At 69.5% G+C, this 56,453-nt stretch carries 53 protein-coding genes and 1 pseudogene (1 of these 54 running past the window's edge); 17 read left to right on the top strand and 37 right to left on the bottom strand.

Translation table 11 applies throughout. From position 1 onward, the window contains the following. From ACSMFO_RS31985 to rimO, 4 genes are all read right to left on the bottom strand, one after another. Positions 1-363, bottom strand: the 5' portion of a protein-coding gene (locus ACSMFO_RS31985) for a helix-turn-helix domain-containing protein (RefSeq protein ID WP_038516491.1). Its footprint begins 87 nt before the window's first position; the window shows 363 of its 450 coding nt (coding positions 1-363); the start codon lies at positions 361-363; the stop codon falls past the left edge of the window. Positions 364-464: 101 nt separating this feature from the next. Further along, positions 465-926 carry a CinA family protein gene (locus tag ACSMFO_RS31980; protein ID WP_436461566.1) on the bottom strand — a complete coding sequence of 154 codons (462 nt, stop codon included), beginning with the start codon at positions 924-926 and terminating at the stop codon, positions 465-467. Next, positions 923-1,564, bottom strand: a complete 642-nt coding sequence (gene pgsA / locus ACSMFO_RS31975; protein WP_436461565.1) for a CDP-diacylglycerol--glycerol-3-phosphate 3-phosphatidyltransferase — start codon at positions 1,562-1,564, stop codon at positions 923-925. Before pgsA ends, ACSMFO_RS31980 begins: the two co-directional genes overlap by 4 nt. Further along, positions 1,561-3,009, bottom strand: coding sequence for a 30S ribosomal protein S12 methylthiotransferase RimO (gene rimO, locus ACSMFO_RS31970; RefSeq protein WP_436461564.1), 1,449 nt, complete (start codon positions 3,007-3,009; stop codon positions 1,561-1,563). The genes pgsA and rimO overlap by 4 nt, the downstream gene beginning before the upstream one ends. Positions 3,010-3,097: 88 nt before the next feature. Between rimO and ACSMFO_RS31965 the strand changes: the two genes are divergently transcribed. Next, positions 3,098-3,625, top strand: a complete 528-nt coding sequence (locus tag ACSMFO_RS31965) for an amino-acid N-acetyltransferase (protein WP_436461563.1) — start codon at positions 3,098-3,100, stop codon at positions 3,623-3,625. A 224-nt stretch (positions 3,626-3,849) separates the two neighbouring features. Here the strand turns inward: ACSMFO_RS31965 and ACSMFO_RS31960 are convergent, their stop codons facing one another. Next, a complete protein-coding gene (locus ACSMFO_RS31960; protein ID WP_436461562.1) occupies positions 3,850-4,377 on the bottom strand; it encodes a CGNR zinc finger domain-containing protein in 528 nt (175 codons plus the stop codon). Positions 4,378-4,435: 58 nt separating this feature from the next. Here ACSMFO_RS31960 and ACSMFO_RS31955 point away from each other — a divergent pair, with 58 nt between their 5' ends. Then, entirely contained in the window at positions 4,436-5,281 is an 846-nt protein-coding gene (locus ACSMFO_RS31955; protein ID WP_436461561.1) for an alpha/beta fold hydrolase, read from the top strand. 11 nt (positions 5,282-5,292) lie between these two features. Then, a complete protein-coding gene (locus tag ACSMFO_RS31950) occupies positions 5,293-5,934 on the top strand; it encodes a nitroreductase family protein (RefSeq protein ID WP_436461560.1) in 642 nt (213 codons plus the stop codon). Positions 5,935-5,942: 8 nt separating this feature from the next. Here ACSMFO_RS31950 and ACSMFO_RS31945 read toward each other — a convergent pair whose 3' ends face one another. The 4 genes from ACSMFO_RS31945 to ACSMFO_RS31930 all read right to left on the bottom strand — a co-directional run bounded on the left by ACSMFO_RS31945 (position 5,943) and on the right by ACSMFO_RS31930 (position 10,608). Beyond that, positions 5,943-6,401 carry a hypothetical protein gene (locus ACSMFO_RS31945; protein WP_378416720.1) on the bottom strand — a complete coding sequence of 153 codons (459 nt, stop codon included), beginning with the start codon at positions 6,399-6,401 and terminating at the stop codon, positions 5,943-5,945. 43 nt (positions 6,402-6,444) lie between these two features. After that, on the bottom strand, positions 6,445-7,020 hold the full coding sequence (locus ACSMFO_RS31940; protein WP_436461559.1) for an RloB family protein: 576 nt from the start codon (positions 7,018-7,020) through the stop codon (positions 6,445-6,447). Then, entirely contained in the window at positions 7,017-8,195 is a 1,179-nt protein-coding gene (locus tag ACSMFO_RS31935; protein ID WP_436461558.1) for an AAA family ATPase, read from the bottom strand. The genes ACSMFO_RS31940 and ACSMFO_RS31935 overlap by 4 nt, the downstream gene beginning before the upstream one ends. Positions 8,196-8,280: 85 nt before the next feature. Next, positions 8,281-10,608, bottom strand: coding sequence for a DNA translocase FtsK (locus ACSMFO_RS31930; protein ID WP_436461557.1), 2,328 nt, complete (start codon positions 10,606-10,608; stop codon positions 8,281-8,283). 298 nt (positions 10,609-10,906) lie between these two features. Here ACSMFO_RS31930 and ACSMFO_RS31925 point away from each other — a divergent pair, with 298 nt between their 5' ends. The 6 genes from ACSMFO_RS31925 (at position 10,907) to ACSMFO_RS31900 (ending at position 16,203) form a co-directional block, all read left to right on the top strand. Beyond that, a complete protein-coding gene (locus ACSMFO_RS31925) occupies positions 10,907-11,716 on the top strand; it encodes a lysophospholipid acyltransferase family protein (protein ID WP_436461556.1) in 810 nt (269 codons plus the stop codon). A 48-nt stretch (positions 11,717-11,764) separates the two neighbouring features. Further along, entirely contained in the window at positions 11,765-12,379 is a 615-nt protein-coding gene (gene wrbA / locus ACSMFO_RS31920; protein ID WP_436461555.1) for an NAD(P)H:quinone oxidoreductase, read from the top strand. Between the two features lie 70 nt (positions 12,380-12,449). Then, complete coding sequence (locus ACSMFO_RS31915) at positions 12,450-12,740, top strand: hypothetical protein (RefSeq protein ID WP_436461554.1); 291 nt, start codon at positions 12,450-12,452, stop codon at positions 12,738-12,740. Further along, complete coding sequence (locus ACSMFO_RS31910) at positions 12,740-14,275, top strand: alpha/beta hydrolase (protein ID WP_436461553.1); 1,536 nt, start codon at positions 12,740-12,742, stop codon at positions 14,273-14,275. The genes ACSMFO_RS31915 and ACSMFO_RS31910 overlap by 1 nt, the downstream gene beginning before the upstream one ends. A gap of 71 nt (positions 14,276-14,346) precedes the next feature. Next, the gene (locus ACSMFO_RS31905) at positions 14,347-14,907 is read left to right on the top strand and encodes a hypothetical protein (RefSeq protein ID WP_436461552.1); all 561 of its coding nucleotides are present in this window, start codon (positions 14,347-14,349) and stop codon (positions 14,905-14,907) included. 324 nt (positions 14,908-15,231) lie between these two features. After that, a complete protein-coding gene (locus ACSMFO_RS31900) occupies positions 15,232-16,203 on the top strand; it encodes an EamA family transporter (RefSeq protein WP_436461551.1) in 972 nt (323 codons plus the stop codon). On the opposite strand, the gene ACSMFO_RS31895 is transcribed toward ACSMFO_RS31900, so the two are convergent. Next, positions 16,180-16,770 (bottom strand): DUF305 domain-containing protein, encoded by a 591-nt coding sequence (locus ACSMFO_RS31895; RefSeq protein WP_436461550.1) that lies wholly within the window; start codon positions 16,768-16,770, stop codon positions 16,180-16,182. The genes ACSMFO_RS31900 and ACSMFO_RS31895 overlap by 24 nt on opposite strands. A 152-nt stretch (positions 16,771-16,922) precedes the next feature. Here ACSMFO_RS31895 and ACSMFO_RS31890 point away from each other — a divergent pair, with 152 nt between their 5' ends. After that, the gene (locus tag ACSMFO_RS31890; protein WP_436461549.1) at positions 16,923-18,332 is read left to right on the top strand and encodes an amino acid permease; all 1,410 of its coding nucleotides are present in this window, start codon (positions 16,923-16,925) and stop codon (positions 18,330-18,332) included. Here ACSMFO_RS31890 and ACSMFO_RS31885 read toward each other — a convergent pair. From ACSMFO_RS31885 to thyX, 6 genes are all read right to left on the bottom strand, one after another. Then, a complete protein-coding gene (locus ACSMFO_RS31885; protein WP_436461548.1) occupies positions 18,262-19,821 on the bottom strand; it encodes a VWA domain-containing protein in 1,560 nt (519 codons plus the stop codon). The genes ACSMFO_RS31890 and ACSMFO_RS31885 overlap by 71 nt on opposite strands. Before the next feature lie 335 nt (positions 19,822-20,156). Then, entirely contained in the window at positions 20,157-21,854 is a 1,698-nt protein-coding gene (locus ACSMFO_RS31880; protein WP_037343103.1) for a ribonuclease J, read from the bottom strand. After that, a complete protein-coding gene (gene dapA, locus ACSMFO_RS31875) occupies positions 21,851-22,864 on the bottom strand; it encodes a 4-hydroxy-tetrahydrodipicolinate synthase (protein WP_037343102.1) in 1,014 nt (337 codons plus the stop codon). The genes ACSMFO_RS31880 and dapA overlap by 4 nt, the downstream gene beginning before the upstream one ends. A 110-nt stretch (positions 22,865-22,974) precedes the next feature. Continuing rightward, positions 22,975-24,480 carry a serine/threonine-protein kinase gene (locus tag ACSMFO_RS31870; RefSeq protein WP_436461547.1) on the bottom strand — a complete coding sequence of 502 codons (1,506 nt, stop codon included), beginning with the start codon at positions 24,478-24,480 and terminating at the stop codon, positions 22,975-22,977. Between the two features lie 82 nt (positions 24,481-24,562). After that, positions 24,563-24,955 (bottom strand): ACT domain-containing protein, encoded by a 393-nt coding sequence (locus ACSMFO_RS31865; protein WP_125675873.1) that lies wholly within the window; start codon positions 24,953-24,955, stop codon positions 24,563-24,565. Then, positions 24,955-25,707 carry an FAD-dependent thymidylate synthase gene (thyX, locus tag ACSMFO_RS31860; protein WP_005156312.1) on the bottom strand — a complete coding sequence of 251 codons (753 nt, stop codon included), beginning with the start codon at positions 25,705-25,707 and terminating at the stop codon, positions 24,955-24,957. Before thyX ends, ACSMFO_RS31865 begins: the two co-directional genes overlap by 1 nt. Positions 25,708-25,840: 133 nt before the next feature. Here thyX and ACSMFO_RS31855 point away from each other — a divergent pair, with 133 nt between their 5' ends. Together ACSMFO_RS31855 and ACSMFO_RS31850 are read left to right on the top strand one after the other, a co-directional pair. After that, positions 25,841-26,371 (top strand): toxin-antitoxin system HicB family antitoxin, encoded by a 531-nt coding sequence (locus ACSMFO_RS31855; protein ID WP_063275660.1) that lies wholly within the window; start codon positions 25,841-25,843, stop codon positions 26,369-26,371. Positions 26,372-26,381: 10 nt separating this feature from the next. Further along, positions 26,382-27,299: a DUF4097 family beta strand repeat-containing protein gene (locus tag ACSMFO_RS31850; protein WP_436461546.1), complete on the top strand. Its 918-nt coding sequence runs from the start codon at positions 26,382-26,384 to the stop codon at positions 27,297-27,299. A gap of 242 nt (positions 27,300-27,541) precedes the next feature. Here ACSMFO_RS31850 and ACSMFO_RS31845 read toward each other — a convergent pair whose 3' ends face one another. Further along, positions 27,542-28,762 carry a winged helix-turn-helix domain-containing protein gene (locus ACSMFO_RS31845; RefSeq protein ID WP_436461545.1) on the bottom strand — a complete coding sequence of 407 codons (1,221 nt, stop codon included), beginning with the start codon at positions 28,760-28,762 and terminating at the stop codon, positions 27,542-27,544. A 59-nt stretch (positions 28,763-28,821) separates the two neighbouring features. Here ACSMFO_RS31845 and ACSMFO_RS31840 point away from each other — a divergent pair, with 59 nt between their 5' ends. Next, the gene (locus ACSMFO_RS31840; protein ID WP_436461544.1) at positions 28,822-29,382 is read left to right on the top strand and encodes an N-acetyltransferase family protein; all 561 of its coding nucleotides are present in this window, start codon (positions 28,822-28,824) and stop codon (positions 29,380-29,382) included. Positions 29,383-29,400: 18 nt separating this feature from the next. On the opposite strand, the pseudogene ACSMFO_RS31835 reads toward ACSMFO_RS31840, so the two are convergent. Further along, positions 29,401-29,751 (bottom strand): annotated as a pseudogene (locus ACSMFO_RS31835) (GtrA family protein); the annotation flags it as partial. 254 nt (positions 29,752-30,005) lie between these two features. Between ACSMFO_RS31835 and ACSMFO_RS31830 the strand changes: the two are divergent. Then, positions 30,006-30,527, top strand: a complete 522-nt coding sequence (locus ACSMFO_RS31830; protein ID WP_037343090.1) for a YqaA family protein — start codon at positions 30,006-30,008, stop codon at positions 30,525-30,527. An 18-nt stretch (positions 30,528-30,545) separates the two neighbouring features. On the opposite strand, the gene ACSMFO_RS31825 is transcribed toward ACSMFO_RS31830, so the two are convergent. The 13 genes from ACSMFO_RS31825 to ACSMFO_RS31765 all read right to left on the bottom strand — a co-directional run bounded on the left by ACSMFO_RS31825 (position 30,546) and on the right by ACSMFO_RS31765 (position 46,338). Next, positions 30,546-30,995 carry a tetratricopeptide repeat protein gene (locus ACSMFO_RS31825; protein WP_037343089.1) on the bottom strand — a complete coding sequence of 150 codons (450 nt, stop codon included), beginning with the start codon at positions 30,993-30,995 and terminating at the stop codon, positions 30,546-30,548. Beyond that, positions 30,992-31,738 (bottom strand): 4-hydroxy-tetrahydrodipicolinate reductase, encoded by a 747-nt coding sequence (dapB, locus tag ACSMFO_RS31820; protein ID WP_073846706.1) that lies wholly within the window; start codon positions 31,736-31,738, stop codon positions 30,992-30,994. Before dapB ends, ACSMFO_RS31825 begins: the two co-directional genes overlap by 4 nt. Further along, positions 31,735-33,099, bottom strand: a complete 1,365-nt coding sequence (locus ACSMFO_RS31815) for a M16 family metallopeptidase (RefSeq protein ID WP_360097230.1) — start codon at positions 33,097-33,099, stop codon at positions 31,735-31,737. Before ACSMFO_RS31815 ends, dapB begins: the two co-directional genes overlap by 4 nt. A gap of 97 nt (positions 33,100-33,196) precedes the next feature. Continuing rightward, positions 33,197-35,455: a polyribonucleotide nucleotidyltransferase gene (locus ACSMFO_RS31810; RefSeq protein ID WP_436461543.1), complete on the bottom strand. Its 2,259-nt coding sequence runs from the start codon at positions 35,453-35,455 to the stop codon at positions 33,197-33,199. A gap of 237 nt (positions 35,456-35,692) precedes the next feature. Further along, positions 35,693-35,962: a 30S ribosomal protein S15 gene (gene rpsO / locus ACSMFO_RS31805; RefSeq protein WP_003084034.1), complete on the bottom strand. Its 270-nt coding sequence runs from the start codon at positions 35,960-35,962 to the stop codon at positions 35,693-35,695. A 128-nt stretch (positions 35,963-36,090) separates the two neighbouring features. Next, a complete protein-coding gene (gene thpR / locus ACSMFO_RS31800) occupies positions 36,091-36,600 on the bottom strand; it encodes an RNA 2',3'-cyclic phosphodiesterase (RefSeq protein ID WP_436461542.1) in 510 nt (169 codons plus the stop codon). Then, positions 36,597-37,079 carry a helix-turn-helix domain-containing protein gene (locus tag ACSMFO_RS31795; RefSeq protein WP_038516575.1) on the bottom strand — a complete coding sequence of 161 codons (483 nt, stop codon included), beginning with the start codon at positions 37,077-37,079 and terminating at the stop codon, positions 36,597-36,599. Before ACSMFO_RS31795 ends, thpR begins: the two co-directional genes overlap by 4 nt. Positions 37,080-37,196: 117 nt before the next feature. Beyond that, the gene (locus ACSMFO_RS31790; RefSeq protein ID WP_073846703.1) at positions 37,197-38,159 is read right to left on the bottom strand and encodes a bifunctional riboflavin kinase/FAD synthetase; all 963 of its coding nucleotides are present in this window, start codon (positions 38,157-38,159) and stop codon (positions 37,197-37,199) included. A gap of 38 nt (positions 38,160-38,197) precedes the next feature. Beyond that, positions 38,198-39,121, bottom strand: coding sequence for a tRNA pseudouridine(55) synthase TruB (truB, locus tag ACSMFO_RS31785; protein WP_395862646.1), 924 nt, complete (start codon positions 39,119-39,121; stop codon positions 38,198-38,200). Positions 39,122-39,150: 29 nt separating this feature from the next. Continuing rightward, complete coding sequence (locus ACSMFO_RS31780) at positions 39,151-40,461, bottom strand: MFS transporter (protein WP_436461541.1); 1,311 nt, start codon at positions 40,459-40,461, stop codon at positions 39,151-39,153. Between the two features lie 191 nt (positions 40,462-40,652). Beyond that, positions 40,653-41,975 carry an MATE family efflux transporter gene (locus ACSMFO_RS31775; protein WP_038516584.1) on the bottom strand — a complete coding sequence of 441 codons (1,323 nt, stop codon included), beginning with the start codon at positions 41,973-41,975 and terminating at the stop codon, positions 40,653-40,655. 9 nt (positions 41,976-41,984) lie between these two features. Next, positions 41,985-42,653 carry a M15 family metallopeptidase gene (locus ACSMFO_RS31770; RefSeq protein ID WP_436461540.1) on the bottom strand — a complete coding sequence of 223 codons (669 nt, stop codon included), beginning with the start codon at positions 42,651-42,653 and terminating at the stop codon, positions 41,985-41,987. A gap of 643 nt (positions 42,654-43,296) precedes the next feature. Then, complete coding sequence (locus ACSMFO_RS31765) at positions 43,297-46,338, bottom strand: BTAD domain-containing putative transcriptional regulator (protein WP_436461539.1); 3,042 nt, start codon at positions 46,336-46,338, stop codon at positions 43,297-43,299. A 130-nt stretch (positions 46,339-46,468) separates the two neighbouring features. On the opposite strand from ACSMFO_RS31765, the gene ACSMFO_RS31760 reads away from it, so the two are divergent. Both ACSMFO_RS31760 and ACSMFO_RS31755 read left to right on the top strand, forming a co-directional pair. Then, complete coding sequence (locus ACSMFO_RS31760) at positions 46,469-47,767, top strand: FG-GAP repeat domain-containing protein (RefSeq protein WP_436461538.1); 1,299 nt, start codon at positions 46,469-46,471, stop codon at positions 47,765-47,767. Between the two features lie 64 nt (positions 47,768-47,831). After that, a complete protein-coding gene (locus tag ACSMFO_RS31755; RefSeq protein ID WP_436461537.1) occupies positions 47,832-49,145 on the top strand; it encodes an FG-GAP repeat domain-containing protein in 1,314 nt (437 codons plus the stop codon). 5 nt (positions 49,146-49,150) lie between these two features. Here ACSMFO_RS31755 and ACSMFO_RS31750 read toward each other — a convergent pair whose 3' ends face one another. Together ACSMFO_RS31750 and ACSMFO_RS31745 are read right to left on the bottom strand one after the other, a co-directional pair. Beyond that, positions 49,151-50,302, bottom strand: coding sequence for a preprotein translocase subunit SecY (locus tag ACSMFO_RS31750; protein ID WP_436461536.1), 1,152 nt, complete (start codon positions 50,300-50,302; stop codon positions 49,151-49,153). Positions 50,303-50,350: 48 nt separating this feature from the next. Further along, complete coding sequence (locus ACSMFO_RS31745) at positions 50,351-51,346, bottom strand: DHH family phosphoesterase (protein ID WP_436461618.1); 996 nt, start codon at positions 51,344-51,346, stop codon at positions 50,351-50,353. Positions 51,347-51,386: 40 nt separating this feature from the next. Here ACSMFO_RS31745 and ACSMFO_RS31740 point away from each other — a divergent pair, with 40 nt between their 5' ends. Beyond that, complete coding sequence (locus ACSMFO_RS31740) at positions 51,387-52,430, top strand: TRM11 family SAM-dependent methyltransferase (protein ID WP_436461535.1); 1,044 nt, start codon at positions 51,387-51,389, stop codon at positions 52,428-52,430. A 287-nt stretch (positions 52,431-52,717) separates the two neighbouring features. Here ACSMFO_RS31740 and ACSMFO_RS31735 read toward each other — a convergent pair whose 3' ends face one another. The 4 genes from ACSMFO_RS31735 to infB all read right to left on the bottom strand — a co-directional run. Continuing rightward, the gene (locus tag ACSMFO_RS31735) at positions 52,718-53,548 is read right to left on the bottom strand and encodes an alpha/beta hydrolase (protein WP_436461534.1); all 831 of its coding nucleotides are present in this window, start codon (positions 53,546-53,548) and stop codon (positions 52,718-52,720) included. A gap of 16 nt (positions 53,549-53,564) precedes the next feature. Beyond that, a complete protein-coding gene (gene rbfA, locus ACSMFO_RS31730; RefSeq protein ID WP_007029396.1) occupies positions 53,565-54,041 on the bottom strand; it encodes a 30S ribosome-binding factor RbfA in 477 nt (158 codons plus the stop codon). 28 nt (positions 54,042-54,069) lie between these two features. After that, positions 54,070-54,363, bottom strand: a complete 294-nt coding sequence (locus ACSMFO_RS31725; protein WP_016332602.1) for a DUF503 domain-containing protein — start codon at positions 54,361-54,363, stop codon at positions 54,070-54,072. A gap of 74 nt (positions 54,364-54,437) precedes the next feature. Continuing rightward, the coding region (gene infB, locus ACSMFO_RS31720; protein WP_436461533.1) for a translation initiation factor IF-2 at positions 54,438-56,453 on the bottom strand (2,016 nt) is incomplete at its 5' end.

Genomic DNA, 56,453 nt, shown 5'->3' with positions numbered 1-56,453 from the left:
GTCGTTGCCGATCAGCTCGGACACCAGCCTGCCGCCTTCGAGCTCGCCCGCTTCGGCGCTTTCCCGCTCCGGAGCGCGCCTCTTGCCCGCTTCGACCTTCTCGGCCACCGGGGCGACCTCGACGTTGTCCATCGCCGAGACGTCCGCCGCGACCTTGTGCAGGAGTTCGCCCAGCGGAAGGTCCAGGGCCTCGCAAATGGACGCCAGCAGCTCGCTGGACGCCTCCTTCTGCCCGCGCTCGACCTCGGACAGGTATCCGAGGCTCACCCTGGCGGCGCGGGAGATGTCCCGCAGCGTTCGACGCTGGTTCGTGCGGGCGTGTCGGAGCCGGTCGCCGATCGCCTCGCGCAACAGCACGGTCATCACGCGCCTCCCTTCCAGGACTGACTACCCCCTACGTTACCCAGAGCGGTGCCCTGGGCGCAGGTGTTGACACGGCAATACGCCAAGGGCGAACGCGGCGATCATGCGAGATGTTCCCCCAGCAGGGCGAACGCGCCGGAGACGGCACCGGCCCTGACCGAGGCTCGATCACCGCTCAAGTCCAGCGTACGGACGGTGAGGACGTCCGGCCCGGCGAGACCGACGTGGACGACGCCGGGCGCGACCCCGTCCTGTCCGTCCGGACCCGCGACACCGGTCAGGCCGAGACCCCAGGTGGCGCCGCACCGCTCCCTCGCGCCGGCGGCCAGCTGCGCCGCGACCTCGGGATGCACGGCGCCATGCGCGGCGAGGAGGACTTCGTCGACCCCGGCCAGCTTCGCCTTGAGGTCGGTCGCGTAGACCACCAGCCCGCCTCGTACGACGGCACTCGATCCGGGGACCTCGGTCAGCGTCGCGCAGACCAGACCGGCGGTCAGCGACTCGGCCGTCGCCACCGTCTCCCCACGCCCGATCAGGTGAGTGATCAACGTCTCAGCATTCATGCGCCCGCGGCACGCCGTCCCGCCGCGCGCAGCCGGACCGCGCGTACGACGTAGTCGAGACCGGTCACGACGGTCAGTATCAGCGCGAGCCCCATCAGCACCCAGCGCACCGGCTCGGCCGACGCGGGCAGGGGCAGCAGGTACGCGGTGATGGCCGCGATCTGCGCGAGCGTCTTGGCCTTGCCGCCCCGGCTGGCCGGGATGACGCCGTGCCGGATCACCCAGAACCGCAGCAGCGTCACGCCGATCTCGCGGATCGCGATGACGATGGTGACCCACCAGCCCAGTTCGCCGAGCACGCTCAGCCCGATCAGCGCGGCGCCAATCAGCGCCTTGTCGGCGATCGGGTCGGCGATCTTGCCGAAGTCGGTGATCAGCCCGTACTTGCGCGCGACCCAGCCGTCGACCTGGTCGGTGAACGACGCGATCGCGAACAGCGCGGTGGCGATCGCGCGCCAGAACGTGTCCTCCCCGTCACCGGCGAACAGCGCCATCACGAACAGCGGCACCAGCACCAGCCGCGACATCGTGAGCAGGTTCGCCAGGTTCAGCGTCGGGACCGGGGTGGCCTCGGGTACCCGGGCGTGCTCGCCGCCCGTCCCCTCACCGGCCCCGGCGTCGCTCGGGGCGGCATTCACCGGTCGGCCTCGGGCGGCGCGGGCCGCACGATCAGGTCGACACCCTCGGAGTCGACGACCTCACAGCGGACGAAGTCGCCCACCGCGAGCTGAGGCAGGTCTTCGGTCTCGACGAGGACGCATTCGCCGTCGACCTCGGGGGCCTGGTGCGCGGCGCGGCCGATCGGGTCCTCGCCGTCCTCCGCCTGCTCGATCAGGACGTCGACGAAATCCCCGATGCGGTCCTCGGCGCGCTGCGACGTCAGCTCCTCGACCAGCGCGGAGATCCGCGCGACCCGCTCGGCCACCACGGACTCGTCGAGTTTGCCGTCGAAGGTCTCGGCCTCGGTGCCGTCCTCGTCGGAGTAACCGAAGACGCCCACCGCGTCGAGCCGCGCGCCGTTGAGGAAGCGCTCCAGCTCGGCGACGTCCTCTTCGGTCTCGCCGGGGAACCCGACGATGACGTTGGTGCGGATGCCGGCATTGGGCGAGTGCTCCCGGATCTGCTCGCACAGCGCGAGGAACGAGTCCGTGGAGCCGAAACGGCGCATGCGGCGCAGCACGGTCTCGCTGGAGTGCTGGAAGGACAGATCGAAGTAGTCGGCCACACCCGGGGTGGTCGCGATGGCCTTGACCAGGCCGGGGCGTGTCTCGGCGGGCTGCAGGTACGAGACGCGGACGCGTTCGATACCGGGCACCGCGGCCAGGCGCGGCACCAGCAGCTCCAGCGCGCGGGCGCCGTCGCGGCCGAAGTCCTTGCCGTAGGAGGTGGAGTTCTCCGAGACGAGGAAGACCTCCTTGACGCCGTTCTCCGCGAGCCACATCGCCTCGGCGACGATCTCGTCCGGCTGCCGCGACACGAAGGAGCCGCGGAAGGACGGGATCGCGCAGAACGAGCAGCGGCGGTCGCAGCCGGAAGCGATCTTCAGCGCGGCCACCGGGGAGGTGTCGAGCCTGGTCCGCAGCACGCGCGGGCCCCAGCCGTGCTGCGCGTGCCCGGGCACCTCGACCGACTCGGCGGCGGTCGGGCGCTGGACCGGGCTGATCGGCAGCAGCTTGCGGCGGTCGGACGGCGTGTGCGACTCGACCTTCCGGCCGGCCACGACGTCGTCGAGACGCTCGGCGAGGTCGGCGTAGTGATCGAAGCCCAGTACCGCGTCGGCCTCGGGCAGGCTCTCGGCCAGCTCGTTGCCGTAGCGCTCGGCCATGCAGCCGACGGCGACGACCTTCTTGCCGGTGTCGGACGCCGCGAGCAGCGTGTCGACGGAGTCCTTCTTCGCGGACTCGACGAAGCCGCAGGTGTTGACGACCACGACGTCGGAGTCCTCGGGCTCGGCGGCGAGCTCCCAGCCGCCCGCCGCCAGCCGTCCGGCGAGCTCCTCGGAATCGACCTCGTTGCGGGCGCAACCGAGGGTCAACAAGGAAACGCGACGGGTGGCGACAGGATCAGCGGTGGGAGAAGGCACGTGCCTTAGGGTAGCTGGCCTGTTCGCGGGGTCGGCGATCGCTCGCTCGGGCGAGCCCTCGACCGGGCCGGGCGCCGGGGATGGCTTAATGGTGGGCGTGCCCTCAGACCCTCTCCCGCACCGCCGCCCGACCGTCCGCCGGGCGCGGATCGCGGACGTCCGCAAGATCAAGGCGCTGGTCGACTCCGACGCCGGGACGGTGCTGCTGGAGAAGGAGCTCGTCACCCTCTACGAGAGCGTCCAGGAGTTCTGGGTGGTCGAGGACGGCGACGACGTACTCGGCTGCGGCGCGCTCCACGTGCTGTGGGAGGACATCGCGGAGCTGCGCACCATCGCGGTCGACAAGGACTCCCGCGGGCGCGGCATCGGGCACGCGCTGGTGGGGCAGCTGATCGGCTTCGCGCGCGAGATCGGGCTGAAGCGGCTGTTCGTGCTGACCTTCGAGACCCATTTCTTCGCAGGGCACGGCTTCGTCGAGATCGACGGGACGCCGGTGACCCAGGAGGTCTACGAGGAGATGCGACGCTCGGCGGATCCGGGTGTGGCGGAGTTCCTCGACCTGCCGTACGTGAAGCCGAACACCTTGGGCAACAGCCGGATGCTGCTGGAGCTTTAAGTGATGGGCGACGCTCCGCGGCCACTGCCCCCAATGTGGCATTGGGGACGTTGAGCGTCCCCAATGCCACATTGGGGACACCGGGACCTGCGGCCCAGCCCGACCGCGAACACGCGCCTTCCCCCACACAGCCGCCCTGATGATTCCGCGGCTGAGGGTTCCCAATGTCGCATTTGAGACGCTGGGCGTCCCTAATGCGACATTGGGAACCCTCAGCGGGCGCTTCAACCCTTCGCGGCGTGGCGCGCGACCCGCACCCGGTTGCCGCACAGCGACGGCGTGCACCACACCCGCCGGCTGTTGGCCGCCACGAACAGCATCGAGCAGTCATGCGCGCCGCATCGCCGCAGCTGAGCCGAGCGCGGCCCGGACACGAGATCGATCGCCGCGACCGCGACGGCGGCGAGGGCGATCTCCCCGCCGTCCTCGCCGTGCCAGCACGTCTCCGCTCCCCCGTCGATCAGCCGCGGACTGGTCGGGACGGCGGCCGCGGCCGCGTTCACCCGCTCCACCGCCCACGCCTCGGGCTCCCGCGCCGCCACGACCGCCTCCAGCAGTTCACGCACCGCCGAACGCAGCCGTCTCGTCTGCTCGGGCGAAGGCGCGTCGGCGCCTTCCGGCAGAGCCTGTGCCGACCAGAACTTCGCATGGCCGTCGTCGAGCAGGTCGATCGACGGCGAGACGGCCAGCATGACCGTGTCGGCGAGGTTCACCGCGAGATCGTCACCGGGAAGCGAGTCGAGATCGAGCATGCCTTGACACTATCAGGTACTAATGGTTCGAGACAGTTTTAACCATTAGGGAGTGCTCATGGCGACCATCCGGCACCGTTCCGTCAAGCTCGGCGACGTCGAGGTCTTCTATCGCGAAGCCGGCGACCCCGAGTCGCCCGTGTTGCTCCTGCTGCACGGCTACCCGACGTCTTCGCACCAGTTCGTGCGCCTGATGCGGCGTCTCGCCGGCCGGTGGCGGCTCGTCGCCCCGGACCTGCCGGGCTTCGGGCTGACCGTCACGCCCGAGGGCTTCACGTTCACCTTCGACCGGCTCGCGGAGGTCGTCGGCGAGTTCGTGGACGCGCTGGAGCTGCGGCGATACGCGCTCTACGTCTTCGATTTCGGCGCTCCGACGGGCCTGCGGCTGGCCGTCTCACGGCCCTCCCAGATCACGGCGCTGATCACGCAGAACGGCAACGCCTACGTCGAGGGGCTCGGCCCGGCGATGCCGGACTTCCCTTCCCTGACCGACGAAACCGACGCGCGGCGCGGCTTCGAGGCGATCCTCGAACCGGAACAGATCCGCTACCAGTACACCGGCGCCCGCGATCCGGAGGCCATCGATCCCTCGAACTACCTGCTGGACCAGTACTTCCTCGAACGCCCTGGCCGCGCGGAAGCGATGCTGGACCTGTTCTGGGACTACCGGAACAACCCGCCCGCGTACCCGAAGTTCCAGGCGTGGCTGCGCGAAGCCCAGCCGCCCGTGCTCGCGGTGTGGGGCCGCAACGACCCGTTCTTCGTCCCGGCGGGAGCCGAGGCTTTCCGGAAAGATGTTCCCTCGGCGGAGGTCCACCTCTTCGACACCGGGCATTTCGCGCTGGAGGAGGACCTCGAACCGATCAGCGATCTGATCGACCGCTTCCTGGCGAAGCATCTGTAGAAGGGCGGAATATGGACACCTCGGTCACCGACCACCTGCTGAGCACGACGCGGGCGGTCCGCCGCAAGCTCGACCTGGACCGGCCGGTGGAACCCGAGGTGCTCGACGCGTGCCTGCGGCTCGCGCTGCAGGCACCCACACCGGGCAACCAGCAGGCGTGGCGGTGGCTCGTCGTGCGGGATCAGGGCGTGAAGGACCGGCTGTCCGAGCTGTTCCGGCGGGTCGGGAAGGCGTACCTGGAGACGAACGCGGCGGCGTTGGGCGAGGCGATCACCGAGCCTTCCGTGGCGCGGGCGTTCGCGTCGGGACAGCACCTGATCGACGTGATCGACCGGGTGCCCGTATTCGTCATCCCGTGCCTGACCGGCAGGCCGAGCGGCGACAACGCGACCGACTCCGCGTTCTACGGCGGGATCTTCCCGGCGGTATGGAACTTCCAGCTGGCGCTGCGGTCACGCGGCCTCGGCTCGACGCTCACGACGTACCACCTGACCCACGAGGCGGAGGCGGCCGAAATCCTCGGCATCCCCGCCGACGTCACACAGGTCGGGCTGCTGCCGGTCGCCTACACGACGGTGCCGGACTTCAAACCCGCGGCGCGGGTGCCGCTGTCCGAAGTCGCGTATCTCGACGGCTGGGGCAACCCGCTTTAGGACAGCGCCTAGGCCTTGGACACCCGCAGGGTGACCTGGTCGCCCCCCGAACTCACGGCGACCAGGTCCACCCGGCAGGCGGCGAACTCGACGGCCTGCCTGCCACCCCGTCCGGTGGAAGCGAGGGCCGCCGTCGTCCGCTCGCCACGTCCCGGTTCGGCCAAGGTCAGCTCGACCACGGCCTCCCCTTCCCAGACGCAGACCATTCCCGCGGCGCAGCGGGAATCGGACACCAGGCGAGCGAAGCGGATGCTGACGTCCTTCGACGCGACCTCGGTCGTGTCACCGGTCTTGAGGACGACGGTCTCCCCCAGCTCGACGCTGTTCTGGGCGTCGCGGGCTGGCTGAGGCCGCTGGACCGGCGCGGCCTGGGCCTGCGCCGGTTGTTCGCGCGCGGCCGAGCTGCCGGCCCCGCAGGCGAGGCCGACCAGTGCGCAGAGGACGACGAGCAGCTTCTTGAGGTCCACGGGTCAAGGACGTAGCGGAGGCTCCGGTCCGTTGCACCGGTCTTCAGTTGATCTTTTCGACCAAGGCCCAGACGCCGGTGGACGGGTTCCGACCGTGCTCGAAGCCCAACTCGACGTTGTGCTTCTTCGCGCGCAGGACAGCAGCCTCGATCCCGCTCTCGTAGTCCGCGAACCGCAACGCCGACTTGCTGAAGCCTGGCACGTGCTTGACCAGGCGTTTCGCCACGTCCCCGTAGCAGGTCAACGGCGCCGAACAAGCCTCGAAATGAAGCAGCAACCAGAACTCGAAGCACGGATTCGAGATCGCCAGATTGATCCGGAGCCTGTCGGCCGTCGCCGCGGCCTTGTCGAGGTCGAACTCGTCGACGTCGACCACGCACCACACCTCGTCGTGCGTCCCCTCCGCACGATCGCGCATTCCCGCCGCGTACTTGACCACCATGTCCGGGTCGCCGCGCTTCGCCTTGATCTTGATGGTGACGGCCGGGTTACGCCGTGCCCGTTTGAGCCCCTCGAAATACGCGGGCTCCGTGGCCTCGGCACCGCAGACGACAAGGACGGAAGTTCGCTGTTCCCGGAACGCCGGCCGCCTTCGACCACTGTTCTCTCTGCGGGTCATCTGCCCAGCACTGCCTCGGCGAAGTCACCCAGCACCGGAACGGCCCCATAGCTACCGGCGAGATAGCGCCGTTCGGTGTTCTGGTCTTTGCGCGGCTTGAAGTCCGTGAGCGGGTAAAGCTCGCTTACTCCTTGAGCGTTCTTGTCGACGAACCAGATCTGGTCTCGTTCCAGCACGCTCTCTCCGAGCATGGTGCCCAGGAGAGTCGTGTCATGGGTGGTGAAGACGAGTTGTGCTCCGCGTCGATTGACGCCCTGATCACGGAACAAACCGATCAGCTCCGCCACGAGTTTGGGATGGAGGCTGGTGTCGATCTCGTCCACGACGAAGGCCCACCCGTTGTCCAGCACGGTCAGCACGGTCGGCAAGAGCCCGAGCCAATTGTTCGTCCCGGCCGATTCGTCGAACAGGCTGAAGGGCTCGGAACCCTGACCATGGTGGAGTCGTACCGAACGATGGTCGCTGCCCTTGTCCTGCCAGACGACCATGTCGGTGATCCCGGTGTCGGCGGCTCGCAGCAAGGCGATCAATCGCGCCCGGTTGTCCGGGTCCACGTCGATGAAATCGGTGACCTTTCGCTGCACTTCGAGCGGCTCCCACTGCTGATTCCTGAGCCACACCCGCAGCTCTTGTTTGAACCAGCGATAGACCGGGACCAGGGGGCCCAGCTGTAGCCGGTCGCAGACACTGAGCAAGAGCGCGTTCGGCTGGATCAACTCCTCCAGCACGGCGAATTTGCTTTTGAGGTCCGCGGTCGTGCTCCCGAATCGGACGCTGCCACCCTGCCGTTCGAAGATGACTCGCCGACGCTTCTCCGGATAGGTGTAGAGCCATTCCTCCACCACCCGGTCGGCCGTGGTCTCACCGTCGATCCGGAATCCGTAGGTGTGGCGGACGTCGTCGAGCATCAGTTCCACGACATAAGTCGACGGGCGCCTGCTGTCACCCGAGCCGAGCCGGAAGTGACTCTGATCGAGAAGACTCCAGTAACCCTCCACCAAGAACCTCATGGTGAAGAGACCGTCGAGCAGATTCGACTTTCCGGAGGCGTTCGCCCCGTAGATGGCCGCCACGGGAACCGCCGCGCGCTCGTCCCCCGGCATCGCGGGCATCAGGAGCAACTCCTGCTCGTCGCGAAAAGAGCGATGGTTGCCCAACCGGAAGCTTCGAAGCACCCTGATCACCTCCCTGACAAAGTTTCAGGCCGTTCTGTGTTAGTAAACCGCACAGAACGGCCTGAAGCATCATCCAGGGTCTGGTTCAGTCGTCGGAGACGTCGCCGCCGTTCGCGTCCCCGCCGCCGCGGATCATGAACAGCACCGACTCCAGCTCCTCCGGCTTGATCAGCACGTCTCGCGCCTTCGAGCCCTCCGAAGGACCGACGACCCCCCGGCTTTCCAGCAGGTCCATCAGGCGACCGGCCTTGGCGAAGCCGACCCGCAGCTTCCGCTGCAGCATCGACGTCGAACCGAACTGCGAGGTGACGATCAGCTCCGCGGCCTGCAGCAGCACGTCGAGGTCGTCGCCGATGTCGGAGTCGATTTCCTTCTTCTCGCCCGCCTTCGCCGCGGTGACGCCGTCGGTGTAGTCCGGCTGCGCCTGCTCCTTGGCGAAGTTCACCACCGCGGCGATCTCTTCGTCGCCGACGAACGCGCCCTGGATGCGCACCGGTTTCCCGGCGCCCATCGGCAGGTACAGCGCGTCACCCATACCGATGAGCTTCTCCGCGCCCGGCTGGTCGAGGATGACCCGCGAGTCGGTGAGCGACGACGTCGCGAACGCCAGCCGCGACGGCACGTTGGTCTTGATCAGGCCGGTCACGACGTCGACCGACGGGCGCTGGGTCGCCAGGACCAGGTGGATACCGGCGGCACGCGCCTTCTGGGTGATCCGGACGATCGCGTCCTCGACGTCGCGTGGCGCGGTCATCATCAGGTCGGCGAGCTCGTCGACGATCGCCATGATGTACGGGTACGGCGCGTACACGCGCTCGCTGCCCGGCGGCGCGGTGATCTCGCCCGAGCGCACCTTCTTGTTGTAGTCGTCGATGTGCCGGACCTTGTTGACCTGCATGTCCTGATACCGCTGCTCCATCTCCTCCACCAGCCAGGCCAGCGCGGCGGCGGCCTTCTTCGGCTGGGTGATGATGGGCGTGATCAGGTGCGGGATGCCCTCGTACGGGGTCAGCTCGACCATCTTCGGGTCGATCAGGATCATCCGGCACTCGTCCGGCGTCGACCGCGCGAGCAGCGACACCAGCATCGAGTTGACGAAGCTCGACTTACCGGAACCGGTGGACCCCGCCACCAGCAGGTGCGGCATCTTCGTCAGGTTCGCGGTGACGAAATGGCCTTCGATGTCCTTGCCGAGCCCGATGACCATCGGGTGGTTGTCCTTGACCGTCGACGGCGCGCGCAGCACGTCGCCGAGGCGCACCATCTCGCGGTCGGAGTTCGGCACCTCGATGCCGACCGCGGATTTGCCGGGGATCGGCGCCAGCAGCCGGACGTTGTCGGTCGCCACCGCGTAGGCGATGTTCTTGGTCAGCGCGGTGATCTTCTCGACCTTCACACCGGGGCCGAGTTCGACCTCGTACCGGGTGACCGTCGGCCCCCGCGTGAAGCCGGTGACCTGCGCGTCGACGTTGAACTGCTCCAGCACGCCGGTGATCGCCTCGATCATGGCGTCGTTGGCCTTGCTGCGGGACTTCGGCGCGTCGCCGAGCTTCAGCAGGTCCGGCGGCGGGAGCTTGTAGTCGCCCTCGACGGTCCTGGTGACCGACAGCGGAGCCTCGGCCTTCTTCGGCTTCTTCTCCTCGACAGGCTTAGGCGCTGCCTTCGGCGCACGCAGCGGCGTCGGCGCCTCGGCCAGCGCGGCTTCGATGTCGAGTTGCTCGCCCTCCTGGTCGCCCGAGGCCTGGCGGCGGCGCGACGGCTTCCGCAGGCGGACCGACTTCGGGTCGGCTTCGGTGACGGCGTCGCGTTCGTCGTGGATGGCCTGGCGTTCGGCCTCGGCCTCCTCGATCTCCTCGGGGTCGAGGCCCCAGTTGCGCAGGCGGTGCGGGATCTCCCGGACCGGGGTCCCGGTGAACACGAGCGTGCCGAACAGCAGCGCCAGCACCAGCAGCGGCACGGCGACCCAGGTGGTGACCCCCATGGTCAGCAGGCCGCCGGAGAACGCGCCGATCACGCCACCGGCGTACATCCGGCCGTCGTTGGTCTCGGGCAGCGCGGTGAAGATGTGCAGCAGGCCGAGTACCGCCAGGACCACCAGCAGGGTGCCGATGACCATCCGCGGCCGGGCTTCGGGCACCGGTTCCGACCGCATCAGCGCGACGGCCACCACGGTGAGCACCAGCGGGAGCGTCACCGCTCCGGCGCCGAGCAGCGAGCGGGCGCCGACCTCCACCCAGCCGCCGATCGGGCCGGCGGCCCGCCACCAGACGCCGAACGCGATCACCAGCGCCAGCGCGATGAGACCGAGGGCGAGACCGTCGCGTCGGTGCTCGGGTTCCAGTTCGCGGCCGCGGCCGACCGTCCGCGCGAGGGTGCCGAGGCCCTTCGCGAGCAGATTCCAGGTGCCGCGCACGCCCTTGGCGAACGTGCCGGACGAGCGCTTCCGTGGCGCCGGACGCCGTGGAGCAGGCTTCCTCGCAGCCGTTGACCTGGGCTTCGCCGGGGTACGCGGCTTGCGCGCCGGCCCCTTGCTGCCGCCGCTTCGCGCCGTACTCCGCTTCCTGGTCGTCGACCCGCTAGCCATGTCTCCACGGTAACCGCCTCGACCCTCCAGCCCCGGCCGCCACTCGGAGCACATCCGGAACATTCGTCTCAGGTCACAGCTTGAGCGGCCATCCGGGTGAAAAGCGGTTCATGACATGCTCTGCCCCATGTTCGCGCTGCATCAGGAGGAGAATTCGGCTCGCCGCGCCCCGGCCATCTGGCGCACGATGCTGAACATCGACCGGGGGCTGGTCAACTTCGTCGGCAAACTGACCGTCACCGGCGGTGTTTCGGCGGAACTGCGACGACGGCCCCTGCTCATGACGGCCAACCACATCGGCGTGTTCGACGCGTTCGTGCTGATGGCGGCCTGCAAACGGATCGGCATCAACCCGCGGTTCATGCTGGCGGGCGGCATCCTCGACGCGCCGGTCATCGGCCCGGCGCTGCGGGTGAGCGGTCACCTGCGGGTCGACCGCAAACAGGCGTCGACGGCCATCGGTCAGTTCGCCGAGGCCACCGAGGCGCTGCGGACCACCCGCGACCCGCTGATCGTCTACCCCGAGGGGCGGATCAGCCACGATCCGGGCCTGTGGCCGGAGCGCGGCAAGACCGGCGCGGCGCGGCTCGCGCTGGCCGCCGGGGTGCCGGTGATCCCGATCAGCCAGTGGGGCGCGCACGAAGCCGTCTATTGGGGGACGGAGACCGTCAACGGACCCGCCGATCTGGTGCCGCTCGCCAAGTCCGGGCTGAGCGCGCCCGTGCGGCGGCCGCGGTTCAAGGTGCACTTCGGCGAGCCGGTGGACCTGTCGGAGGTCGAACCGGAGCGGCCGGGCGCCGGCGTCCGCGCGCACGCCAAGATCATGCAGGCGATCACCGACGGCCTGGTCCCGCTGCGCCGCGACGAACTGGACAAGCCCCGGTTCCACGATCCGACGCGGCCGACGGACACCGTCAGCCCCTGGAAGAAGCACTGAGTTCCGGATCCTGAGACGGGGGCTCACGCTCGCCTAAGGTCGGCGGACGTGAGCACCCGCATCCTCGTCGTCTACTACAGCGCGACCGGCAACACCGCGAAACTGGCGTCGGCGCTGGCCGACGGCGCCCGCGAGGCCGAAGCCGACGTCCGCATCCGCACGGTTCCCGAGACTGCCCCGCCCGGCGCGGTGGCGAGCAATCCGCGCTGGCAGGCGTGGGTGGACGCGGGGCCGCACCACGAGACGGCGACGCTGGAAGACCTGGAATGGGCCGACGGTTTCGCGGCGGGCAGCCCGACCCGGTTCGGCGGCCCCGCCGCGCAACTGAAGTCCTTTTTGGACAGTACCGGTGGCCTATGGGCCAAGGGAAAGCTCGTGAACAAGGTCGTGACGTCGTTCACCACCGCGTCCACCGCGCACGGCGGGCTCGAATCGACCGTGCTGGCGACGAACAACATCTTCTACCACTGGGGCGCCATCATCCTGCCGCTCGGCTACACCGACCCTCACCTGCTCGAATCGGGCAATCCGTACGGCGGCTCGTTCGTGTCGCGCAAGTCCGCCGAACCCGACGACCTCGCCCTCGACGCCCTCCGTCTGCAGGGGCGGCGGCTCGCCACCGTCTCGCGCTACATCGCCGACGGGCTTTTCAAGGACGGGTGAAGGGAACCGCGAGTCCGTCTCCCGCGTCGTAGGGTGGTCACACAGCGTCACGCTACGGGGAGGAAGCGGGATGACCGGCGGGTACGAGGTGGCTCTGGGGGCGATCGGCGCGGCGTCAAGCGCGGCGAGAAGGGCTTCGGCCGGCGTCGGGAAAGTGGACCTCGCGGCCACGCTCGCCGGTGTCGCGGCCGGTTTGCCGGGTGGCGTCTCCGGGGAAGCGGCCCGGCTGCTCGCGGACGCCTGGGGCCGCGCGGTGCCCGGGTGGGCCGGGAACACCGCGGACTACGCCGAACGGCTCGACGAGGCGGCCGCCCGCTACCGCGCCAACGAGCTGGCGGCGTCACGGGAACTCCCCGTCTGATGCTCACCTGGGGAGACGTACGCCGGTGGGATCCGGCCGCGATCGGCGAGGTCGCCGACGCGCTCAACGACGGGTGCACCCGGATCATCGCCGCGAACGACGACGTCGAAGCCATGGCGCGCTTCACGGGCTGGACCGGCGACGCGGCCATCGCCGCGACGACGCGGGGCGAATCGCTGACGTCGACCTTGGAGGGGCTCGTCGCGCAGGCCTCCGCGGTCCGGCGGGGCGCGCACGAGGTGCAGATCGCGCTGGACCGGATCGTCGCGTTCGTGCGGGAGACCGACGAACTGGCCCACCGGAACGGCCTGGCCATCGGTGCCGGTGGCGAGATCACGCCCGCGGGTGTTCCGTCGCCCGACCAGCCTCGCGTGCTGGCGGAACTGACGGACAGGGTCGAACAGGGCCTGCGCCGCGCGACCGACGTCGACGCCGATTTCGCCGAGATCCTGCGCCGCGCGCTGCGGGGCGAGATCACCGAACAGGGTGGCGGCACGCTCGCCCAAGCGGCCGACGCCGGAGCCGCGCAAAGCGGCCTGTCGATCATCGGCCCGCCGGAGAACGGCACCCCCGGTGACAACAAGGCGTGGTGGGCGAGCCTGTCGGACACGGCGAAAGTCGCTCTGCTGCAAGGAAATCCGGGACTCGTCGGGAATCTCGACGGCATCCCGGCGGCCGACCGCGACGCCGCCAACCGCGCCGTCCTCGCCCGCGAGATCGCGCGGCTCCAGGGCGATCCGAAACTCAAAGGCCTCGAAGCCATCCAACAGCGGCTGGACCGGTCGGACCCGCAGGCGTTCCTGCTGGGATTGGACACCGGCGGCGATGGGAAGGCGATCGTTTCCGCGGGGAACCCCGACACCGCGGTGAACGTGGCGACGTACGTGCCGGGGACGGGATCGGAGTTGTCGAAAATCGGCGGCGACCTCAACCGGTCCGACAAGATGTGGGCCGCGGCGACCACGTCGGGCTCCCCCTCGACCGCCGTGATCACCTGGCTCGGCTACGACGCGCCGAACGAGATCACCGACGCCGCGAGCGCCGAGTACGCCGACGGCGGCAAGGCGGCGCTCGCGCAATTCCAAGACGGGCTAAGGGAAACGCATCAAGGCGCACCCTCGCACAACACGGTGATGGGGCACAGCTACGGCACCACCGTCGTCGGGCACGCGGCCGTCGACGGCGGTCTCGCCGCGGACGAACTCGTCTTCGTGGCGAGCCCCGGCGTCGGCGCGCACGACGTGAGCGAACTGCGTCTCGACGGGGTGAATCAGGACGAGATCGGGAAGCACGTGCACGCGACGGTGGCCGAGCACGACATGATCAACCTGGCGAACCTCGAGATCGCCGGGTACGACCCGATCCTCGGCCAGGACCCGGCCGACGCGGACTTCGGCGGGCAGGTCTTCACGTCGGCGCCGGGTACGGACGGATGGGGCGGGTACAGCAAGGAAGCGCACAGCGAATACTGGGAAGACAACAACCCGTCGTTGAACAATCTCGGCCAGATCATCGCCGGGAAACCGACGACGTGAACCGGGCCTTCACATTCATCCTCGCCTCGCTGATGTTCTCGGCGGCCTGTTCCCCTGGAGGTGGGGACGACATGGAATCGACGATCACCGAACAGCAGGCTCGCGACAAGGTCGAGCAGTACATCCAAGGCGCGCTGTCGGCGTTGCCCGCCGGTGCTGAGTTGAAGCCGTTCACGCGGAACCGCTCCGAATGCACGGACCCGACCGACAAAGGCCCGCTGGGCCGCTTCGAGATCTCCGCGACCTACGAGATCATCGGCCTGGACTCCGCGCGGTTCGCCGAGCATTTCACGGCGATCACCCAGTGGTGGGAGTCGCACGCGTTCGAGATCCTGACCGACTCCCGGCCGACGGATCAGTACGTCTTCGCCCGCAACACCGGCGATGCCTTCGACATGTCGATCAAGGCGAACGACCTCGGCAAGTTCTACGTCGGCGCCACCTCCCCCTGCGTCTGGCCGAACGGCACCCCCGAACCGCAGGCCCTCGAAGCCACCGAGCCCGAGCAACCGGTCGCCGCTCCCCCGGAGCCGGAACCGGAGCCGGAACCGGTGCGCAAACCGCGTCGCGCTCCGGTCGACGACGAGGACTTCGCCCAGACGAACTGGACCGACGGCGGCACCTCCTTCTGACCCCTCGCCGTAAGTACATGAAAGCCCCCTTCCTTGCGCTAGACGCAGTGAAGGGGGCCTTCATGTACTTGGGGAAGGTGTGAAGGTCGAGTTCCCTCGGCTGAGCCTAGGGAAGGGGCCCTTCACGCGCATCTGCTGTGACCGCTGGGGCTGGTGGTGTCGCGGGGCCGCAGGTGGCGATCGTGTGGTCGCCATCCGCGGCCAGGACCGCTCGTGAGCGGCGAGGACGGTTCTAACCGTCCTCAACACTCACGAGGGCGACCCGAAGACCAGCCGTTGGGAAAACGGGTCGCCCCGCAGTCACCCGGCCTCTACCCTCCGGCCGTGACCGCCGAACTCGCCGCCGCCCCCAGCCAGCACGTCGCGCATCGCGGCCGGGGCATCACGCTGATCCTGCTCGCCGCGCTCTTCTTCGGCACGTCGGGTGTGCTGGGCAAACCGGCGATGCAGGCCGGGTTGTCGCCGGAGCAGGTCGCGGCGATCCGCATCGGGCTGTCGGCGATCGTGTTGCTCGCGCTGGTCGCCGTCTTCCGGCCGAAGCTCCTCAAAGTCACGAAGAACGAGTGGCCGCTGCTGCTCGCGTACGGCTCGCTCGGTGTCGCGGGCGTCCAGCTCATGTACTTCCTCTCGGCGGGCCGGATCCCGGTCGGGATCGCGATCCTGCTCGAGTTCACCTCGCCGGTGCTGATCGCGCTGTGGGTGCGGTTCGTGCGCCGGGTGCGGCTGCCGCGGGCGATGTGGGCGGGGATAGCGCTGGCGATGACGGGGCTCGTGCTGGTCGCGCAGGTCTGGGAGGGGCTCAGCCTGGACGTCCTCGGGTTGCTCGCCGGGCTCGGCGCCGCCGTCTGTTCGGCGGGCTACTTCCTCCTCGGCGAGCGGGGTGTCGCGGACCGCGATCCGCTCGGCATGGTCACCTGGGGGATGACGATCGGCGCGGTACTGGTGTGCGCGGTCGCCCCGCCGTGGACGATCCCGTGGGGTGTCCTCGACACGCCGACGACGTTCGGGCCGTGGGAGCCGCCGGTGTGGTCGTTGCTGATCGCGCTGGTGCTGATCGCGACCGTCCTCGCCTACGCGACGGGGATGGCGGCGCTCCGTCATCTCCCGGCGTCGGTGGCGAGCGTCGTCGGGCTGGTCGAGCCGCTGATCGCCGCCGCCGCGGCCTGGCTGCTGCTGGGCGAGGCGCTCAGCTGGATTCAGGCCGCCGGCGCGGTGGTGCTGCTGACCGGCGCCTACATCGTCCAGCTGAATTCGAACGTGGTCCAGACGGACTCAACCCTGCTGGAAGCCCCGTAGGTCGCCGATCTCCTGCTGCTGCGAACGCGAAGTCGTCGCGGCGAGATCGCGGGCGTCGGGGTTGCGGCCGTGCTGGGTCTCGGCGTCGGCGATGCGGACGCCCGCCTCGCGCTGGCGCAGCAACCGCGTGACGAACTGGCGGTCGAAGTCCTTTCCGGACAGTCCGGCCAGTTCCGCCATGTCGCCGGGACTGACGTACCCGTCGCGCTGGACGTGTTCGAGGTTCGGGTCGTCGGGCGCGGGCTGGCCCCACGCTTCGATGAGCCCGGAGAGCCGCGCGATCTCCGGTTCGTGCGTGTCGATGATCCGCTTCGCGAGCACCTTCAGCTGATCGTTCGCCGCGCGGGTTTCCGCCAGGGAAGCCAGATCCATGCCCTGCTGGTGGTGCGCGAGGGCCTGCCGCGCGAAGGCGACGTCGGCGTCGTTGAACGGGACGGCGGCCTGCTGTGCCACCGGCGACGACCCGGGCGGCGCCGTCTGCGACTGGGGCGCCGCGTCCGAGCAGCCCGCGAGCGCGACGGCGGCCAGGGCGACGGCGGGCAGGAACCGGAGGACGGCGTGCGGCATCGAAGAGCTCCTCGGAACGCGCGGTGGAGTGCCTAGGTTGGCAGAGTCCACATCGGCCTGTTCACCTGGGGTTGCGCAAACACTTTTCCTCCCGGCCTCGCGGTGCGACAATCCCGCGATCCGCCGTCACTCCGACAGGAGGTCACCGCGACATGGGTGCAGATTCCGGCTCCGAACGGACGGGCCTGCGCCCGGACCTGCGGCAACGCCACGTACGGATGATCGCCCTCGGCGGCATCATCGGCGCGAGCCTGTTCATCGGCAGCGGCGCGGTCATCCACACCGTCGGCCCGGCGGCCGTCCTCTCCTACGCCATCGGCGGCCTGATCGTCGTGCTGGTGATGCGGATGCTCGGCGAGATGGCGACCGCCTCGCCGTCGCAAGGGTCCTTCATGGAGTACGCGCGGACGTCGCTCGGGGGCTGGGCGGGCTTCACCGTCGGCTGGCTGTACTGGTACTTCTGGGTCGGCGTGGTCGCGTTCGAGGCCGTCGCCGGGGCGAAGATCCTCCAGACCTGGATTCCCGTTGTGCCGCAATGGATCTTCTCGCTAATGCTGATGCTGCTGCTGACCGCGACGAACCTCGCCTCCGCCCGTTCGTTCGGGGAGACGGAGTTCTGGCTCGCGTCGGTCAAGATCGCCACGATCGTGGTGTTCCTCGTGGTGGGCATCCTGTTCGTGCTCGGCGCCTGGCCCGGCGGTTCGTTCTCGGTCGGCAACATCGCGCAGGACGGTTTCCTCGCCAACGGCCCGTTCTCGGTGGTGCACGGGGTGGTGATCGTGATCTTCTCCTACTTCGGCGCGGAGATCGTCACCATCGCCGCCGCCGAATCGCGGGAACCCGAGGCCGCCGTGCGCAAGGCGACCTCGTCGATCGTGTGGCGGGTCATCGTGTTCTACGTCGGCTCCGTGACCCTGCTGGTGATGATCACCGGCTGGCGTGACATCCCGACCACGACCAGCCCGTTCGCCGCCGCGTTCGGCCGGTTCGGCATCCCCGCCGCCGAGACCGTGGTCAGCGCGGTGGTGCTGACGGCCGTGCTGTCGGTCCTGAATTCGGGGCTGTACACCGCTTCCCGCATGTTGTTCGCGTTGCGCGGCAACGGCTGGGCGCCGAAATGGATCGCGGACACGAACCGGCGCGGCGTCCCGTGGAAGGCGATCCTGGTGTCCACTTCGGTCGGTTACGTGGCCGTGGTGATGAACTTCGTGTCCCCGGACAAGATCTTCTACTTCATCATCAACTCCGCCGGCGCGGTCGCGTTGTTCGTCTACGCGATCATCGCGGGCTCGCAGCTGCGGATGCGGCGCCGCCTGGAGGCCGAAGCACCGGAACGGCTGAAACTGCGGATGTGGGGTTACCCGTGGCTCAGCTGGCTCACCCTCGCCGGGACGCTGGCCGTGGTCGCGTCGATGTTGTTCGTGGACGACGATACGCGCGCCCAGCTCTACCTGAGCCTGATCAGCCTGGCGGTGATCCTCGGCGTGTACTTCATCCAGCGCCGGCGATCCGGCCGAGAGCCCCGTAAAACACCTCTTCGATCTTCGCGGGATCACGGCTGAGGAAGGCCTGTCCGCCGGCGGGCGCGACGAGCTGTCCGAGTTCGGTCTCGTCGGCGTCCGGGCCGATCCCGATGGCGATCACCGGCACCGGACGCTCCCGGTCGCGCAGCTTTCCCAGCTCGGCCACCAGGTTCTCGCGGCTGATGCCGCCGGGATCGGTGTTGCGGCCGTCGGTCATCACGATGACGAGGTTCAGCTTTCCCCGCTCGAATTCCTTGTGCGCCAGCCGGTAGACGTCGAGGACGCTGTCGTAGAGCCCGGTCTGCCCGTCCGGTACGGCGCGGACGGCACGCAACCGATCGACCGCCGCCAGCTGTTGCCCGACCGGGGCCATCGGCAGGATCTCCCGGTAGTCCCGTTCACCGTCCACTTTGGTCGCGAAGGCCAGAAAACGGACCTGTGAAGTGGATTTGAACAAGTGCAGGGCGTTCTCCGCCGCCTCCAGCGTGATCGCCAGGCGGGATTTTCCGGTTCCCGGGACCGGCGCGCTCATCGAGCCGGAGACGTCGATCAGCACCTGGACCCGGGCGCTCGCGTTCACCCCGGCCCAGTGGCTGAGCGCCTTGTCGACCTCGGCGGCGGCCGGGATCTCGCTACTTCGCTGTCCGTGTGCCTCGACGCGTCGATCGGTTTCGGTCAGCCGCAACGCTTGCCCGCCCGGAGCACGCAGTTCGGACCGCGTGCCGGTCGCGGCGCCGTAGAGCAGGGCGCGTTTGAGCTCCGCGACGGCCTCAGCCTGCCGACGGCTCGCCCCCGCGATCTCGACGAACGGATAGTCGAGCGCCATGGCCGCGGGCGAGTACGCGGCCACCAGCGCGGTCTCGCCTTCCGAGAGCCCGGAATTGTGCCGCAGCACCGCGTTCTCCGCCGCGGGGAACACCGTCGCACCCGAAGTGGTGGCGGAGAACTTGCGGAGCAAGGCGACGTAGGCGGCGGCCGGGTCCGAGTCGTCCTCCGTGACTTCGCGGAGTGCCAGCAGCGCCGAGACTCCGACGGGATCGCGTGCCGGATCCGGCATTCCGGCGACGATCCCGGCGTGGCCCAGCACTTCTGGCCACGTCAGCGGCTCGCGGGGCCAGCCGAGCGCCCGCGCGACCGGTTCCGCGACCGCGAGCACCACCGGGGAACTGGCGATCGACGGCCCCGACGGCGGAACACCGGTGGCCCGCCTCAGGAACAGCGTCGACGACGGGATCCAGGCCTGAGGCTTGGGCGCGGTTCCGGAGAGTTCCTTCGCCATCTGAAGGGATTCCCGGGGCTGGACGTCGAACGCGACACACGCGAGATCGAGGGCGTCCGCCGCCTCCGCGACGGCGGGGGCGATGTCGGGCGACGCGGCGACGACCACCCGCGTGGTCTCGCAGTCGGGTTCGGAGCGCGCCATGGCCACGGCGACCCAGGTGGCCGCGCCGAGCACGGCCGCCAGCGCGAGCGCCAGCAGCGGGAACAGTATCCGTCTTCGGGTCCGGCTGGTGGCGTGGCGTCCCATCGGCTCTCCCGGCATGGGGCTCGAGGAGCGTCCGAGGGTACGCCGAGAGCACCCCTAGGGGAAGGCTACGACTTTCGGCGTAGAGAAACCCTACCGAGGCGGGAGGTGCGCCGACGCGGCTCGCGAAACACTTGCCCGGTAAGGAAAACACTCGAAACCGGGGGAATTCGTGATGAACCGGCCCACCCGTGCGGAACAGCGCAAAGCGCGCAACGCCCTCTTCGGCCAGGCGATCACGGTCGCCTTCGCACTGCTGCTCGCGGCCGCCACTCGCGCGTGAAGGCCCCCTTTCCTCGGCTGAGCCGAGGGAAGGAGGCCTTCACGCGCGTTCGGGACTAGACGGGGATGACCGTCGGCACGATCATCGGGCGGCGCCGGTAGGTGTCGGCGACCCAGCGGCCGACGACACGGCGCACGGCCTGCGCGATGCGGTGCGTGTCGGTGATGCCCTCGGCCTCGGTCCTGGCGAGTTCCATCTCCACCATCGGGACCACGGCGTCGAGCGCCTTCGGGTCGTCGGAGAACCCGCGTCCGGACACCGTCGGACGCGTCACCGCGCGGCCGGTGCTGGTGTCCACGGCGACGGTGATGGCGATGAAGCCGCCCTCGCCGAGCACGAGCCGGTCGGACAGGGTCGACTCGCCGACGTCGCCGACCGAGAGGCCGTCGACGTACACGTGCCCGACCTCGACCCGGCCGGTCCGCGTGGCCTTGCCGTCGACGAGGTCGACCACGACACCGTCCTCGGCGATGACCACGTTCTCCGGCGCGACACCGGTGCGCACGGCCAGTTCCCCGTTGGCGCGCAGGTGTTTCCACTCGCCGTGCACCGGCATGACGTTGCTGGGGCGCACCGCGTTGTACAGGTACAGCAGCTCGCCCGCCGACGCGTGCCCGGACACGTGCACCTTGGCGTTGCCCTGGTGCACGACGTTCGCGCCGAGCCGCGTGAGGCCGTTGACGACCCCGAAGACCGCGGTCTCGTTGCCCGGGATCATCGAGCTGGCCAGGACGACGGTGTCGCCGGCACGGATCGAGATCTGCCGGTGTTCGCCGCGCGCCATCCGCGACAGCGCCGACAGTGGCTCGCCCTGCGAACCGGTCGACACGAACAGCACCTTGCCCTCGGGCAGGTCACTGGCCTGGTCGAGGTTGACCAGCAGACCGTCGGGCACGTTCAGCAGGCCGAGATCGGCCGCGATACCCATGTTCCGGACCATCGACCGGCCGACGAACGCGACCCGGCGCCCGTGCCGCACGGCCGCGTCGAGCACCTGCTGGACCCGGTGCACGTGGCTCGCGAAACAGGCCACGATGACGCGCTGGCCGACCTTGCGGACGACGTCGTCGAGCACCGGGCCGATGTCGCGTTCCGGCATGACGAAACCGGGCACCTCGGCGTTGGTCGAGTCGACGCAGAACAGGTCCACGCCCTCGTCGCCGAGCCGGGAGAACCCGGCGAGGTCGGTCAGCCTGCCGTCGAGCGGGAGCTGGTCGAGCTTGATGTCGCCGGTGTGCAGCACGACCCCCGCAGGCGTGCGGATGGCCACCGCGAGCGCGTCCGGGATCGAGTGGTTGACCGCGAAGAACTCGAGGTCGAACCGGCCGACCTTGCGTCGCTCGCCCTCGCGGACCTCGATCAGGTTCGGCCGCTGACGGTGTTCCTTGGCCTTGGCCGCGAGCAGCGCGTTCGTGAACCGGGAGCCGTAGATCTTCAGGTCCGGCACGAGCCGCAGCAGGAACGGGACGGCGCCGATGTGGTCCTCGTGCCCGTGGGTGAGGACGAGACCGTCGATGTCCTCGAGGCGGTCTTCGATCGCGCGGAAGTCGGGCAGAATCAGGTCGACGCCGGGCTGGTCGTCCTCGGGGAAGAGCACCCCGCAGTCGACGATCAGCAGACGGCCGTCGAATTCGAAGACGGTCATGTTGCGGCCGACTTCGCCGATCCCGCCGAGCGCGACCACGCGCAAGGCGCCTTCGGGCAGCGCGGGCGGTGGGGTGGTCGGTCCGGGTCCGGTTGGCAATGAACTCACCGAGGCATGGTCCCTACGCTGGTATGTGAGGTCGGCGCCGTGTAGGCCGCCGCTGAATCTGCTTGTGCCACTCGTGCACCATGCCAGTCACTGGCGGCGCTTTCCCCGAGCGGCACGCCCCCCTGGGCGAGATCGGCGGAAATCGCCTGGAGCTGCTCGTCGCTCGCGGCCACGATGGGCAGCCGCGGGTCGCCGATGTCGAAACCGCGCAGTTTCAGGGCCGCCTTCGAGAAGGCGACCCCGCCGACGCGGGACATCGCCCGCAGCACCGGCAGCATGCCGCGGTGGTTGGTGCGCGCGGTGGAGGTGTCGCCGGACTCGTAGGCGTCCATCATGCCGCGGATGCGGCCCGCCACGACGTGCCCGATCACGCTGACCACGCCCGCGCCGCCGACCGAGACCCACGGCAGGTTGAGGCCGTCGTCACCGGAGTAGTAGGCGAGCTGCGAGTTCGCGATGACCTCGGAGCCGGCGATCAGGTCGCCCTTGGCGTCCTTGACCGCGAGGATGCGCGGATGCTCGGCGAGCCGCAGCAGCGTGTCGACCTCGATGGGCACGATCGAGCGCGGCGGGATGTCGTAGAGCATCACCGGCAGGCCGGAGGCGTCGGCGACCGTGGTGAAGTGCGCGTAGAGCCCGGCCTGGCTGGGCCGCGAGTAGTACGGCGTGACGACGAGGATGCCGTGAGCGCCCGCCGCTTCGGCCTGCTTCGCCTGCTCGATGCTGTGCGCGGTGTTGTTCGTGCCCGCCCCGGCGACGATCGTCGCGCGGTCACCGACGGCTTCGACGACGGCGCGGACCAGCTCGGCCTTCTCGGCGTCGGTGGTGGTGGGGCTCTCCCCCGTCGTGCCGTTCACGACGAGACCGTCGTTGCCCAGTTCCACGAGGTGTTCGGCCAGCTCCTGCGCCCGCTTCAGGTCCAGCGCCCCGTCGGCGTCGAAGGGGGTGGCCATCGCGGTGAGCACGCGCCCGAACGGTCTTCCCGGCGCTGCGGTAGGTGGAGTGGACATGCTGTGAAGGTACCTCCTGCGAGCGCCGAACCCTTGCCGACGTGGTCGTTCCCGCCGAATGCGGGAGATTTTCCGCGACGAAGGCGAACTCGGCGCAAACTCTCTGTGAGCTATTTGACCTTGGTCGTGATCTGCGAGGGGATCTGGCTCCCGTCGGTCTTGGCGAGCAGGCAGTAGTAGCCCCGCGAGTAGGTGCGGTCCTCCTCGCCGGGCGGCCGCTTCCACTCGGCCTCGGTCGGGACGAGCGCCCGCCAGGTCAGTGTCGCCCGCTGCGCCGCGGGCACGACGTTCGAGTTGAAGGTCGCCGAGCAGGTCGCCTCGGCGATCCGGTTGACCGTTTCCGCGCCCGGATATTCGGCGATCTTCGCGTCGTCGTCGCTGGGGGACTCGACTTCGAGCAGGGCCCGTTTGGAGAAGATCTCCAGCAGGTGGTCCTTGTCGCAGCTGACCCCGTCGTTCAGGTTGATGCCCTCTTTGAGCGGCACGTTGTAGCAGTCCCCGGACGAACCCAGCTTGACCTGGCCGTTGATGCCGTAGGTCAACGTCGGCTGCGCCTGCGAACTCCCCTCGGGCGCGGCCATCCAGCGGCCGAGGAAGATCCCGCCGACCAGCGCGCCGATCACGGCCACCGCGGCGAGGCTGAGCCACAGCGGGCGCAGGTTGCGCTTCGCCTCGGGCGCCGGGGCGAGCCGGGTCATCGGCTGGCCGGACTGCGGCATCATCGCCGTGCCGCCCGAAGGCGGCGTGGGCTGGGCCTGCACCCCCTGCGCGGCCGCGAGCAGGCTGCGCACCTGGTCGTAGGACATCCGCGCCTCGGGTTTGGTGACCAGCAGGCCGAGGATCGCGGCGGCCAGCGGGCCCTGGACCCGGGTCAGGTACGGCGCCTCGGTCATGATCGCGTGCAGCGTCGCCGCGGTGGTCGACCGTTCGAACGCGACGATGCCTTCCGCGGCGAAGAACAGCGTCGTGCCCAGCGACCAGAGGTCGGATTCGGGCATCGCGTCGCGGCCCTCGACCCGTTCCGGCGCCATGAACGCGGGCGAGCCGACGATCATGCCGCTGGTGGTCAGGCGCGGGTCGTCGGCGGCGTGCGCGATACCGAAGTCGGTGAGCTTCACCCGGCCGTCCGGCGCGACCATGATGTTCGCGGGTTTGACGTCGCGGTGCACGATCCCGGCGGCGTGCGCGGCCCGGAGCGCGGACAGCACCCGCTCCCCCACCAGCGCGATCTGCTGAGCGGGCAGCGGCCCGTGGTCGCGCACCAGGTCGGCCAGCGTCGGCGCCTCGACCAGCTCCATCACGATGTAAGTCGCGCCGTTCTCGGTGACGACGTCGTACACGGTGACCACGGCTGGGTCGTTGAGACGACCGGCGGAGCGGACCTCGCGCAGCATCCGCTCCGTCAGCACCGAGGCGTCCTCGGGCGCGTTCGGGAACTTCAGCTCCTTGATCGCGACCTGACGGCCGATCACCTGGTCCTGCGCGCGCCAGACGATGCCCATCCCGCCGCGGCCGAGCTCGCCCAGCAGGGCGTATCGGCCGGCGACGATCCGCGCGCCGGAGGCCTGCTGCGTCTGCTGGGGCGGCCCGTACGGACGGGTCTGTTCGTCGGTCAAGGTTCGGTGCTCCTTCGGTTCGCGCAGGATGCTAACTCGGACCCGTTCGCGTGCCGAAAGGTTCCTTCGCCGTGCTGGTGAATCAGACCGTGACCTCGTGCCCGGCTTCCCGGAGCGCCTTCACCGCGCGCTCCAGTTCCGGAGCCCGGACCAGCACGTGGTCGGTGTCGAACGTGGACATCGAGAACAGCGCCACCCCGGCGGCGGCCAGCTCGCTGGACAGCGCCGCGATGATGCCGGTCAGTGTGAAGGCCAGCGGCCCGCGCACCGACAGCAGCCGCCAGCCGTCCTCGACGGTGGCCCCGGCGGGCGCGAGACCGGCCGGGCAGATCACCGACAGCTCTTCCGGGGTGCGAGTGATCGAGATAAGCACGGGCTCGCCGGGGTCGAGCAGGTTCGCCGGAACCGGCGCGTCCGGGGCGAGGCGGGCGACCGCGTACTCGCCGGGCCGGACGTCGATCGCGAGGCGTCGCATCAGCCCTCGAGGACCTTCGGGCTGGACGCGACCTCGGTGCCGTCGGGCAGCGCGGAGATGGTGAAGTCCGCGAAGACGTTGCCGGAGGCCTTCTGCAGCTCGCGCAGGCAGTCGATGGCCAGGGCGCGGATCTCGACGTCGGCGTGCTCGGTGGCGCGCATCGCGATGAAGTGCCGCCAGGCGCGGTAGTTGCCGGTGACCACGATGCGGGTCTCGGTCGCGTTCGGCAGCACGGCGCGGGCGGCCTGGCGGGCCTGCTTGCGGCGCAGGGTGGCGCTCGGCACGTCGGCGAACTTCTCCTCCAGCCCGGCGAGCAGTTCGGTGTAGGCGTCGACCGCGGCCTGCGAGGCGGCGAGGAACTTCGCGTGCAGCTCCGGGTCCTGCGCGATGACGTCGGGCTCGACGAACGCGGCGTCGCGCTCCGGCACGTAGCGCTGCGAGAGCTGCGAGTAGGAGAAGTGACGGTGGCGGATCAGCTCGTGCGTCAGCGACCGGGAGATGCCGGTGATGTAGAAGCTGACGGAGCCGTGCTCCAGCACCGAGAGGTGGCCGACGTCGATGATGTGCTCGAGGTAGCCGGCGTTGGTGGCCGTCTTCGGGTTCGGCTTCTTCCAGGACTGGTAGCAGGCCCGGCCCGCGAATTCGGCCAGCGCCTCACCACCGTCGGCATCGGTCGACCACGGTACGTCGGACGGCGGGAAGAACTCCGTCTTCGCGATCAGTTGAACCTTGGGTGACACGGTCTCGGCCACGTTCGCACTCCTTTTCGACCCCTGCTCCACGACTCCGGGCAGCGTAACCGCAAGCGTCTTTGACGCCGGGGCGACATCACGGTGACGTCAGGTCTCCTTGACGTGACATCACGTGTGACGTCATAGTGGTGTCATGGATCTGACGCCGTACATCACAAGCCTTCGCGAGGACCTCGCGAACACGGCTTCGGCCGGCGACGAGCAGACGCGGCGCGCTGCCGCGCTGCTGTCGTCGGCGCTGGAGCCCGCCGCCCGACTGACCATCATGAACGCTCTCGCCGACCTTGCCGCCGAAGTGACTTCGGCTCTGCCGGGGCACGTCGTCGACGTCCGGCTCGACGGCCGCGACGTGCGCGTCGTCGTCACCGGCTCCGGCTCCGCGGAGGGCGCCGAGCGGTCCGCGCCCCGCTCCGAGGCGCCGCGGGAGACCCCGCGCGCGCCCAAGGTGGACACGGGCGACATCACCCGCATCACGTTGCGCCTGTTCGAGCAGGTCAAGGGCCAGGCCGAAGCCGCGGCCGCCTCGCAGGGGGTTTCGCTGAACACGTTCGTCTCGCAGGCCGTCCAGGGCGCGCTGGGCAAGAGCGGGAGCGAGCACTGGCAGCACAAGCAGAAGCCTGGCGGCGGTGCCGGTTCGCACCTGCACGGCTGGGTCCAGGGCTGAGGGGACGGACATGACCGAGGAAAGCATTCCCGCCGGTGAAGAGACCGTGCGCGTCGAGGACTTCGAGGCCGAGGGCCCGATCGAGGTCGACGTGAGCGTGGCCATCGGCCGGGTGACCATCGAATTGACCGACGAGAACGGGGTCCACACCGAGGTCCGCCGGGACGGCGGCGAACAGCAGCCGTGGGTGGACGGCATGACGAGCCTGCTCAGCTGGGTCGGGGAACGCTTCGGCGACCAGCTCGGCGGTTCACCGGTGGGGTCGGCGGGCTCCGTGGGTGATGCCGTGGCGCAGACGCGGATCGAGAAGGTCGGCAACCGGCTGGTCGTCCAGGCGCCGAAGGCCTGGCAGCTGAAGAACGTCCCGCTCGCCGTGACCGTCCGGGCGCCCTCCGGTTCGCATCTGGAAGTGCGGGCCGGGGCCGCCGACGTGACGGTCACCGGCGTCGCGGGACGGGCCGACCTCATGACCGGCGCGGGCAAGATCGCGCTCGAACGGGCCAACGGTTCGGCGATCGTCCGCACCGGCACCGGCGACATCAAGCTCGGGCCGACCCTGTCCGGTCTCCAGCTGCGCACCGGCAGCGGCTCCGTCGAGGCGGCGTCGGTGAGCGGTTCGGCCACGGTCGCGACCGGCACGGGTGACGTCTGGCTCGGCGAGGTCGCGGGCGAGGTCCTGGCGCGCACCGGCAGCGGCTCCCTCTCGGTGGCGGACGCCGCTTCCGGGACGCTGGAACTGACCACCGGATCGGGTGAGGTCCGCGTCGGGATCCGCGGCGGTGTCCAGGCGGAGATCGACCTCTCGTCGACGACCGGATCGGTGTCGAGCGAACTCGAGGTCGCGGAGAGCGCGCCTTCGGAGGTCTCGCTGAAGGTGCGGGCGCGCACCGGCACGGGCGACGCGGTGGTGACCAGCGCGGCCGGCTGAGCCGCGGTCTGCAGGGGGATCGAGGGACCTTTGCTCGCACTTTTCCACGGGGGTGGGAGCAAAGGTCCCTTGCTCATTTCAGGTGGTCGCGAACGGCGGCGACGTAGCGAAGGCCTCCTTCCCTACTCTCAAGGTAGGGAAGGAGGCCTTCACGGACCTCCCCGCGAGAGGCGCCGACGCTATGAAAGGTCCTTTCCTTGCAAAATTTGCAAGCAAAGGACCTTTCATAGCGTTCGCGAAGCTCAGCGCACGAGGCGTGAGAGCGCCGGAGCGAGATCGCCCCGCTCCCCCACCGCGACCCCGTCCAGCCCCTGCCATTCCGCCATCAGCCGCAGCTCGCCCGCCAGCTCACCGGCGACCCGCGCGACATCCACCCCAGGCTCGGCGAAGGCGCCCTGGACGCGAAGCACCCCGGCGGCGCGATCGCATTTGAGGTCGACCCGGCCGACGAGTTCGCCGTCGAGCAGGAACGGGAACACGTAGTACCCGTAGATCCGCTTCGGCTCGGGCACGTAGATCTCGATGCGGTAGAAGAAGTCGAAGATGCGCTCGGTGCGGGCGCGTTCCCAGATCAGCGGGTCGAAGGGTGACAGCAGGGCCCGGCCGGTGACCGACCGCGGCGCCTTCGCCGCGACGTGCCGGTATGCCGGGGCGGGCCAGCCGTCCACGGTCACCGGTTCCAGCACCCCCGCCTCGACCAGTTCCGCCACCGCCCGCTTGCTGACGTCGGGACCCAGCCGGTAGTAGTCCCGCAGATCCGGTTCGGTGCCGATGCCCAGCGCGACGGCCGCGCGGGTGATCAGTTCGCGGGCTCCTTCCTCCGGGCTCACGGTCCGCGACAGGATCTCCGGCGGGACGACGCGTTCGGTCAGGTCGTACAGCCGCTCGAACGACCGGCGCGTGCCGGTGGTCAGCTGCCCCATGCCGAAAAGCCACTCGCAGGCCTTCTTGACCTCGGACCGTTCCCACCACGAACCGGGCCTCGAACCTCCCGACTTGCCCTCCAGCGCGCGCTCGATGCCGCCGGCGCCGATCGGTCCCTGTTCCTTGATCACGGTCAGGATGTCGTCCACCAGCTGCGGCGTCTGGTCCAGCACTCGCGCGTAGTTCGTCCACCAGCCCATGCGCTTCGCCCCGGACCGCAACAGCGGCCAGTCCGCCACCGGCAGCAGGCTCGCCTCGTGCGCCCAGGATTCGACCAGCATCCGGGGTTTGCGCGCCGAATGGGACCAGGCCGCGTCGTCCACGAGCGTGGGCTCGTACGCGCCGAGCCGGGAGAACAACGGCATGTAGTGCGCGCGGACCGCGACGTTCACCGAATCCAGTTGCAGCAACTGGATCCGCGACAGCACGCGCTGCAGATGCCTCCTCGTCACCGCTCCACCGGGACGCGCGTCGGCGAACCCTTGTGCGGCCAGGGCGATCCGGCGCGCGACCGGACCGCTGATGGTCGTAGTGCTCATCGTCGGAATGGTGCCATCCACCACCGACAGTTTTCGGCGACACCGATAATCTGCGCAGCATGGCCGCCGCCGAAGTCCGCCCAGCAGTCGTGTCCGACGCCCCCGAGATCGCCCGCATCCAGCGCGATACCTGGCGAAGCGCCTACACGGAGCTGCTCGGCGAAGCGGCTGTCGCCGGGCTCGACATCGAGGAACTCGAAAAGACCTGGACCGAGACGATCGAATACCCGGGCACGCGTGTCTACCTCGCCACCGAAGGCGAATTCTCCGTCGGCTTCTGCGTCGTCGGCCGCGCCCCGGTGAGCGAGGTCGCCACGGCCGACGGATCGCTGCCCGACGACGCTTCGACGACGGCGCTCATCGCCTCGCTGCTGGTCGAGCCGCGCTGGGGACGGCGAGGGCACGCGGGACGGTTGCTGGCGAACGCGTCCGCCTGGCTGCGCGAAGACGGCGCCACCCGCGGGATCAGCTGGGTCGCCCAGACCGATCACGCGTCACTGGGTTTCTTCCGCCGCGCGGGCTGGTCGCCCGACGGGACCGTCCGCATCCTCGACACCGGAAGCACGAACGTGCGCGAAGTCCGGCTCACCGGCGGGCTCGACCTCGAGCTCACTCCCTGATTTCGCGAACACGACCCAGCGCATCACCGAGTACATGAACACGCCTTCGCACGCCCCGGCGATGAGCCGGGACAGGCGGTAGTCGACGCCGAGCGCGGCCAATCCCGCGCCGACGCCGAGCAGGAACGCCACGTAGTTGATGACGATCGCGATGACGTACAGCACCGCCTGCCTGCCGACGGGCGCGTGCGAGCGGAAGTTCATGCTGCGGTTCAGCACGAAGCTCAGCCCGAACGCCGTCGCGTAGGCGAGCGTGATCGCCAGCCACACCGGCAGGCCGAGCCAGCCGCGGAGCAGGGTCAGCAGGATCAGGTCGACCCCGAAGGTGAACCCGTTGATGAGCGCGAAACCGAGGAAACTCGGCGCCACCAGCCGGGAAAGCCCGAAGGGGAGGCGCCGCACCACGGCCGCGCAGAAGTCGGCGAAGCGATCCGCGAAACCCTTGCCGCGGACCGCGTCGTGCACGTCGGCCACGGCTCCAGCATGGCAGCGGCAAGTGGCCGCGAGCCGACGAACAGGTGATCTTCTGGTGCGGCCCCGAGGCCGGGAACGGGGGCTGGCCCCAGTGCGTCCAGGTTTTCAGCTGATAACTTGGAGAGAACGAAGATAACGGGGAGGCAACGATGGTGGGCTGGTTGCTCCTGTCGTTCGGCGTCGCCTTCGGCTCCGCGATCCTCCCCGTGGTCAGCATCGAAATGTTCCTCATCGGCCTGTGCGCGAGCCAGCCGACGCTGCCGTGGCTGCTGCTCGGCGCCATCGTCGCGGCCGGCCAAGTGGGCGGGAAGACGCTCTACTACCTCGCCGCGAAGGGCACGATCAAGCTGCCGAAACCGCTGCACGACCGCCTGCACCGCGAGCGGCCGCCCACCCCGCGCCGGGAACGGTGGCGGGCGCGCACCAAGAAGATGCGCGCCCGGCTCGACGCCCTGCGCGAGCGGTGCCATCGGCATCCGCATTGGATGGCGGGCACGTACGGGGTGAGTTCGGTCGTCGGCCTACCGCCGTACATGGCCACGAGTGTGCTCGCGGGCCTGGTGCGGATGCCGCTGGCGACCTTCCTGGCCACCGGTTTCGTGGGCCGCTGGCTGCGGTTCAGCCTGCTGGCCGCCTCACCCGCCCTGTTCGCGGGCTGGTTCCACTACTGACCTCACGCATTTAGTCCTCTAAGTGCGGGAGGCGGCTTCGAGTTCCACGGCGCGCCGCATCGTCGCGCGGGCCCGTTTCCGGTCTCCGGCGATCTCGTACGCGTACGCCAGCCGGTACCAGACGCGCCAGTTCTCCTGATCCGCCTCGACCTCGGCGCGGCGTTCGTCGAACCAGGCGTCCGCGGCGTCGCGATCCACCCGGCCCGAGGGCCGCCGCGGCAGATCGGAGACGTCGGGAAGGCCGCCTTCCTCGTCCAGCCGCCGCGAGAGCCGCTGGATCTGGACGCCGGAACGCCACGTGGTGACGATGATCCAGATCCCGAGCACCGGCAGCAGCAGGACGCCGATGCCGAAGATCACCGGCACCGTCTCGCCGGTGCGCAGCAACGCGATGGCCCGGCCCGCCAGCAGGACGACATAGACGGCCAGCGCCGCCGTCATCACCAGCGCGAAGTTGCGGGCCCTCACAGGTCGAGGATGTTCTCGAGACCGACCGTCAGGCCGGGCCGCGTGAGCACCGAGCGGACACCGAGCAGCACACCCGGCATGAACGACGTGCGGTGCAGCGAGTCGTGCCGGATGGTCAGGGTCTCCCCTTCGCCGCCGAACAGGATCTCCTCGTGCGCCACCAGCCCGGGGAGCCGGACCGAGTGCACGCGGACGTCGTCGACGAGCGCGCCGCGGGCACCGTCCACTTCGGACGTCGTCGCGTCTTCACCGGGAGCGAGACCGGCTTCCGCGCGGGCCTCGCCGATCAACCGCGCGGTGTGCGCGGCGGTGCCGGAAGGCGCGTCGGCCTTGCGGTTGTGGTGCAGTTCGATGACCTCGGCCGAGTTGTAGAACCGCGCCGCCTGCTGGGCGAACCGCATCGCCAGCACCGCGCCGAGCGCGAAGTTCGGCGCGATGAGCACGCCGAGCGACGGGTCGGCCGCGAGCCACGAGCGCAGCTTCTCCAGCCGCTCCTCGCTGAACCCGGTGGTGCCGACCACGGCGTGGATCCCGTTGCCGGTCAGGAACTCGAGGTTGCCCATCACCGCTTCGGGGTGGGTGAAGTCGACGACGACCTGCGCCTGCTTGAGCGCCGCGAAGTCGTCACCGGCGTCGAGCGCGGCGACGAGTTCCATGTCGTCGGCGCCGTTGACGGCGTTCACCACTTCCTGGCCCATCCGGCCGCGTGCGCCCAGCACGCCGACGCGAATCCCAGCGGTCATGATGCGATCACCTCGTGCAGATCGTCCGGAAGGTCGTCGGCGTGAGCGTACGGCCCGACCACCGCCGCCGCCGAGACGCCACCAGGGCGGGCGAGCAGAGTGCGAGCGAGCGCACAGACCTCTTCGGTGGTGACGGCGTCGATCCGCGCCACAGTGTCGTCGACGCCGAGATAGCGGCCGTAGTTCAGTTCGTTCTTGCCGATCCGCGACATACGCGACGAGGTGTCTTCGAGGCCGAGCACGAGCCCGCCCCGCAACTGCCCCTTCGCCCGCGCGACCTCGGCTTCGCTCAGCCCGTCCTTGCCGACGAGTTCGAGCACCTCGCGGATCACGCCGGCGACCTCGCCGAGCTTCTCCGGCTGGCAACCCGCGTACACGGCCATGTGCCCGGCGTCGGCGTAGCTCGCGACGGACGAATACACCTGATACGCCAGGCCGCGCTTTTCGCGGACCTCCTGGAACAGGCGCGAGCTCATCCCGCCGCCGAGCGCGGCGTTGAGCACCGACTGCGCGAACCGCCGGTCGTCGTGCCGCGACAGCGAACGCAGCCCGAGCATCACGTGCGCCTGCTCGGTGTCGTCGGTGTGCAGTGCGAGTTTCGGCGCCATCGCGATCCGCGCCCGCCCGCCACGCGGCGGCACGGGGGTCGCCGTTCCGGTCAGCCGGTTCCGCAAAGCCTTGCGCACCAAGCGAAGTACCTGGCCGTGCTCGATGTTCCCGGCGACCGCGAGCACCATCCTCGGCAGCGTGTAGCGGCGCCGGTAGAACCCGCGCAGCGCCGAAGCGGACATCTCGATGATGGACTTCTCGCTGCCGAGCACCGGACGCCCGAGCGCGTGGTTGCCCAGGATCGCGCCGACGAACGTCTCGTGCAGCAGGTCTTCGGGGTCGTCGTCGCGCATCGAGATCTCTTCGAGCACGACACTGCGCTCGGTCTCGACGTCCTTGTCCGTGCACAGCGCCTCGAACACGACGTCGGTGACGAGGTCCATCGCGAGCGGCAGGTCCTCGTCGAGCACCTGCGCGTAGTAGCAGGTGTGCTCCTTCGCGGTGAACGCGTTGAACTCCCCGCCGACCGCGTCGATCTCTTCGGCGATCTGGGTGGCGTCCCGGTTCGTGGTGCCCTTGAACAGCAGGTGTTCGAGGTAGTGCGCCGCGCCCTCGACCGACGACGGCTCGTCGCGCGATCCGACGCCGACCCACAGCCCGACCGTCACCGACCGGGACGCGGGAACGTGCTCGGTGATGACCCGGAGGCCACCGGCCAGCACACTGCGTTTGACCACCGCTCCGTCCGAAGTGGACTCCAGCGTGCGGGTGCTGCCGACGGGCTGTTCGTGCCCGGGAACCTGACGAGCCAACGGATTCCTTACTCACATGTCAGGAAAGGGTCGTTCAGGACGATAAATGTCCTGAACGACCCTTTCCTGACGTTTCACATCGGTCTAGCCAGGACTACTACGCGTCGGCCTTCGGGGCCTCGGCCTTGTCGCCCTCGGCGGGCTTCTCGGCGGTGTCGGCAGCGTCGTCTTCCTTGACCACGATCAGGCTGATCTTGCCGCGGTTGTCGATGTCGGCGATCTCGACGCGGAGCTTGTCGCCCACGTTGACCACGTCCTCGACCTTGGCGATCCGCTTGCCGTTGCCCAGCTTCGAGATGTGCACCAGGCCGTCCTTGCCCGGCAGCAGCGAGACGAACGCGCCGAACGCGGCCGTCTTCACCACGGTGCCGAGGAAGCGCTCGCCGACCTTGGGCAGCTGCGGGTTGGCGATGGCGTTGATCTTGTCGATCGCCGCCTCCGCCGACGGGCCGTCGGCCGCGCCCACGTAGATCGTGCCGTCGTCCTCGATGGAGATGTCGGCGCCGGTCTCCTCGGTGATCGAGTTGATCATCTTGCCCTTCGGGCCGATGACCTCGCCGATCTTGTCCACCGGGATCTTCACGCTGGTGACGCGCGGCGCGTACGGGCTCATCTCGTCCGGGCCGTCGATCGCCTCGGCGATGACCTCCAGGATGGTGAGGCGAGCGTCCTTCGCCTGCTTCAGCGCGGCCGCGAGGACCTCCGACGGGATGCCGTCGAGCTTCGTGTCGAGCTGGAGCGCGGTGATGATGTCCTTGGTGCCGGCGACCTTGAAGTCCATGTCGCCCATGGCGTCTTCGGCGCCCAGGATGTCGGTCAGCGCGACGTAGCGGGTCTCGCCGTCGACCTCGTCGGAGATGAGGCCCATGGCGATACCGGCGACCGGCGCCTTCAGCGGGACACCCGCGTTCAGCAGACCCATGGTCGAGGCGCAGACCGAGCCCATCGAGGTGGAGCCGTTGGAGCCCAGCGCCTCGGAGACCTGGCGGATCGCGTACGGGAACTCGTCCCGCTTCGGCAGGACCGGCACGAGGGCGCGCTCGGCGAGCATGCCGTGGCCGATCTCGCGCCGCTTCGGCGAACCGACGCGGCCGGTCTCGCCGGTGGAGAACGGCGGGAAGTTGTAGTGGTGCAGGTACCGCTTCGTGGTCTCCGGGGAGAGCGAGTCGATCTGCTGCTCCATGCGGAGCATGTTCAGCGTGGTGACGCCCAGGATCTGCGTTTCTCCACGCTCAAAGAGTGCGGAACCGTGCGCCCGCGGGATCACGGCGACCTCGGCGGCGAGCGAGCGGATGTCGGTCAGGCCGCGGCCGTCCATGCGGATCTTGTCCGTGAGGACGCGCTTGCGCATGATCTTCTTCGACAGGGCCTTGAACGCCGCGCCGATCTCCTTCTCACGGCCCTGGAAGGCTTCGCCCTCGCCCAGGCCGATCTTCTCCAGCACCGCGGCCTTGACCTGGTCGGTCGCGTTGTCGCGGTCCTGCTTGCCCGCGATGGTCAGGGCGTTCGCGAGGTCGTCGGTCGCGATGGCGGCGACGGCGTCGAAGGCGTCCTGCTCGTAGGCGAGGAAGACCGGGAACTCGCCGGTCGGCTTGGCGGCCAGCTCGGCCAGCTGCTGCTGGGCCTCGCACAGCACCTTGATGAACGGCTTCGAGGCCTCGAGGCCCTCGGCGACGGCGATCTCGTCCGGCGCCTTGCCGCCCGCGGCGATCAGGTCGAGAGTCTGCTCGGTGCCCTCGGCCTCGACCATCATGATGGCGACGTCGTCACCGACGATGCGGCCGGCGACCACCATGTTGAAGGTGGCCTCTTCGAGCTGCTTCCAGGTCGGGAACGCGACCCACTGGCCGTCGATCAGCGCGACGCGGACGCCGCCGACCGGGCCCGAGAACGGCAGGCCGGCGATCTGCGTCGAGGCCGAGGCCGCGTTGATCGCGAGCACGTCGTACGGGTCGTCCGGGTTGAGGCTCTGGACGGTGATGACGACCTGGATCTCATTGCGGAGACCGTCGGCGAACGACGGGCGCAGCGGCCGGTCGATCAGGCGGCAGGTCAGGATCGCGTCGGTCGACGGGCGGCCCTCGCGACGGAAGAACGCGCCGGGGATGCGTCCGGCGGCGTACATCCGCTCCTCGACGTCCACGGTCAGCGGGAAGAAGTCGAAGTGGTCCTTCGGGTGCTTCGACGCGGTGGTCGCCGAGAGCAGCATGGTCTCTTCGTCGAGGTACGCGACGACGGCGCCGGCGGCCTGACGGGCCAGGCGGCCGGTCTCGAAGCGAACGGTGCGGGTGCCGAAACGGCCGTTGTCGATCACGGCTTCGGTTTCGTGCACGGTGACTCCGGTGGAGTCGGTCATAGGGTGTATCTCCTCTTTTGATCCTCTGTAACGGCGCGAGTCTCCCACCCTGGGACCTGTTTCGCCTGCGGACGCTCGAGGAGTGAGGCCGGTCTTCGATCGAAGCCCCCGGGCCGTTGCCCGGGAACCACTACCGAGGACCGGCGGACGGTTCCTCGTGCGCGCTCGCGCCGCGTGTTTCTGTGTACTTGGACCGAGGGGGAGCGACCGATGTGGTCACTCCCCCTCGGGTTCAAGCTATCGGCGCAGGCCGAGGCGCTGGATCAGCGCACGGTAACGCTCGATGTCCACCTTCATCACGTAGTTCAGCAGCCGGCGGCGGCGGCCGACCAGCAGCAGAAGCCCGCGACGGGAGTGGTGGTCGTGCTTGTGAGCCTTGAGGTGCTCGGTGAGGCCGACGATGCGCTTGGTCAGCAGCGCGACCTGGGCCTCCGGGGATCCGGTGTCCGAGTCGTGCACGCCGTACTCGGCAAGGATCGACTTCTTCTCTTCGGTGGACAAAGCCACAGTGGTGCTCCTAGATACTCTGTGCCGTGCGGCCCGGACGATGCTTCACGCCGGGTGAGACGGTCACGGCCGCCACGGACTGCAGCCGGACCCAATCATCGAGGTTACCAGCCTCGTGATCAGCGGCTTCAGTCGCGGGCGTGGTTCAGCGCGTACGACCGGATCACCCGGTAGCGCGAGACGCCCTGCTCACGGTCACTGCTCATCAGAACGGCCTCGGTCGCCGTCCAAGTCTCACTGGTGAACCCGGCCAGCCGCTCCTCCCACGCGCTCGCGGCGTCCGGCCGGTCGCGGGGGAAGCGGGCCAGTGTCAGGTGGGCCACGTACGGCCTGCCCTCACTCTCCGCGCCGGCCCGCAGGGCCAGCTCGTGGAGCCCGGTTCCGGACACACTCAACCACAGGACCCCGGGGAATGTCGCGGCCTTTTCCAGCCGGAGGTCGAGCGGGCCCGCGCCCGTCAGCCGTCCGGCGAGCCAGTCGCCTCGTTCCGCCGGGTCGTCCGCGCCGTAGAAACCGAGGGTGACGTGCCAATCCTCGCGCGGCGACCAGCGGAAACCGTCGCCTCCGGGAGTGCCCACCGCGGCGGAGACCTGGTCGAGGACGCCGTCCGGCGGGATCAGCGCACTGAAGAGGGTCACGAACCGTTCTTGGCCGCCCGGCGCAGCAGGTCCGCCAGCGACGGGAAATCTTCGTCGAGCAGCTTCGCGGCCTCGGTGAGGTCTTCGTCCTCGCCGATGTCCCGCAGCGCGACGAGCACGCCCTGGTCGTCGGCGACGGCACCGACCGGGATGCTGTCCCGGCCCACCGTCGGCCGCGAGTCGCGGACGTCTTCCAATGCCTCCTGCATGGCCTTGCGATCGCCCGCGGCGACCGCTGGGACGAGCACCTTGCGCTCCAGCATGATCATCTTGGCGAGGACGACCGGGTTCCCGATCTTCGCGCGACGGCCACTCATCACCTGGCTGAGCATGGGGGCGCTGATGCCGAGGACCTCGGCGAGGAAGGCCTGGGAGATGTCGAAGGCGACGACCAGTCTCCGCACGCGATCGCCGAGCGGTTCCCCGTACCACTCCTTCTGCAGCGCTATGTTCCGCTGGACGATCTTGTGGTCCTCCACCTGGTCCGCTCCCCTAACCCCATCGAACGCCATGCGCGCGGTCCGTGACATCTTGCCACCGGAACGCACCCAGGCGGGCGTGTTTGTCGATTCTCGTCCGGCCGGGGCCGGGTCCGGTCAGTCCTGCTCGCCGAGCAGTTCCCTGGTCCGCGCGACGTCCTCGTCGATCTGCTTCACCAGACCTTCCGACGTCGTGAACCGGACCTGATCCCGCAGCTTGGCGACGAAATCGAGCGAAACGTGCTGTCCGTAGAAATCCTCGTCGATGTCGAGGACGAAGGCCTCGACGGTGCGCTCCCGCCCGGAGAAGGTCGGATTGGTCCCGACGGACACGGCGGCGCGCAGCCGGCGGCCGGAATCCGACGAACGGGTGAACCAAGCGCTGTAGACACCGTCGGCGGGCACCGCCGCGAAACGCGGCGTCGACAGGTTCGCCGTCGGGTAACCGAGGTCGTGCCCCCGGCCGTCGCCCCGGACGACGATGCCCTCCAGCCGATGCGGCCTCCCGAGCGCCTCGGACGCCGCCACGACGTCCCCCGCGTCGATGCACGAGCGGACGTAGGTCGAGGAGAACGTGATGTCGTTGTCCGCCTGCTCCTGCGCGAGCAGACCCTGCAGTTCCGCGCCCTGCGCCACGAAACCGAACCGCTTCCCCAGCGTGCGGAGCAGGGCGACGTCACCGGCCGCCTTGGCGCCGAAGGTGAAGTTCTCCCCCACGATCACCGCGGCCGCGTGCAGTTTGTCCACCAGCACCTCGTGGACGAACTCGTGCGCCGTCAGCCGCGACAGCTCCAGGGTGAACGGCAGCACGCAGAAGACGTCCGCCCCCAGGCCCTCGACCAGTTCCGCCTTGCGGCGCAACGTGGTCAGCTGCGCGGGATGGCTGCCCGGCCGGATCACCTCCGACGGATGCGGGTCGAAGGTCAGCACCACGCTCGGCACGCCGCGTTCGGCGGCGGCTCGGACCGTCCTCGAAATCAGCTCCTGATGACCGCGGTGCACGCCGTCGAAGACGCCGATCGTCACCACGCACCGTCCCCAGCTCCCGGGGAGGTCACCCAAACCACGCCAACGCTGCACTTGTGCCCCGTCTCTCCAGGCCAGCTCCGTGCACCACCCTAGGCGGGCAGCAACACGACCACCGACCGGGCCAGTTCGCCTTCGTCCGCGGCGAGCGCGAGCACCCGGCCGTCCGGTCCGAACATCCCGTACGTGCCCGCGATCCCGGCCGCGGGCACCCTCTGTCCATATCGGACCGCCTGCGCCGTGCGGGCGTCCAGATCGCGGCGCGGGAACGCCGCGGCGACGGCGGCGTCGAGGTCCAGCGACAGCTCCGGCTTGTCTTCGAGCTGGTCGAGGGTGCGGGCCTTGGCGAGCGTGAACGGCCCGACCGTGGTGCGCCGCAACGCGAGCAGATGTCCGCCGGCACCCAGTCCGGCGCCGAGATCGCGGGCCAGTGCCCGGACATAGGTCCCCGACGAACACTCGACGATCGCGTCGAGTTCGATCCGGCCGGCCTCGCGGCGCGTGGCGAGCAGATCGAACCGGTGCACGGTGACCGGCCGCGGCGGGATCACGACCTCTTCACCCGCCCGGACGCGGGCGTACGCGCGCTTGCCGTCGATCTTCACCGCGCTGACCGCGCTCGGCACCTGCTGGATGTCGCCGGTCAGCGCGGCGATCCCGGCGGCGATCGCCTCATCGGTGATCTTCTCGACGACGTCCGGGGCGGCTTCGGCGATCGGCTCGCCCTCGGCGTCGTCGGTCGTGGTGGACAGTCCCAAGGAGAGGGTCGCGAGATAGGTCTTGCGGTCCAGGGCCAGGTGGCCGAGGAGTTTCGTCGCGCGTTCGATGCCGAGCACGAGGACACCGGTGGCCATCGGGTCGAGGGTGCCGGCGTGCCCGACCTTGCGGGTGCCCATGAAGCGCCGCGCCCTGGCGACGACGTCGTGGGAGGTCATCCCGGACGGTTTGTCGACGATGACGAGACCGGGCGGCGGGGCGGGACGTTTGCTGGCTTGAGCCTGATTGGGGCGCGACACGGGCCGAACCCTATCTTTCGGCTCTCTGCCTAGGACGAGACGGGCAGCGGCGCTTCGGCGTCCCAGCGACGGCGCCGGATCTGCACCGGGATCGCCTCGCCGCGGGCCTCCGCCTCGAACAGCACGGCGCGGGTACGCCGCCACCACACGAGCATCCGGAAGGTGCCGAACGCGAGCACCGCGATGACCGACAGCAGCGCCAGGCGGAACGTGCCGCCCGTCCACTCCAGCAGGACACCGACCGCGAGCGCCGAGATCGTCGTGGCCACGAAGCCGCCGACGTTCACCACCCCGGTCGCGGTGCCGACGCGCGCGAGCGGGTTGTAGTCCCGTGCCAGCGCGAAACCGATCATCGATACCGGGCCGCCGAGGGAAAGGAACGCGAACACGGGGACCAGGACGGCGACCGGCATCGTCCCGCTCCAGCCGAGCAGGACCGCCCACATCACCGCGGCGCCGCCGATGTACCAGCCGACGATCGGCATCCGCAGCGACGGGCGCCGTCCGATCAGCCCGCCGATCACCGGGCCGCCGATCATCGAGCCGAACACGAACACGATCAGCAGCGAACTCGCGGTGGCCTTCGGATATCCCTGCCCCTGCACCAGGAACGGGACACCCCACAGCATGGTCAGCACGTTGGGCGCGAACATCGTGCTGAAGTGGACCCAGAAACCCAGCCGGGTCCCCGGCGTGCGCCACGCGTCGGCGACCTGGCGGCCCAGCACCTTCGGGTGGACCTTTTCGCGCACGGGCTCCGGCAGGCCGCGCGGGATGTCTTCGACGCGGAGGGCGACGACGGCGGTGTAAAGCGCCGTCACCAGGCCGACGGCGAGGAACGTCGGGGTCCAGCCGGGACCGTCGAGCAGCAGGCCGAGCGGGAGGGTCGCGGCGAGGTTGCCGACGTACCCGATGGCCCCGGTCAGCGCGGCGAGCAGGGCGTACTGGCGGCCGGGGAAATGCGCGGCGATCAGCCGCAGGATGCTCACGAAGGTCAGGGCGTCGCCGAAGCCGACGACGGCGCGGGCGAGCAGGCCGAGCGGGTAGGAATCGGCGACCGCGAGCAGGATCTGGCCGAGACCGAGGAAGAACACGGCGCCGGTGAGCACCCGTCGCGGGCCGTAGCGGTCGACGAGGACGCCGGTGGGGATCTGCATCGCGGCGTAGACGCCGACCTGCAGGACGGTGAACGTGCCGAGCGCGGCGGCGCCGACCCCGAACCGGTCCGCGGCCTGGAGCCCGGCGACACCGAACGAGGTGCGGTGGAAGACGGCGAGGAGGTAGACGGTGACGGCGGCCAACCAGATGAACCAGGACCGGCGGGTGGCTCGGCCTGTCACAGTGGTCCTCCTTGGGCGCGGTTTCGGGCGGTGAGAGACGCCCGCACTGCCGCCTCATATAGTTGTAGCTCCTAAGCAACGGCGAAACATACCCGTTACCCGGGTGGTTTTCGCCACAGCACAAGACCACCCCCACCACATTTCGTCCTCTGGATGCGGTAGTTGCGCGCGCAAGGACCGCATCCAGAGGACTAAACGCGGACGGCGCCTTCCACGGCCCACCGGCCCGAGCGCCACCGCACCAGCAGGGTCGCCAGCCGCAGCAGCATGAACAGCGAGAGCCCGGTCCAGATCCCGGCCAGCCCCCAGCCGAAGGCGAGCGACAGCCAGATCAGCGGCAGGAACCCGACCGCCGCGCTGAGCAGGGTCGCGTTGCGCAGGAAGGCGGCGTCGCCCGCGCCGAGCAGGACGCCGTCGAGCGCGAACACCACCCCGGCGATCGGTTGCAGCGCGACGAAGAACCACCAGGCGTGCGGGATCTGGCCGAGTACGGCCGCGTCCGAAGTGAACACTCGCGGCAGCACCCCGGCGACCGATGCGAACACGACACCGAGGAAGCAGCCGAACACCAGGCCGTAGACGGTGATCTGGTTCGACACCCCGCGCGCCCGTTTGCTCGCCCCGGCGCCGAGCGCGGCGCCCACGAGCGACTGCGCGGCGATCGCGAGCGAGTCCAGCACCAGCGCGAGGAACGTCCAGAGCTGCAGTACGACCTGATGCGCGCCGACGGCCTCGGTGGACGTCCGTGCGGCGACCGCGGCGGCCGAGACGAAGCACGCCTGGAACGCGAGACTGCGCAGCACCAGATCCCGCCCGAGGCCGAGCTGGGCGCGCATCACCTTCGGCTCCGGGCGCAGCGGGACCCGCTCCCGCACCAGGGCCGCGATGAACAGCGACGCCGAGATCACCTGCGCGACGACGTTCGCGATCGCCGAACCTTCCAGCCCCCAGTCCGCGCCGTACACCAGCACCGGGCACAGCACGGCCGAGATCCCGTTGCCCGCCAGGACATAGCGCAACGGTTTCGCGGAGTCCTGCACGCCGCGCATCCAGCCGTTGCCCGCCATCGTGATCAGGATGAACGGCGTGCCGAACAGCGCGATCCGCAGCCAGGAGACGGCGGCGTCGGTGATCGCGGCGTCCCCGGACAGGACGCGGGCGATCGGCGCGGCCAGCAACTGCCCGGCGACGATCACCACCAGCCCGACGATCACCGCCAGCCAGGTCGCCTGGACGCCTTCGCGCACGGCGTCACCACGACGGCCGGCGCCGTGCAGCCGCGCCGTCCGCGACGTGGTGCCGTACGACAGGAACGTCAGCTGGCTCGAAACCTGCGACAGCACGACACCGCCGACGGCGAGACCCGCCAGCGGCAGCGCGCCGAGATGCCCGACGACGGCCGTGTCCACCAGGACGTACAGCGGTTCGGCGGCGAGGACGCCGAGCGCGGGCACAGCGAGGCCTAGGACGCGTTTCGGCGGGACGCGTTCGTCGGGTTCGGAAGCTTCAGGCACCCCTGGAGACTAAAGGTCTGGTACGACAGTCCCATCCGCTGGACCGAAGCGGGCGTGCTTCACCCCGGTCGTGAACGCCCAGTACCGGTCCCCGTAGGACCAGTGCCACCATTCGCTCGGATAGTTGACGAATCCGGTCGTGGTCATCGCGTCGATGAGCGTTTCCCGGTTCTCGTGTGCTTCGGCGTCGATCAGCGCGGACTCGGTGAAGCATTCCGTCCCGTACTCCGGCGGTGTCGCGTTCACGTCGGTCCCCATCGGCAGCTCGACGCCGTCGACGGTGCACAGCGTGAGGTCCACCGCTCCCCCGGCGACGTGCGGCGCGACCTCGGGTGGTGAGACGTAGGTTGCGGCTTCGGCGGCCACCCGCCCGGACGACCACTCCGGGTTGGCGCGCGCGATCCGGGCCATGCTGTCCGCGAAGTACCGCTCCTGCACCTCCCTCGGCCGGAATCCCTCGACGACGAGCAGCCGCAGCCCGCGCGGGAGCTGGCATTGCGCCGCGACGAGCCGGTCCGCGACGCTGAGCCGCACGTGCGCGAAGACGCCCCGTTCGTCGGCGAGCCGGGGATCGATCCGGATGGCGCCGGTTTCCCGCAGGTCCACCAGGGGTTCCCCGCATTCCCGGACGGGCACGGCGGCGATGTGAGGATCCGACAACGACACGAACGAAGACATGGACCCCACTGTCCACGAGCGTCCTTCAGGAACGCTGTAACCCGGTTACAGCGGAGATAGGGCAAAGGGTTGGAGCGCCGCCCCTCGGCGTGCCGGCTCCGGATGTTGTGAAAGTGGCTTTCGCAACACCTCCCGGGACTCCGCCACCCACAAGGACCGCAAGACCGGGGTGAAGGGGACTTTCCGCTCATGCAATGAGGGGAAAGTCCCCTTCACCCTGCTGATCGCCACCGAGAGCCGGTCCGTGAAGGCCTCCTTGGTGAACCCGTATTTGCTGACCCGATGGTGTGGCCGGGCCGAGTGTGGAGGATTCGGGACGTTGTGCGTCCTGAACCCTCCACGGTCGACCCCGTTGGTGAGGGAGGCGTAATGCTGGCTGTGGTCTTGAGTGAGTGGGGAAGATTCCGGCCGTCCAACGTCCGGGATCTTCCTTACTCGGTCGTCCGCCCCGGGGCGTGACCGGCACGATCAAGCTTCACGACCAGGACGGCCACCGCGACGACAACCAGACTCTCGCTCCCACGCCGGTCACACGTCGGTACACAAATGCTAGTTCGCCGTGAAGGCCTCCTTGAGGGACTCTGGGTCCCTCAAGGAGGCCTTCACGGACTCGCCACCCGACAAGACACCGTTGCCTCACCACTCAATTCAAACGCCGCGAAACGCCGCCTCTGCCTAGCCCGGTTACAGCGGAGAGTTCCTGATACTCCCGAGCACCGTAGGTCCGGAAGATCTCGCACGCCTCCGCAGTCATCCGCTCCCCGGCAGGCACGTCGCCGAGCGCGTCGTGGACCTCCGCGAGCGTGCGCAGGGTCCGTGCCCGGAACAGTTCGGCGCGCAGGTCGGTCCACCGCCGGAGCGAGTCCTCCAGGCAGTCTTTCGCTTGGTACAACCGGCCTTCCGCGAGATGCACCTCCCCGACGACGCGGAGCGTGCACGCGTGGCCGAAGGCATCGCCGAGTTCACGGCAGACCTCCAGCGCGTTGTCCGCCAGCCGCCGCGCCGCGACCGAATCCCCGCGCCGCAGCAACGCCTTGGCCAGCGCGCGTTCGGAATACGCGGCCAGCATCCGGTCTTCGGTGCCCTCGAACACCGCGAGCGCGGCACGCGCGAACCCCTCGGCTTCGGCCCACTCACCACGGGCCCGGTGATACAGCGACAGGCTGCGCAAGGTCAGTCCCTCGCCGCGCCGCGAGCCCGCCGCCGCGAACGACGCGCGCGCCTCGGTCAGCGCGGTCAGCGCTCCCGGGTATTCGCCGAGCTCCAGCCGCACCGTGCCGGCCAGCCGGTGGACGTGGCCCATCGCCCCCGGATCGTCCAGTTCGGACCACATCCGCCCGGCTCGATCGAGGAAGTGCACCGCCTCGGGCAGGTAGCCCTGCTCTCGGCAGGCGGCGCCGAGCGCGGCGAGGGTGGCGGCCTCGCCGCGGACGTCGCCCGCGGCGCGGAACATCGACAGCGCCTGGCTCAGATGCGCGCGGGACCGGGGGAAGTCGTCGTGTTCGTAGTACAGCTGCCCGAGCCCCGCCAGCAAAGTCGCCTCACCCAAGGCGTTTTCGGTGCGGCGGGCGGCGGTGAGCGCCGCGTCGTGGGTGCGGCGCCAGGAGCCGAGCGAATCGTCGAGCACCCGGTTGTGCCCGCCGAACGCGGTGCCGCACAAGGCCGACGAGAGCCCGACCGCGATGTCGACCAGGTCCAGCGCCGCCGCCAGTTCGACGGCGGTGGTCATCGCCTCCTCCTCGGCGCGGAACCATTCGTACGGCCTGGCCACGACCCGCCGCGCGATCTCCTCGGCGACGGGACGGCCCAGCCGGGAGGCGCCCTGGATCGACGGCACGACCGGCGGCAGGGTCTCGTTGATCCGGTCGACCAGCCAGATCCAGGCACCCAGCACCCGCTCGACGGTGGCCGCCCGGTCCGCGGCGGGCTCCTCCTCGACGGCGCGTTCCAGCGCGAACAGCCGGACGAGGTCGTGCAGCCGGTAACGCATGAGTCCCAAGGGATCCACGCCGTCGACTTCGAGCAGCGACACGTCGACGAGGTCTTCGAGCACCTGCTCCGCGTCGTCCGGGTCGGCCTCCATCGCCGCCGCGGCGACCCACGCGGGGAAATGCGCGAGACCGAGCAAACCCAGCCGTCGCAACGCGGTCCGCGCCGCCTTGGGCAGGAGCGTGTAGCTCAGGTTGATACTGGCCCGCACCTCCTGGTCGCCGACCACCAGTTCGTCGAGGCGGCGCTGTTCCTGGGCCAGCCGGTTCGCCAGCCGGGACAACGACCATTGCCGCCGGGACACCAGCCGTGCACCGGCGACGCGGATCGCGAGCGGCAACTGACCGCACAGCTCGGTGATCTCGGCGGCCGACGCGGGCTCGGTGCTGGCGCGTTCGGCCCCGACGATGCGGGTGAGCAGGTCGAGCGCGGCGTCCGCGGGCAGCACCCCCAGTTCGCAGAACGTCGCGCCCGCCAGTGCGGGAAGCCGGTTGCGCGACGTGACGACCACCGCGCACCCCGGGCCGCCGGGCAGCAGCGGCCGGACCTGGGCCTCGTTCGCGGCGTCGTCGAGCACGACGAGCGTGCGGGTACCGGCGAGCACCGTCCGATAACGGGCGACGCGCTCGTCGAGGGAGCTGGGCGGCGTGGTCGCGGGATCGAAGTCGCGCAGGACACGGCCGAGTACCTCTTCGGCGGTCGCGGGACTGTCGGTGGAGCCGTGGAGTTCGAGGTGCAGTTGCCCGTCGGGGAAGTGCTCGGCGATCTCGTGCGCGACCCGGTGCGCCAAAGTGGACTTGCCCACGCCGCCCGCGCCGGAGACGACGGCGACCGGCATCCCGCCGGGCCGCACCAAGGTCGCGCGCAGCGCCGCGAGTTCGGGGGCCCGCCCGGTGAAGTCGGGTGGCGGCGACGGCAGCTGCCGCGGCGTCCGGGAGGTGACGGCCGGGAGCAGGGCGGTGTCGGACCGCAGGATCGACTCGTGCACCTGACGCAACTCCGGGCCGGGATCGATGCCCAGCTCGTCGGCCAGCACCTTCCGGCCGCGTTCGTAGGTTTCCAGCGCTTCGGCCTGCCGTCCGGATCGGTACAACGCGACCATGAGCCCGCCGCGCAGCCGCTCCCGCGTGGGATGCAGGGCGACCAGTTCGGTGAGTTCCGCGAGCAGCCGCGGCCCCTGTCCCGCCGCCAGGTCCGCGTCGACCCGTTCCTCGGTGACGGTCAGCCGCAGCTCGTCCAGCCTGGTCGCTTCGGCACGCAGGAACGACTCCCCGATCCCGCCGAGCGCGGGGCCCCGCCACAGGGCGAGGCCGGTGCGGAAGAGATCCGCCGCCTCGGTGTGGTCGCCGTTCTGCGCGGCCTGCCGTCCCCGTTCCACCAGCCGCTCGAACATCCGCACGTCGAGGGCGTCCTCGGCGACGTCGGCGCGGTAGCCGTTCCGATCGGACACGATCACCTGCGGCAAGCCCGCCGCGTCGAACGCCCGGCGCAGCGTCGCGACATACGTCTGCACCACCGCGCGGGCGGTCGTGGGCGGCTCCTCGCCCCAGATCACGCCGATCAGCCGGTCGGCGGGCACCGTCCGGCCGGAGCCCAGCAGCAGCGCGGCGAGCAGCGTGCGCGGTTTGACCCCCGGGAGCGCGATCGGCCCCGACGGGCCCGCCACCTCCATCGGCCCGAGCAGAGAAAACCTCATCCGTCCCTCCCCCAGAGCGGATCCAGCCACAGCGCGCCCCTCTCGCTGTAGCCCGCGTTGAAGCGTGGCTACAGCGGCCTCCCGGAGCCTCTGTGTCGTCCACTCCACATCATGCTCAGGAAAGGTCGTCATGAACAGCTCCGGTTCTCCCAGAGCGGTCCGGTTCGCCGCCGCGCTCATGGCCCTCGTGACCCTCGTCGCAGGCTTGCTCACGTTCGGCACGCGGAACGAGGCGAGTGCCGCGTCCACAGTGGGCGGCGTGATCACGCGCGCCGAGATCATCGCCCGCGCCAAGTACTGGTACGACCGCGGCGACACCTGGTACAGCCAGAACCAGGCGGACGCGATCTCCGACGGCACCGGCGGCAAGTACCGGCCCGACTGCTCCGGTCTCGTCGCGATGGCCTGGCATCTGCCCAAGAAATCCGACGGCTGGGACCTGAACACCGGCGACTTCGAGTCCTACTCGCACAAGTCCTGGCTGCCGAGCCTGCACGATCTGCTGCCCGGTGACGCACTGCTCAAGAACGGTCACATCGAGCTGTTCGAGAAGTGGGTCGACCCCAAGGACCACTCGGCGGGTGCCTGGGTCTACTCCGAGAACGACTACGGCCAGAAGACCAACCACAACACCAACTCCTGGTCGGAGATGACCACCTACCGCGGTATCCGCTACGACAAGGTCATCGAGAAGTCCCTCGACGGCGGGGACTTCGACGGCAACGGCATCGGCGACATCTACGCGACCGGAACCGGCACCCTGACCATCTGGAACGGCAAAGGCAGCAACAACTTCGGCACCGCAGACCCCGTGGGTGGCGGCTGGGAAGGCTTCACCCGGCCCGCCGCCGGTGATTTCAACAAGGACGGCAAGACCGACCTCGCCGCGGTGAAGAACGGCACGCTCTACGTCTGGAACGGCAAGGGCGGCAACAAATTCGGCGCCGCGGACGCCGTGGGCAGCGGCTGGGAACCCTTCACCGCACCGGTGGCCGGAGACTTCGACAACGACGGCATCAGCGACCTCTCCGCGGTCAAGGACGGCACGCTCTACATCTGGAACGGCAAGGGCAACAACCACTTCACCCCCGCCGACACCATCGGCGGCGGCTGGGAACCCTTCACCGCGCCCATCGCGGGCGACTTCAATAACGATGGCAAGAGCGACCTCGCCGCCGTCAAGGACGGCACCCTCCACATCTGGAACGGCAAGGGCGACAACAAGTTCGGTGCCGTCGACGCTCTCGGCGGTGGCTGGGGCGACTACCAAGCGACCCTGATGTCCCTCGGCGACGTCAACAAGGACGGCCACTCCGACCTCGGCGCCATCAACAAGACCAGCGGCACCCTCTACCTCTGGAACGGCAAGGGCGGCAACAAATTCGGCCCCGCCGACGCCCTGGGTGGCGGCTGGCTCCCCCACTTCTGACCGGTTCCGTCCCCACCCCACGACCTAGGAGGGTCGACCAGTGTCGAAGAACTTCACCCGCCGTGTGACCACGGCAGCCCTGACCGTCTTCGCGATCACCGCCCTGTCCCCCGTCGCGCAGGCCGAAGAGGAACCGGCCGGCTTGGTGACCGCTGCCTACGCGACGGCCCCGTGCGACCGCTCGGGCACGACCAGCGGCGACGCCGCCCTGGCCACGCAGCTGAACGGCACCCTGACCGCGAAGATGCGGGGATACCTGACCGCGTACCGGATGTCGTGCGCCCGCATGGTCGTCGACGCCGTCCGCGATCGCGGGCTGAGCCAGAGAGCCGCGGCCATCGCCATCGCCACGGTGATCGTCGAGACGAGTCTCCAGAACATCAGCGAGGAGGTCGATCACGACAGCCTCGGCCTGTTCCAGCAACGCGCGTCCTGGGGCAGCGCGACGAACCGGCTCAACCCCGTCTGGGCCACCAACGCCTTCCTCGACAAGATGGTGCGGGTGTACCCGAACGGGTCCTGGAGCTCGGCGCCGATCGGCGAGGTGTGCCAGGCGGTGCAGGTCTCGGCCTACCCGGACCGCTACCAGACGGAGGCCGGTGACGCGCAGAAGATCGTCAGCGCGCTGTGGCAGCGCTCGACCGCGGACGGCGGGGACTTCGACGGCAACGGCATCGGCGACATCTACGCCACCGGAACCGGCACCCTGACCATCTGGAACGGCAAAGGCAGCAACAACTTCGGCACCGCAGACCCCGTGGGTGGCGGCTGGGAAGGCTTCACCCGGCCCGCCGCCGGTGATTTCAACAAGGACGGCAAGACCGACCTCGCCGCGGTGAAGAACGGCACGCTCTACGTCTGGAACGGCAAGGGCGGCAACAAATTCGGCGCCGCGGACGCCGTCGGAAGCGGCTGGGAACCCTTCACCGCACCCGTCGCCGGAGACTTCGACAACGACGGCATCAGCGACCTCTCCGCGGTCAAGGAGGGGACCCTGTACATCTGGAACGGCAAGGGCGGCAACCACTTCACCCCCGCCGACACCATCGGCGGCGGCTGGGAACCCTTCACCGCACCCATCGCGGGCGACTTCGACAACGACGGCAAAACCGATCTGGCGGCGGTGCGGGACGGCAACACGCTCTACATCTGGAACGGGAAGGGAAGCAACAAGTTCGGCGCCGCCGACGCCGTCGGAAGCGGCTGGGGCGACTACCACGCCACGCTGATGTCCCTCGGCGACGTCGACAAGGACGGCCACAGCGACATCGGCGCCATCAACAAGACCAGCGGCACGCTGTATCTGTGGAACGGCAAGGGCGGCAACAAGTTCGGTCCTGCCGACGCTCTCGGTGGCGGGTGGCTCCCGCACTTCTGAAACGGTCAGCGGAGGAACGGTTGGTACCGCCGCTGCAGGCGCAGCGACTCGATCTGCCGCGTGGTGTCGAGCGAGACACCGACCAGGAAGACGAGCACCACCTGCAGGGTCACCCCGGCGACGAACAGCGTCGCCGGGGTGACGCCCAGCAGGGCCAGACCGGCGACCGGGATCAGCGCGACCACTCCCAGGCTGAACGCCCCGAAGGCGATGATCCGGCGGTTCACGTGATCGAGGTACTCGGCGGTCCAGTTCCCCGGCCGGATCCCGGGGACGAAACCGCCTACCCGCACCAGCTCGCCCGCCACCTTGTCCATGTCCTGCGCCACGGCCGCCCTGACGAAGGCGAAGAGGCAGACGAGGACGAAGTAGACCGCGATCCACCAAGGACCTCCCAGACCGAAGGGAAGGACCCACAGCAGGACCGCGGCGAGCACGGCCGGGCTGTTCGCTTGGGAGAAGCGAAGGGGAATGTAGGACGGCGTCCCGCCGAACGCGCGCCTGCCGATCATCCGCTTCGCGTACTGCACCGGAACGCGGCGCTGCCCCTGCGCGACGGCGATCGTGATCACGGTGACCGCCAGTGTCACCACGGCCATGACCACGCTGGCGGCCCAGCCCGTCTTTTCGTACAGGCGCAGGAACTCCGGCGGCAGCACCGCCAGGACCTGGGCGAGCAGCAGGATCCGGACGCCGTTGCCGAAACCCTGGTCGGTGATCAGCTCGGTCAGCCGAAGGACCACCGCGGTACCCGCCGTCAGGCACGCCACCGTCACGGCTCCGTCCAGAACGTCCTGCCCGCCGGACACGACCAAGCCGACGGCGCTCAGCAGGCCGAGCACGACGACGAGCCGTCGCCGGTACCGCGTCAGCACCCGGGCGCCTGCTTCACCTTCCGCCCGGAGCGCCGCCAGCCGCGGGAGCAGGACGATCAGCGCTCGCAGGACGAACGGGGCGACCAGGCAGGGAAGGACACCGAACCCGAACACCGTGGCCAGGCGACCGCCGGTGAGGAGGTCGAGGATCCAACGCCACGAATGATCGCTCAGCGGCGGGCGGGCCGGCTGGGGCGTGGGCAGGCTCTGACCCAGCCGGAACACCACGATCACGCCCAGCGTGACCAGGATCCGGCGGCGGAGGGAGGTTCTGTCGTTCATCGTGGCTCACGTTAGGAACCACCGATGAAATTACGATGACACCGTTCGTCAGAGCAGCGGTGCCCTCGACAAGGCCTCCCGGAGCTTGCCGAGCACCTCGTCGGGCGTGCCCTCAGCGGTGCAGCCAGCCGCCTGGCGATGTCCTCCGCCGCCCAGTTCCCCGGCCGCGGCCGACACGTCGACGCCGCCCGCCGAACGGAGCGAGACCGTCCATCGCCGCTGTGGCCCGATCGGCTCGGCCTCCTTGAGCACCACCGCGACGCCGGCCTCGCGAGTGGACCGGACGACGTCGACGACGGCTTCGACCTCTTCGGCACGGACGGACCGCGCGACGTCGAGCGTCACGACCGCGTGCGCGAGGCCGAAGCCGCGAGCCTCGTCCGGTTCGAGCCGGGCGCCCGCGAGGACCTCCGAAAGCATCGGCAACCACGCGAACGGGTGGTCGTCGACGATCTCGCGGACCACCTTGTCCGGGTCTACACCGGCTTCGAGCAGCTTCGCGGCCATGAGATGGGTGGAAGGCCGGGCCCGGCGGAACCCGCTCGTGTCCGTGACCAGCCCCGCGTACAGGCAGCGCGCGATCGGCTCGTCGATCGCGGTGCCGAGCTCCTCCAGCAACGCGAAGACGAGGACCGCGGTGGCTTCGGCGGTGTCGTCGACGACGTGGTGCGTGCCGTAGAAGACGTTGGACGCGTGGTGGTCGATCACCAGGACGTCGCCACCCGCCGCGCGGACGGCGTCCACCCGCGGCGCGAGTTTCCCGAGCCTGCCCGGCGTGGGCGTGTCGAGCGCGACCAGCAACCGCTCGCTCTCCGGCAGCTCGCTCGCCGGGACGTAGAGCCCGCCGACGTCCAGGCTCCGCAGGGTTTCGGGCATCTCCTCGGGCTCGCCGACGGAGACGCGGACCTTGACGCCGCGCAGCTGAAGCGCCCGGCCCAGCGCCAGCGCGCTGCCGAGCGCGTCGGCGTCCGGGCGGACATGGCCGAGCAGGGTCACGTCGGTGGCGCGCGCCAGGAGGGCGGCGGCTTCCTTCAGGTTCGGCACTGGAGTGGCTGTCACAATCAGTCAAGCTACGCTCTACCGGATGTCCGAGTACGCGATCCTGGTCTACCCGTCCGCCAACCGGGTCTACACCGACTCCACCCCGGCCCTCCTGCGCGCGGAGCTGGCGGTGTTCGGCCTGTCCGCTTTGGAGACCGAGATCTCCGGGATCGGCGAGACGGAACTCGGCGGCGTCGGCTACCTCACCTTCACCACGCCCGCCCCGCTGAGCGAGCGCGATCTCGCGCTCCTGTCGAACCTTTCGGCGCTGTACGCGCTGTTCGAACTCGGCGACGGCGTCCTGAAGCCGGTGACGATCAGCCCGCTCGCGAACTTCGACTCGGATCTGCTGACCATCCAGAAGTATCCGGGCAAGACGAACGAGCTGTTCACCAAACTCCTCGTCAACGTCACCCTGCTGTCGAGGGCGGAGCCGGCCGCGATGCTGGACGAGCCGCTGCACCTGCTCGACCCGCTCTGCGGCCGCGGCACCACGCTGAACCAGGCGATGATGTACGGCTTCGACGCCACCGGGCTCGACGTCGACGGCAAGGATTTCGACGCCTACGAGATGTTCGTCAAGACCTGGCTGAAGCAGAAGCGGATCAAGCACAGCGCCGAATCCGGTCAGGTGCGCCGCAACAAGGTCCGGCTCGGCAGGCGGCTCGACATCGGTTTCGGGATCACCAAGGAGCGGTACAAGGCGGGCGAAGTGCGCCGGCTGACCTACCTCAACTGCGACACGCTCACCACCGACGAACTGCTGCGGCCGAACTCGGTGGACCTCATCGTCACCGACGCCCCGTACGGCGTGCAGCACGGCAGCCACCGCACCCAGGACGCGTCGCTCGCGCGCAGCCCGCGCGATCTGCTCGCCGCTGCGGTCCCGGTGTGGACGCGGGTGCTGCGCCCGGGCGGCGCGCTCGGCATCTCGTGGAACACCAATGTCGCGCCGCGCGAGGAACTCGCCGCGATCCTGGACAAGGCGGGCCTGGAGGTCCGGGAGGACGGCCCGTACGCCGGCTTCGCCCACCGGGTGGACCAGGCGATCGTGCGGGACCTGATCGTCGCCGCCAAACCTCTCTAGTCCCCTCCCGCGTTTCGTCCTCTGAATGCGGTGGTCGGCATCGCGCACTACCTCCGTGGCCTGTCGCGAAAGCCACTTTCGCGACGTCTGATGTCCCGAAAGTGGCTTTCGCGACACGGTCGCCGGAAGGTCGCGCTCACCAACGCCATGAAAGGTCCTTTCCTGGCAAATTTTGCAAGGAAAGGACCTTTCATGGCACGAGGTGTTGCCTGCCCCGCCCGCGTTTCGTCCTCTGAATGCGGTGGTCGGCATCGCGCACTATCGCATTCAGAGGACGAAACGCGGGGTCAGGCGATGCGGTCCCCCACGAACTTCAGCACGTCGGGCATGATCTCGCGCCAATAGTCGTCGTTGTGCGCGCCTGGGGTCATCTTCGCGACGGCGGGGTCCAGTGCCTTGATGAGTTTGCGGTCGGCGCGGGCGAAGGGATCCGAATTCCCGCACCACACGCCGGTCACTTCGGCGGAAAGGTCGCCGGTGTGCAGTAGCGGCTCATGCGATTCCCACTGCGCGCGATCCTCGAAGACCTTGCGGGACTTGGCATCGGGCCAGCTCACGAACAGCGCCGCGCCGGCGACGGCGACGGCCTTGAGGTTCTTGTGGTCGCGGGCGTAGCGCAGTGCGCCGAATCCGCCCATCGAGATCCCGAACATCGCCGACGGCGGCCGCAGCTGGCGCTGGGCGAGCCAGCCGGGCAGCTCGTCGGACAGCATCCGCTGCGGGTCGTCGTCCTTGCCGACGTCCACCCAGTAGTTGTCCCCGTCGACGGCGGCCACCGCGAAACCGGGCAGCCCGGACGCGACGGCCCGGTTCAGCGCATCCTGCACGCCCAGGTTCAGGAACGTCCGGGCGTCCGCGCCGCGCCCGTGCAGGGCGACGCAGACCGGCATCCCGACCCGGGACACGCCGTCCGGCGCGATGATGACGAGGTTGACGTCGCGGTTCCGCGCCGCCGACCGCATCTTCTGCACCGTGACCGCTTCGGTGAGCGGCGTCGGCGTGGTCGGTGGGGCCACCGGCGGCGGCCCCACCAGGGGTGGTTTCTCGGCGCCGCAAGCGGAAATCAGCGCCGAGCCGCCGAGAGCCGCGGCTCCCAGCAGGAGACCACGCCGGCTCACGGCGTGGTCCGGTCCCTCAGCGACGGGTCTCCTCGTCGGCGAACTCATCGTCTTCGGCCTCTTCCCGCGGCGGCTTGTACGGGTCGGCTTCGCCGGCGTGCTGCGCCCCAGTGGCCCGCCGGGCGACCTCGGCATCCGCTTCCCGCGCCTTCGCGAGAAGGTCTTCGATGCGCTTGGCGTCCTCAGGAATACTGTCGGCCACGAAGGCCAGCGTCGGAGTGTAGCGGACTCCGGTGCCCTGACCGACCTTCGTGCGCAGGACGCCACGGGCGGATTCGAGCGCCGCGGCGGCACCGGCGTGGTCGGGCGTGGACTCCAGGTTTTCGCCGAGCACCGTGTAGTAGACCGTGGCGTCGTGCAGATCCGCCGTGATCTTCGTGTCGGTGATCGTCACGTGGTTGAGCCGCGGATCCTTGATGTCGTGCTCGATCGCGTGCGCGACGATCTGCGAGATCCGCTTGGCGAGCTTACGAGCCCGAGCGGGGTCGGCCATGGGATTTCGTCTCCTCGAAAGATCTTCTTTAGTCATCCGGGCCGAGCAGCCGGCGATGGCTGGAGAGCAGTTCGAACTCCGGCCTCCCGGCCACGAGGCGCTCACACGAGTCGAGCACGTCACGAACGTGCTCGCCACTCGCCGCGACCACGGCCACACCGATCAGCGCGCGCCGGTGCAGGTCTTGATGGCCCGCTTCGGCGACGGAGACGTCGAAACGCCTGCGCACCTCGGCCAGCACCGGTTTGATCACGGATCGCTTCTGCTTGAGCGAATGGACGTCGCCCAGCAGGATGTCGAGCTCAAGAGCTCCTACGAACATGTGGGGTTCTGGGTTGTTTCGAAGGTGAAGCGGCGCTCCCCCGCCCAGATGCGGAGGAGCGCCGCCCGTGTCACTTACGCACGCGGCTTTTCGCGCTGCTCGTAGGTCTCGATGATGTCGCCGACCTTGAGGTCGCTGTACGACCCCAGCGTCAGACCACACTCGTACCCGTCGCGAACCTCGACCACGTCGTCCTTGAACCGCCGCAGCGAGCTGATCGGCAGGTTCTCGGCGATGACGGTCGCGTCGCGGAGCAGACGGGCCCGCGCGTTGCGGCGGATCTCGCCCGAGACGACGAGACAACCGGCGATGGTGCCGATCTTCGACGACTTGAAGACGTCGCGGATCTCCGCCTTGCCGAGCTCGACCTCTTCGTACTCCGGCTTGAGCATGCCCTTCAGAGCCTGCTCGATCTCCTCGATCGCCTGGTAGATGACCGTGTAGTACCGGACGTCGACGCCTTCGCGGGTGGCCCGCTCGGTCGCCTTGCCCTGCGCACGGACGTTGAAGCCCAGGACGATCGCGTCGGACGCGGTCGCCAGGTCGATGTCGGACTCGGTGACGCCACCGACACCGCGGTGCACGACGTTGAGTTCGACGTCGTCGCCGACCTCGAGCTGCACCAGCGAGGCTTCGAGCGCCTCGACGGTACCGGAGTTGTCACCCTTGATGATCAGGTTGAGGCTGTTCGTCTCCTTCAAGGCGGAGTCGAGGTCCTCGAGGCTGACCCGCTTGCGACGCGACGCGTTGAGGGCGTTGCGCGTCCGGGCGGAGCGGCGCTCGGCGATCTGCCGGGCGACGCGGTCCTCGTCGACCACCAGGAAGGTGTCGCCCGCACCCGGCACCGAGGTGAACCCGATGACCTGGACGGGACGCGACGGGTACGCCTCGGTGACGTCGACGTTGTGCTCGTCGACCATCCGGCGGACGCGGCCGTAGGCGTCACCCGCCACGACCGAGTCACCGACGCGCAGCGTGCCTCGCTGGACCAGCACCGTGGCCACCGGACCGCGGCCGCGGTCGAGGTGGGCCTCGATCGCGACACCCTGGGCCTCCATGTCCGGGTTGGCCCGGAGGTCCAGCGCGGCGTCGGCGGTCAGCAGGATCGCCTCGAGCAGGCCGTCGATGTTGATGTTCTGCCGCGCGGAGATCTCGACGAACATCGTGTCGCCGCCGTACTCCTCGGCGACCAGGCCGTACTCGGTCAGCTGCTGCCGGATCTTGTCCGGGTTCGCGCCTTCCTTGTCGATCTTGTTGATCGCGACCACGATCGGCGCCTTGGCGGCCTGCGCGTGGTTGATCGCCTCGACCGTCTGCGGCATCACACCGTCGTCGGCCGCCACCACGATCACCGCGATGTCGGTCGAGTTGGCACCACGGGCACGCATGGCGGTGAACGCCTCGTGACCCGGGGTGTCGATGAAGGTGATCAGACGCGGGTTGCCTTCGAGCTCGGTCTCGATCTGGTAGGCGCCGATGTGCTGGGTGATGCCACCGGCTTCACCTTCGCGCACCTTCGTCTTGCGGATCGTGTCGAGCAGGCGGGTCTTACCGTGGTCGACGTGACCCATGATGGTCACGACCGGCGGACGGACCTGCAGATCCTCTTCCTCACCCGCGTCTTCGCCGTAGGTGATGTCGAAGGTCTCGAGCAGCTCCCGGTCCTCTTCCTCGGGACTGACGACCTGAACGTTGTAGTTCATTTCGCCGCCGAGCAGTTCCAGGATGTCGTCGGACACCGACTGCGTCGCGGTGACCATCTCGCCGAGGTGGAAGAGCACCTGCACCAGCGAAGCCGGGTTGGCGTCGATCTTCTCGGCGAAGTCGGTCAGCGAGGCACCACGCGGCAGGCGGATCGTCTCGCCCTGCCCCTTGGGCAGACGGACACCACCGACGCTGGGCGCCTGCATGTTGTCCATGTACTCCTGGCGCTTCTGCCGCTTCGACTTGCGGCCCTTGCGCGAGGGACCACCGGGACGCCCGAAGGCACCCGCGGTACCGCCACGGCCACCGGGGCCGCCACGGCCGCCGCCGCCACGGAAACCGCCGCCACCGGCCGGGGCACCGCCGCCGCCACCGGGACCACCGCC

This window comes from Amycolatopsis sp. w19, from assembly GCF_051373225.1.
In the GTDB taxonomy this organism is placed as follows: Bacteria; Actinomycetota; Actinomycetes; order Mycobacteriales; family Pseudonocardiaceae; genus Amycolatopsis; species Amycolatopsis japonica.
This window is presented reverse-complemented; position numbering and strand designations above follow the sequence as displayed.

What these genes read in the sequence shown, in the direction of transcription:
- ACSMFO_RS31960 (WP_436461562.1), bottom strand. Translation starts at nt 4,377, where the DNA reads ATGCTCGATCTCGACTCGCTTCCCGGTGACGATCTCGCGGTGAACCTC.
- ACSMFO_RS31955 (WP_436461561.1), top strand. Translation starts at nt 4,436, where the DNA reads ATGGCGACCATCCGGCACCGTTCCGTCAAGCTCGGCGACGTCGAGGTC.
- ACSMFO_RS31750 (WP_436461536.1), bottom strand. Translation starts at nt 50,302, where the DNA reads ATGAACGACAGAACCTCCCTCCGCCGCCGGATCCTGGTCACGCTGGGC.
- ACSMFO_RS31925 (WP_436461556.1), top strand. Translation starts at nt 10,907, where the DNA reads ATGTTCGCGCTGCATCAGGAGGAGAATTCGGCTCGCCGCGCCCCGGCC.
- ACSMFO_RS31895 (WP_436461550.1), bottom strand. Translation starts at nt 16,770, where the DNA reads ATGCCGCACGCCGTCCTCCGGTTCCTGCCCGCCGTCGCCCTGGCCGCC.
- ACSMFO_RS31850 (WP_436461546.1), top strand. Translation starts at nt 26,382, where the DNA reads ATGACCGAGGAAAGCATTCCCGCCGGTGAAGAGACCGTGCGCGTCGAG.
- ACSMFO_RS31950 (WP_436461560.1), top strand. Translation starts at nt 5,293, where the DNA reads ATGGACACCTCGGTCACCGACCACCTGCTGAGCACGACGCGGGCGGTC.
- dapB (WP_073846706.1), bottom strand. Translation starts at nt 31,738, where the DNA reads ATGACCGCTGGGATTCGCGTCGGCGTGCTGGGCGCACGCGGCCGGATG.
- ACSMFO_RS31830 (WP_037343090.1), top strand. Translation starts at nt 30,006, where the DNA reads ATGGTGGGCTGGTTGCTCCTGTCGTTCGGCGTCGCCTTCGGCTCCGCG.
- ACSMFO_RS31760 (WP_436461538.1), top strand. Translation starts at nt 46,469, where the DNA reads ATGAACAGCTCCGGTTCTCCCAGAGCGGTCCGGTTCGCCGCCGCGCTC.
- ACSMFO_RS31725 (WP_016332602.1), bottom strand. Translation starts at nt 54,363, where the DNA reads ATGTTCGTAGGAGCTCTTGAGCTCGACATCCTGCTGGGCGACGTCCAT.
- ACSMFO_RS31845 (WP_436461545.1), bottom strand. Translation starts at nt 28,762, where the DNA reads ATGAGCACTACGACCATCAGCGGTCCGGTCGCGCGCCGGATCGCCCTG.
- ACSMFO_RS31965 (WP_436461563.1), top strand. Translation starts at nt 3,098, where the DNA reads ATGGTGGGCGTGCCCTCAGACCCTCTCCCGCACCGCCGCCCGACCGTC.
- dapA (WP_037343102.1), bottom strand. Translation starts at nt 22,864, where the DNA reads ATGTCCACTCCACCTACCGCAGCGCCGGGAAGACCGTTCGGGCGCGTG.
- ACSMFO_RS31890 (WP_436461549.1), top strand. Translation starts at nt 16,923, where the DNA reads ATGGGTGCAGATTCCGGCTCCGAACGGACGGGCCTGCGCCCGGACCTG.
- ACSMFO_RS31910 (WP_436461553.1), top strand. Translation starts at nt 12,740, where the DNA reads ATGCTCACCTGGGGAGACGTACGCCGGTGGGATCCGGCCGCGATCGGC.
- ACSMFO_RS31855 (WP_063275660.1), top strand. Translation starts at nt 25,841, where the DNA reads ATGGATCTGACGCCGTACATCACAAGCCTTCGCGAGGACCTCGCGAAC.
- ACSMFO_RS31980 (WP_436461566.1), bottom strand. Translation starts at nt 926, where the DNA reads ATGAATGCTGAGACGTTGATCACTCACCTGATCGGGCGTGGGGAGACG.
- rbfA (WP_007029396.1), bottom strand. Translation starts at nt 54,041, where the DNA reads ATGGCCGACCCCGCTCGGGCTCGTAAGCTCGCCAAGCGGATCTCGCAG.
- ACSMFO_RS31885 (WP_436461548.1), bottom strand. Translation starts at nt 19,821, where the DNA reads ATGGGACGCCACGCCACCAGCCGGACCCGAAGACGGATACTGTTCCCG.
- ACSMFO_RS31765 (WP_436461539.1), bottom strand. Translation starts at nt 46,338, where the DNA reads ATGAGGTTTTCTCTGCTCGGGCCGATGGAGGTGGCGGGCCCGTCGGGG.
- ACSMFO_RS31770 (WP_436461540.1), bottom strand. Translation starts at nt 42,653, where the DNA reads ATGTCTTCGTTCGTGTCGTTGTCGGATCCTCACATCGCCGCCGTGCCC.
- ACSMFO_RS31810 (WP_436461543.1), bottom strand. Translation starts at nt 35,455, where the DNA reads ATGACCGACTCCACCGGAGTCACCGTGCACGAAACCGAAGCCGTGATC.
- ACSMFO_RS31915 (WP_436461554.1), top strand. Translation starts at nt 12,450, where the DNA reads ATGACCGGCGGGTACGAGGTGGCTCTGGGGGCGATCGGCGCGGCGTCA.
- ACSMFO_RS31840 (WP_436461544.1), top strand. Translation starts at nt 28,822, where the DNA reads ATGGCCGCCGCCGAAGTCCGCCCAGCAGTCGTGTCCGACGCCCCCGAG.
- ACSMFO_RS31740 (WP_436461535.1), top strand. Translation starts at nt 51,387, where the DNA reads ATGTCCGAGTACGCGATCCTGGTCTACCCGTCCGCCAACCGGGTCTAC.
- ACSMFO_RS31905 (WP_436461552.1), top strand. Translation starts at nt 14,347, where the DNA reads ATGGAATCGACGATCACCGAACAGCAGGCTCGCGACAAGGTCGAGCAG.
- ACSMFO_RS31940 (WP_436461559.1), bottom strand. Translation starts at nt 7,020, where the DNA reads ATGACCCGCAGAGAGAACAGTGGTCGAAGGCGGCCGGCGTTCCGGGAA.
- ACSMFO_RS31865 (WP_125675873.1), bottom strand. Translation starts at nt 24,955, where the DNA reads ATGCGACGCCTCGCGATCGACGTCCGGCCCGGCGAGTACGCGGTCGCC.